Below are 44646 nucleotides of genomic sequence, written 5' to 3'. Positions count from 1 at the left end.
GGGGGGGGGGGGGGGCGCCCCCCCCCCCCCCCCCCGCGACTCCGTCCGCCTTATTTGAAGAAGGTCATCTGCACGACCTTCACGATCACGAGCCCCACGGCCAGCAGCAGATAGCCGCGCAGCACGCCCATCCAGATCCGCGTCGACAGCGTCACGCACGGCGCGGGCAATTCGTCGAGCGGCGGCATGCGCCAGGTGTCGCGCAGCTGGCGATCGGCACCCGTTTCGGCGTGGTCGTCGCGGCGCTTGCGCAGCATCATGGTCGCGATGTAGCCCACGACTGCGAGCAGCGTACCACCGGCCAGCACTTCGAGGATCGTTTCGCCGCTGATATCCGGATACATCACCGAGGCGGTCAGGATGATCGACAGCATCACCAGCACCCAGATCACCGCGCCCGTGAAGAGGTTCAGTTTCTTCGAGTTGACCCACGGGCCCAGCACGGCCTTGTCGTTGCACAACAACAGCAGGAACACGGTCGCGCTCGGCAGCAGCACGCCGGCCAGCGTCTGCACCGCTTCCGTCAGCAGGCCCAGCGGGCTGCCCGGAATCAGCACGAGCGCGGCGGCCGCGGCGATGATGCCGAAGTACACCAGATAGAAGCCCTTCGCGTCCGACACGTTGCGATGCAGCGAGTGGCGGATCTTGAAGACGTCGCCGATCGCATAGGCGGTCGCGAGCGACACGGCCGCCGCGCCGATGATGCATGCATCGAGCAGCGCCACCGCGAACAGCGTCGCGCTGGTGCGGCCCGCGTATTTCTCGAGGCCGGCGATCACGCCGCCCGCGTCGGTGAAGTTGCCGAATTCCGGGCGACCCGCGTAGAGCGCCGCGCAGAACGAGATCATCGCCACCGCGCCGATCATCACGAACACGATGCCGATCCACAGATCCGCCTTCTCGTACTTCATGAAGCGCGGCGTGATCCGCTTGTCGACCACGTAGCTTTGCTGGAAGAACAGCTGCCACGGCGCCACCGTCGTGCCGACGATGCCGATCACGAGCAGCATCACGTCGCTCAGCTTCGCGTGCGCGGGCCAGTTCGGCACGAAGAAATCGCGCGTCATCTGCGACACGGGCGGATGGATCGACACCAGCACCGGCACGAGCAACAGGCTCAGCAGGCAGAGCAGCACCGCGAAACGCTCGAACCGCCTGAAATTACCGGTACTGACCGCGGCCATCGTCAACGCCGCGGCGATGCACACCCCCGCGATCTTCGAAATGCCGAAATAATCGAGCACAAAGGTGATGCCGATGAACTCGGTCACGATCGTCAGCGCGTTCAGGATGAACAGGTCGATCACGCTGAATGCGCCCCAGAACTTGCCGAAGCGCTCGAAAATCAGCCGAGCGTGGCCGACGCCCGTCACCGCGCCGAGCCGCAGCACCATTTCCTGGTTCACGAACAGCACGGGCACGAGCAGCAGCAGCGTCCACAGCAGCGTCGTGCCGTAGTTCTGGCCGGCCTGCGTGTAGGTGCCGAACGCGCCGGCGTCGTTGTCGCCGACCATCACGATGAGGCCCGGGCCGATGATCGCGAGCAGCGTCCGGAAGCGCGCCCACCAGTTGGTGCGCGGCGCGGTGTCGTGATGCGCGATCGTGCCGAGCGCGCCCTTGATGTCGCCGATATGGGCTTCGTCGAGCACGGCGCTGCGCTCGAGGGCGATCGGCGGCGAGACGTTGGTTGGTGTTGACATGAGGTTCCCCTGAGGGCGATGGGTTGAGTCGACAGCGCTCGCCCTCGGCATACGTAAAGCGTGAGCCGTCCGCGGACGACGTGGCCTGGCGTATGCCGGAGTTGCGCGCCGGGGTTTAGGAAATCAGGGCTTTCAGGTGCTGCCAGAACGCGACGAGCGCCGGCGTCTTGCCGGTGTCGAGCGACAGCATGGCGTCGTAATGGACGCGCGATTCCTGAACGTGCGGAAGTTGCGACAGCAGAAGGCCGAAATTCATGATGTTTCTCCGAGCGATGACTCGCGCAAAGGCGGGAAGTCGGCAGGCTCGAAGCTCATGTGCGCGGTGCGCTTATCGGCGGAGGTCTGCTCGCTTCCCCGGATTGGGAAAGAAGGGGCGGCATAAGGGATAACTGTCACTGTCCGGCATGTCGGCTCCTGGTTGACGTTGAACGGAAGCGCGCGGCCGCCGCGCGGCGGCGCGCACGGCCACGCACCCGCACGCACCGGCTCGAACCGGCGCGTGCGAACGCCGCCGCGCACCTCTCGGGTTCGCGGCGAAACGCCGGACGAGCGCGCGAAAACACGGCGCTATCCGGCGCGAATCAAGTGTGCACGGGGAGTAGAAAAACTACGGCGCGCACCGTCTGCCCGGGAGGCAGGACGGCGGCTGAGAAGGACAGCGCGGGACGTCTTGCCGGTCAGGCAGGAATACTGTTCGAAGATCGACTACTGCAGGCGTCCAAGGCATCGGCCCCGTTTGTGAAGATGGCGGATTCTAGATACCCGCCAAATCGAAAGTCAACACGATTTTCTTCGCATTACAAAGATAATTCCCGTGCCCCCCACGCGGCCTTTCCCGGCAAGCATCGGCCCTGTTCAAACCTTTCGGCCTTCACGTAAATGAAATAAATTTGAAAGAATAAAACCCCTGCTCGCGGCAGGGTTCCCGCCCGCATTTCCCTGTCGATCCCGCGCGGCCGAGGGGCGTGCCGCGGTGCAAAATTTTTATGCGGTTTTTACTTGCATATCCCGATTCGGGCCGAATACAATCCGCCGCAACTCAACAAAGGAGTCCCTCGTGGACACGTACCCTAGTAGTGGAAGTCCGATGCCGGCCTGCGCCGGCAATGCAATCGCGAGCTAGCCGCCGGGGTCGTCCCTTTGCCGCTAACTCGCCCTGGTCGGGTTAGCGCGCTTCACCATCGGCCGGCATTCGCCGGCCCATCTGCAGCACGCTTCCTTGGTTTCGATCGTTTGTCGCACGCGTCCTTCGCGAGGAACGCCTGCGGCTTCGCACGTCGTCCGGCTAGGCCGGACCGGACGGGAGCGCAGTCATGCTATTTCAATCATTCGCGGCCAGACTCAGGAACGGCACCCATCTCGCCTGCCATCGCATCGCCGGATCGTCGGCGGCGTCGCTCGCGCACGCGGCGGGCGCCTGGCGCGGCGGCGCGCTGCCCGATGCGAGCGTGCTCGGCCGCCCGGCGGGCTGCGCGATTCTGGCCGCCATGGCGGGCGCCGTCGCGCTGGTCGCGCTGCTGTCCGTTTCGTCTTCCCGCATCGGCCTGAACCAGGTGCTGCGGGTGAGCGGGTGGTTCTCCTGAACGACCGGCCGGCTCGCTGATCCACCGCGCCGGCGGGCCGTATCCAGCGGTGAGCATTTCAGATCATTAGCTTTACTAATCAATCAGCAGACTCGCCATGAATAACAAACTGAACCACATGCTCGTGAAATCCGGCGTCGCGGCCGGCCTGCCGCTCGTCTTGTCGCTGGGCGTGATCCCGCCGGCCTTCGCCCAGGCCGCCGGCGAACCCGCCCCCGCCGCCGTGCAGGAAAGCGCGCCGTCCGCGCCCGCGCCCGCTCCCGCCTCCGCCGCCACGCAGCCGTCGGACCCGGCGCCCGCGCCGACCGGTTTCTGGGACCGCTCGAACCTGTTCGGCGACATGGGCGGCCTGCGCAGCCGGCTCGGCGACCACGGCATCACGCTCAACCTGCAGGAAACCAGCGAGTACCTGAACAACCTGTCGGGCGGCACCCGGCGCGGGGGCGCCTACGACGGGCTCACGCAGTTCGGTTTCAGCGTCGACACCGACAAGGCGATCGGCCTGCCGGGGGGCACCTTCAACGTGTCCGGCCTGCAGATCCACGGCACCAATCTCACGCAGCGCAACCTGCAGACGCTGCAGACCGCGACCGGCATCGAGGCCAACGCGACGACTCGACTGTGGGAGCTGTGGTACCAGCAATCGCTGGCGGGCGGCAAGGTCGACGTGAAAGTGGGCCAGCAAAGTCTCGATCAGGAGTTCATGGTGAGCCAGTACGCGGGCTCGTTCATCAACGCGACATTCGGCTGGCCGGTGCTGCCGTCCGTCGACATGCCCGCCGGCGGCCCGGCGTACCCGCTGTCGTCGCTCGGCGTGCGGCTGCGGGTGAAGCCGTCCGACGCGTGGACCGTCATGGCGGGCGTATTCAACGGCAACCCGTCCGGCAACGGCACCGGCGATCCGCAGGTGCTCAACGCTCACGGCACGAATTTCAATCTGCATGACGGCGCGCTGTTCATCGGCGAAGTGCAGTACGCGCTCAATCCGGCGCCCGCGAACCCGAAGGATCCGCAGCCGGCCGGCCTGCCCGGCACCTACAAGCTGGGCTTCTGGTACAACACGCAGCGCTTCAACGACCCGCGCTTCGACGTCAACGGGCTGTCGCTCGCGAATCCCGCCAGCAACGGCGTGCCGGCCACGCATCGCGGCGACTACGGCTTCTACGCGGTGGCCGACCAGATGGTGTGGCGCCCGAGCGCGGACAGCCCGCAGTCGGTAGGCGTGTTCGCCCGCGTCATGGGCGCGCCGGGCGACCGCAACCTCGTCGACCTCGGCATCAACGCGGGGGTGACGCTGAAGGCGCCGTTCAAGGGGCGCGACAACGACGTGGTCGGACTCGCTGTGGGTTACGCGAAGCTAGGCTCTCACGCGCGCGGCTTCGACGGCGACACCGGCGCGCTGGTCACGCCGGGCTACCCGGTACGCACGGCCGAAACCGTCGTCGAGGCGACCTACCAGTATCAGGTCACGCCGTGGTGGCAGCTGCAAGCCGACTTCCAGTACTTCTTCCGGCCGTCCGGCGGCATTCCCAATCCGGATTCGCCGGGCGCGCGGATCGGCAACGAAGCGGTCGTCGGGATGCGGACCACCGTCACGTTCTGAGCGCGGCGCCATCCGGGGCCGGAGCGTCGCGCAACAAACACCGCCGTCGTTTACCATGTTCGTCCGACAATAAACGTGGAGAACCAGCGTGGACGGCATCGAATCCAAGGAACGGGTGGGCGCGCACTATCACTTGCCGGCGATGGAGCACGCACAGGCGATGACATGGCGAGCGGTCGAACAGCTCGCCGTGCGAATCGAACCCGGCATGACCGAGGGCGACGCGCGCGAGGCCGGCCGCGCACTGCTCGCCGAGCTGGACATGCAGCGCATCTGGCATCCGCTCATCGTCCGGTTCGGCGCGAATACGCTCAAGCCCTTCAAGGCGCAGTCCGACGGCGATCCGGTGCTCGGCAGCGACGACATCTTCTTCATCGACATGGGCATCGTGTGGAACGGCCACGAGGGCGATGCGGGCGCGACCTTCACGACCGGCGGCGACCCCGAGATGGCGGCTTGCGCGGCCGCGGCGAAAACCCTCTACGACGACGTGAGCGCCCGCTGGCGCCAGCGCGATCTCACCGGCCAGCAGCTTTACGAATACGCGGCCGCGCAGGCGACGCAAATGGGCTGGGATCTGAATCTCGGCATCAAGGGCCACCGCGTCAGCGATTTTCCGCATGCGATCTACAGGGCCGGCAATCTGGGCGACCTCGGCGGGCTGCCGGGCGCGGGCCTGTGGATTCTCGAAATCCAGATCGCGCATCCGCACCGCCCGTTCGGCGCCTTTTACGAAGACCTGCTGGTTTGAACGAACCGGCTCGGCGTTTCACTGAATGGAGCATCGCGTGACTCAGGACACGACTTCCCCCGTCCGGTTGTTCTCATATGGCACGCTGCAGGACACGGCCGTGCAACTGGCGAACTTCGGCCGCGCGCTGAACGGTACGCCCGACGCGATGCTGGGCTATACGCAGAGTTGGGTGGCCATCACCGACCCGGCCGTGCTGGCCGCGAGCGGCAAGACGCATCACCCGATCGTCCGGCCCGGCCCGGATCCCGCCGAGGAAATCCCGGGCATGGTGTTCGAACTGACGGCCGACGAGCTGGCCGCCGCCGACCGCTACGAAGTCTCCGACTACCGGCGCGTCAGCGTGCAGTTGAAGTCGGGCCGCACCGCCTGGGTGTACGTCAGCGCGTAAGGCGCCTGTCATCCGGCTCGGCGGGCGACGTCCCGCCGGAGCGCGGCCGGCCGCGGCGCCTCGCGTTCCCCCTCTCCCGCCCCCTCGCCCCGTTCGAACGAGGCTCGGCATGACAGCGCTTAAACAAATTTGTAATCCGTTTGCCATCATAAAGTCCGGTCGCTTCTTTACATTCGCGCCAACAGCGTGCGGACGGCATGCTCGGTGTTGGCGAACGGTGTAGCGCACGAACCAGTCGGGCTTGTTGGCGGGAAACCCTCCGGCGCGCCCCGCGACACATCCGCCGCCTATCCCGATGCCCCCGTGAATCGCCCCGATGCGCCACGCGCGTCCGGGCGGTTTCCCGTTCCACCGCACCCTCGACTCTCCTCCGATCCGGCGGCGCGTTTCACGGCCGCCGTTGCGGCTTTCGATCGGTCACGGCAGTTCTACCGCGGCGGGCATCGCATGAAATCAATTCCGTGGCTGGCCGGCTCGTTCGGCGCATGGGCCGCAGCCGAATGGTTCGCGCCGGGCAGCCTCGCGCACACGCTCCCGCTCCTGGCCGCCGCCCTCGCCGCGCTGGCCTCGGCGGGGGCCGCGTTCGGCAGCCTGTACGCGATCGGCTCGGCCCGTCTGACGCGGCGTTTCTTCGCGCGGCCGGCGCACGAGCCCCGCCACGCGCCGCCCGTCACGATCGTGAAGCCGCTGCACGGCACCGAGCAGGCGCTGCTGTCGAATCTCGCGAGCTTCTGCGAACAGCGCTACGACGGTCCGATCCAGTTCCTGTTCGGCGTGCACGACCGCGACGATCTCGCGCTGCAGACCGTGAACGCATTGCGCATGCGCTTCCCCGACGCGGTCATCACCGTCGTCGCCGACGCCCGTCTGTACGGACCGAACCGCAAGATCAGCAACCTCGTCAACATGCTCCCCGACGCCCGGCACGAACTGCTGATCTTCGCCGACAGCGACGTCAGCGTCGGTCCCGACTACGTGCGCCACCTCGTCGGCGAACTGGAACAGCCGGGCGTGGGCCTCGCGACCTGCGTCTATCGCGGCCGCCCCGATCCGGGCTTCTGGCCGCGCGTCGAAACCCAGGCCACCGACTACCGGTTCCTGCCCGGCGTGGTGACGGGCCTCGCCTACGATCTCGCGCAGCCGTGCTTCGGGCAGACCATCGCGATGCGCCGCGCAACCCTCGAGCGGATCGGCGGCCTCACGCAGTTCGCGCACCATCTCGCGGAAGACCACGCGATCGGCGCGGCGGTGCGCGCCGGCGGCGAACGCATCGCGGTTCCGCCGTTCGTCGTCCATCACGGCTGCGTGGAGACGAGCCTCGCGAAGCTGATCGCCCATGAGCTGCGCTGGAGCCGCACCATCCGCAGCGTCGATCCGCGCGGCCATCTCGGATCGGTGCTGACCCATCCGGTCGCGCTCGCCTTGCTGGGCGTCGTGCTGTCGAACGGCGCATCGTGGTCCTGGCCGTTCGTTCCGATCGCGCTGGCCGCGCGGCTGCTCGCGAAGTGCATCGTCGATCGCGCGGCGCGGCAGCCGGTACGCGACCTCTGGCTGCTGCCGTTGTCGGATCTCGTGTCGTTCGGTATCTTCGTCGCGAGCTTCACGTCGTCGCGCGTGGTCTGGCGCGGCTTCAGCTTCAGTGTCGACCGCGACGGCCGCCTGTGCCCCGACTCCGACGAACCGACCCAGGTCTAGCCGCCGCGCGCCGCCGCCCGATCACCGCCATGCTCATGCCCACTCCGTCGACCCGCGAGCGCATCGCGCGCCGCGCCAGTCTGATGAAACAGCTCGGCCGCGCCGCGGCCTTCGCCGGCCTGCTGATATCGCTCTGGCTCGTGTGGCGCGACAATCCCGGCGCGGTCCTCGCGCTGATGCGCGCGGCGGGCGCGGGCCTCCTCGCCGCCGCCGCCGCGCATCTGCTGCCCATGCTCGCGAACGCGAAGGACTGGCAGACGCTGTTCGCGCCGGACGAGCGGCCCGGCCTCGCCGCGATGGTGCGTCTCGTCTGGATCCGCGAATCCGTCAACGGGCTGCTGCCCGTCGCGCGCATCGGCGGCGAGCTGGTGTCGTTCCGGCTGCTGCGCGGCCTCGGCGTGCAGGGCCCGGCCGCCGGCGCGAGCCTCATCGTCGACATGCAGCTGACGCTGATCAGCCAGGTGCTGTTCGCGATGGGCGGCGTCGGCTACCTGCTGACGCGAACCGCGTCGGACACGCTGCGCGTCGCCGGCGATTTCGCGTGGGGGCTCGCCGCGCTGACGCCGCTGCTGATCCTGTTCGCGCTCGTCCAGCACGCGAATCCGTTCGAACGCGTGATGCGCGTGCTCAACCGGATCACCAGCGGCCAGCTCGCTGCGAGGGTCGGCCAGTCCGCGCAGGTCGACGACGCGATCCGCGCCGTATGGCGCCGGCGCGGCGTCGTGGTCCGCTACCTGCTGCTGTGGCAGCCGCTCCAGCATCTCGCGACCTCGCTCGAAATCTGGCTCGCGCTGTATTTTCTCGGGTCGCCGGTGAGCCTGATCGAAGCGTTCGCGATCGAAGCGCTGATCCAGGCGGTCAGCAGCGCGGCATTTTTCGTGCCGGGCGGGCTCGGCGTGCAGGAAGGCGGCTTCGTGCTGATCGGCGGCGCGCTCGGCCTCGATCCGGCAACCTGTCTCGGCCTCGCGGGCGCGCGGCGCATCCGCGATCTGCTGTTCTACGTGCCCGGACTCTTCGCGTGGCAGTTCGCCGAAGCGTCGATCGCCTCCGGCCGGCACTGACGCCGCGCGCACGCGGTTTAAACGCGGGCGCGCGGCGAACGCATGCCGTGCCGCGACCCGCCTCGCGAGTGCGCGTGCATCCCATCCCGTCAGAACATGTGCCGCATCCCCGCCATCACGCCGAGCTGCCCCATCCCCGGCCCCGGCGTCGTGCCGCCGCCGCCCTGGCTCACCGTGTACTGTGCCTTCGCGCTGTTGAACAGATACGCGCCCTGCAGATAGACCGCCGTGCGCTTGGACAGGAACAGGGTCGTGCGCAGCGCGCCGATGGTGCCGCGCGTGTCGTCGTCGCGATTGACGATCCGGTAGACGCCGCCGTCGACGAACCAGAGCGGCGTGACCGGATACGACGCGGTCAAATAGAACTGGTCGGCGCTCACGTTGCGCGCATCCGGCGCGACGGTCCTCACGCGCCGACCGAGCCAGCCGCCGCCGAAGCGCAGCGCGCCGACGCGGCCATAGCCGTTCAGCTGCATGCGCACGTCCTTGTCCCCCGGCTGCGCGAGCGGGAACGTCGGCGTGCCGTCATACAGGTTCGCCGCCGCGCCCGGTCCGCCGCGCTGCTCGTCGTAGGCCGCCGCGACGCCGAAATCGTCGAGGTCGTAGCGCAGCATCGCCGACCACTCGCGGCAGGCCGGCCCGCTGCCCGCCGACGGCCCCGCGCAGGTGCCCTGCCCCGGCGAATTGCCGGTGCCGGCCGCATCGCGCCCGAACGACCAGGTCGCGCCGACCGTGAAGCCGCCGACATGGCCCTTGTAGGCGATCGTATTGTCGCTGCGCGCGCTCGGCAGATACTGGTCGAACGACGCGGTGCCGCCGTAGATGTCCGGCCCGAGCAGATCCGCGTCGACGATCGCCCAATAGGTCATCGTGTACTGGCGGCCGAAGCTGAGCATGCCGTATGGCCCGTCGACGCCGACCCACGCCTGCCGCCCGAACATCCGGCCGCCCTGGTTCGCCGCGCCGTTGCGCAGGTTGAAGCCGCTCTCCAGCACGAACTGCGCGGTCCAGCCGCCGCCCAGCGCCTCCTTGCCGCGCAGGCCCCAGCGCGACGGCAACTCGCCCGTGATGCCCGGCATCCGCACCACGCTGCCGCCCGCCGCATTCGCATGCGTGACCAGCTCGATCCCCGTGTCCACGATGCCATACAGCGTGACGCTGCTTTGCGCATGCGCGGGCAGCCCCGCGCCGAGCAGCGCCGCCGCTGCAGCGATCCGTATCTTCATGTCTCCCGCTCCCCGCCTCATGTCGCAAGCAGTACGAATGATGCTCGGGCCGTTGCGCCTTCCGTCGCGACGCCTGCCGCGTGCACATCGCGATGCGTGCGCATTATCGGGCGCCGAAACGGCGCCGGACATTGCCGATTGGGTGCGAAGGCATGCCGGTGCGGTATGACTTTCCGCACGGGCCTGTCACTGCGATGTCATCCGTTGTCCGTACTGTCTCGCCGTGCCGATGACGCACCTGCAGCAATTTTTCGCCGCCGCCCGAGCCCGTCCATGCGAACGCCCGTTTCGAGCATCGCCTCGCTTTTCGGGGGAAAGGAATTCGCGTAAGGTGCTTGAACCGTCGGCGGGATCGAGGACCGCCAGATCGTGACGGGCAGCCCGTTGCAGGCTGCGCATCCAGAAAAAGACAGAACAACAGAACACAGGAGAGGGCGCATGCGTTGGCAATACAAGGCAGGGGCCGCGCTGGCCGTCGCGGCACTGGCATGGGCGGGCGTCCGCCTGCTCTCGGCCGGCGGCGCGCCCGCCGCCGCGCCGCCCGCGCAGACGGCCGCCGCCGTCCCCGCCGGCCCGCTCGCGAGCGGCTTCTCCACCGACCCGGCGGCGCCCGCGCGCTCCGCCTCGCCGCCGCGCCCGCTGCCGCCGCGCGTCACCCGCTTCATCGCCGACGAATACGCGCAATCCGCCGCGACCCGCGAAGCGCTCACGCAGATCGCCTACGGCTGGAGCCAAGCCGTCAACGACGTGCGCGATCCCGCCGACGCGAAGCAGGCCGGCGATGCGATCGCGAAAGGGATCGCGTGCGCGCTCAATGCCGGCGTACTGAACAAGGCCGGCGTCGACCAGCAGGTGATGCTCGATCGCATCCGGAGCACCCGCGCGATCATGCTCGACACCGAGGCCGACACCCTCTCGTACATCCGCTTCCAGTCGCTCGCCGGCGGCCAGTATTTCGACGACCCCGGCCCGGGCGCCTGCAGCTTCGATCCCGCCTCGTTGCCGAACTGAGATTTCCCGTCGCTCCCCCCACCGTAGAAGGAGATCACGCATGAAGAAGTTCGCTGCTGCATTGCTGGCCAGCTCGATGCTCGCGCTGCCCTACTCGACCCCGCTGCGCGCGGCGCCCGCCGCCGCATCGTCCGCCCCCGGCTCGGCCATCGTGTTCGTCAACGGCATCAACAATACGTTCGACGACGCGATCGCGAGCCTGCAGGTGCTGAAGAACGAACTGAACGCGCGCGACGTGAACAACGCGTACGTGTACGGCAACGCGTACAACGCGACCCAGGGCACGTTCAGCGATCTGTGGCAGGTGTTCAAGCAGAAGTCGGTCGAAGGGTCGAGCCCGGCGGACTTCTGGCGCGCGGTCGACGGCAACGGCCTGCCCGCGAGCGGCATGGACGCCGCACTGCAGCAGAAGTACATCGACATCCTCACCAAGAACGACGTCCCCGAACTGCCGGACCACTTGAACAAGTACCGCGCGTATCTGCAGCAGAACCGCAAGGTCGTGCTGGTCGGCCACTCGCAAGGCTCGCTGTACGCGAACTTCGAGATCAACCTGCTCGTCACCGGCCCGGATCGCGCGCAAGGCCGGATCAGCACCGTGAACGTCGGCAATGCCGCGCGCTACCAGTTGCCGGGATCGAGCTACCTGACGTCGACGTCCGACGCGGTGATCAAGAGCCTCGGCGCCGTGCAGACGGTGCTGCCCGCGAACTTCTCGCTCGGCCTGCACCTGCTGACCGATCCGCTCGGCCATTCGTTCACCAAGATCTACCTGAACGACAGCTTCGCGTCGGCCGGCCAGATCCTGAAGCAGGTGTCGCAGCAGGCGCAGAACGTCACGCTCGCGGCGAAGTAACCCTGCCGCGCGCGCGGTCCGGCGCACCGAACGGGCGGACCGCGCGCATAATGGCCGGTCCGCTCGGCGGTGCCGCAAGCCGCAAGCCGCGGTGCCGCGCGGACCGCGGCCGGCTCCGCTTCGCGCATCGCGCGCCCGAGCCGGCCGGCTCACTTCGCCTGGAGCCTCGCGATGCCCACCCTCTCCCATCTGCTGGCGTTTTCGGCCGTCGCGCTCGGCATGGCGCTCACTCCCGGCCCGAACATGATCTACCTCGTGTCGCGCTCGCTGTGCCAGGGCCGCAGGGCCGGCGCGATCTCGCTCGGCGGCGTCGTGCTCGGCTTCGTGTTCTACATGGCGTGCGCGGCGCTCGGCATCACCGCGCTCCTGATTGCCGTGCCCTACGCGTACGACGCGCTGCGCTTCGTCGGCGCGGCGTACCTGCTGTGGCTCGCGTGGCAGACGGTGAAACCCGGCGGCCGCTCGCCGTTTCAGTTGCGCCGGCTGACCCCGGACCGGCCCCGCAAACTGTTCGCGATGGGCTTCGTCACCAACCTGCTGAATCCGAAGATCGCAGTGATGTACCTGTCGCTGCTGCCGCAGTTCATCGATCCGCACCACGGCAGCGTGCTCGCGCAGTCGTTCGTGCTGGGAGCGATCCAGCTGACCCTGAGCGTCGCCGTCAACCTCACGATGGTGATGATGGCCGGCTCGATCGCCGCGTTCCTCTCCGGCCGCCCGCTCTGGCTCGCCGCGCAGCGCTGGCTGATGGGCACGGTGCTCGCGGGACTCGCGATCCGGATGTCGACGCAGCGCTAGGCACGAGGTCCGCGCACGAAAAAAAAGGCCCGCGAGGGCCTTTTTCCGCCAGCACGTCGCGGCTCTCGCCGGCGTGCGCGATCAGAAGATGTTGCGCAAGCCGATCGAGATGCCCGTCTGGTTGTTGCGGCCCGGCAGTTCGACCGTCGCCGCGCCGTTCACCTTGTTGAAATCGACGGTGCCGTAGATCTCGGTGCGCTTCGACAGCGCGTATTCTGCAAGCGCCACGATGGTGTAGCGGTTGCCGCTGCCGAGCTGCCCCGCCGAGACCGTGGCGTTGCGCATGCGATCGTAGTAGAACGCGCCCGTCAGCGTCAGCGGCGCGGTGGCCTGCCAGCTCACGCCCGCGTACGGACCGTCGTCGATCCGGCCGGTGCCCTTCAGCGATGCGATGCCCGGCACCGTCGGCTGCTGCGCCAGCACCTGGTCGACGAAGCCCGTATCGTCCTTCGAGTGCAGGTAGCCCGCATACACCTTCACGGTGCTGAACGCATAGACGACGTTCGCGTGGTAGATCGTCTGCTTGCGGTTCGAATTGTCGCTGTTCTGCTGCATGCCGGCAGCCACGCTCAGCGGGCCGGTGACATACGACAGCGTGAAGCCGTACATGTTGCCCGCGCCGACGTGGCCGGGAATCTGCCCGGAGAAGCCGGTCGCGCCCGTCGACGTCGAATCGGTGCCGAACGAATACATCGCGCCGATCGTCAGGCCGCCGAACGTGCCGCGATACTTGACCGCGTTGTCCGCGTAGAGCCCCGCGCCGAGCGCGACGGGCAGCCATGCGTTCTCGAGATAGTTGCCGACGGTCAGCGGATCGTAGGTGTCGCTCAACAGATCGAACAGCAGCGACTTCTGCCGGCCCAGCGTGACCGTGCCGTACTGGCTCGACAGGCCCACATAGGCCGCGCGATTGAAAATGCGCTGCTGGCTCGCGAACGAGCCGTCCTGCAGGTTCACGCCGCTTTCGAGATTGAACAGCGCCTTGAGGCCGCCGCCGAGATCTTCCGTGCCGTGCAGGCCGAAACGGGAGTTGGTGATCGCCCCGTTGGCCATGAAGAAGCGATTGTCGTTCTGTGCGTTCGAATTGGTCAGATAGCGCAGGCTGACGTCCGCGACGCCCCACAGCGTCACCGAGCTTTGCGCCAGCGCGTGCTGGCCCGCCATCGCCAAGGTGAGTCCCCCTACCAGTCCCGCGATCCTGCTGGTCTGCTTCATGAGCGTTCCTTTGTTAGTTGTCGTCTCCGTCTCACTCCGGTCACGGCCGCGACCGGCGCGGGCCGCGCGCGGATGGCGCGCAACCCGCCGAGCATCATAAAACCGGCAACTGTCAGGAAAGAAAATGAAACTGCAAGAAAACGCGCCGCTGTCGCCCGCACACAACGAACGGGGCCGGAACGGACGCTACGCGGAACGCTCGCAGAAGCGCAGGTGGTTGCCGAACGGGTCGGCGATCTGCATCGTCCGTCCCCAGCCTTCCTCCTCGATCCCCGGACGCGCATACGCGTAACGCTTGCCGATCAGCTCGGCCTGCAGCGCCGCGATCCCCTGCATCGGCACGAACACCGTGGAGCCGGGCGTCGCATCGCCGTAGTGTTCGCTCAGATGCAGCGTCAGGCCGCCTCGGCGGATTTCCGCGTACAGCGGCAGGCCCGCTTCGAAGCGGTGCTCCCATTCGAGCGTGAAGCCGAGGAAATCGAGGTAGAACTCCTTCGCCTTCTCTTCCGAGAAGATCCGCAACACGGGTATCGCCGGGGAAAGCTGCATGATCGGGTTCCTCGCTGTGGGTCGGTCCGCGCGCGGCGAACCGGGCCGCTACTCGCCCGCGGCGGCCGGACTCGCATGGTAACGCGCCCGCCGCACGATCTCGGCGAAGGCCGCGACGAGCAGGATCACCGCGCCCCACAGCGCGGGAGCGCCGAACAGGCGCGTCAGCAGTCCGCCCAGCACCGCGCCGCCGAGGAAGCAGAAGCTGATGATGGCGAGCAGCCCGGAATCGTGGAGCGCGCCCGCGTCGTAGCGGGGAATCAGGCCGACGAACAGCTTCTGCGCGGAACGCCGCAGGTTGCCGGTCGTCATCACCGACGTGTACGACAGGGTTTCGAGGTGGGTGAACGACAGCGTCTGCAGCGTCGCGACGAACGAGATGCCCGGAATCAGCCACGCGCTCGACGTCGCGACGAAGCCGGCCGACGCGAAACCGAGGAACAGGATCTCGATGACCAGGCAGACGAACGCGGTATGCCGCAGCCAGCCCTTCTGCGCGGCGAGGCCGAACAGGTGCGCGACGAACACGGCGATCACGAACGCGATCAGCGGCGGCACGTGATGGAGCGCCTGCTCCCAGTTGCCCGCCGACAGGTTGATGCCGAGCAGCGCGACGTTGCCGGTCATCGTGTTGGCGAACACGTGGCCGTGGCCGACGTAGGTATACGCGTCGAGAAACCCGCCCGACAGCGTCAGTAGCGAAGCGACCGTCAGGTTGCGGCTCGCGGCGTCCAGATCCATGGTGACGAAATGCTCCTTGCGCGGCGTTGCGGTTGCCGGGCCGGCGCCCGCGCGCCGATATGCGCCGCCGCGCCGCCGCGCGCGACGGGCGGCGCCGCGCTCACGCCTTCCTCAGATAGCAGGCCTTCAGCATGAAGTTGCCCGCGTCCATCCGGCAGTCGACTTCGTGATCGCCGCCGACGAGGCGGATGCTCTTCACCTTGGTGCCCATCTTCAGCGTGATCGACGACCCCTTCACCTTCAGGTCCTTGATCAGCACGACGGCGTCGCCGTCGGCGAGCACGTTGCCGTTCGCGTCCCGCACGGCGGCGCCGGCTTCCTCATCGGCCGCGGGCGCGCCGGATGCGGCGCTCGGCCACTCATGTCCGCAGTCGGCGCAAATATAATGGTCGCCATCGGGGTAGGTATTGTCCATCGCGCATTGCGGACAGGCGGGAATCGTCGACATCGTGGTGCGGCTTGCTCTGCGGGTGCTGGAATGCCTCGCAGTATACCTGCCCGCTTTTGCGCACCGCCCCACGCGAGCGCGTCCCGCTCGTGAATCACTGCCGAACCCAGCCTTGCGATGACACCCGCCAAGTTCTTCCTGCGCTACACCGCCATCCCGTTCGCCGCGATCGTGCTCGTCGTCGGCTGGGCGTTCCACCGCGAATCCGGCGAGATCGACGCGCGCCAGTACGCGGCGCTCGTCGCCGCCTATCCGGGGTTTTCGTCGGGCCTCAGGGAGGAAGTCGCGCAGGCGATGCGCGCGGGCAAGCTCGACAAGGCCGACTACGCGGCCATCGTGCGCCATTCGCTGAACCAGGGTTATGTGCTCGACTGGCCGGCGCGGGACGCCGGCCTGAACGACGAACGCGGTAAGCTGCTCGGGCTCGTGAACAGCGACGCGCCCGCGCCGCGCTGACGGAATCCGGCGCCGACGCGCCGCTCAGGCGACGAGGCCGGCCGCCAGGCCGATCAGCGCGCCGCCGGCGAGCAGCCACAGCGGATGCACGCGGGTCCTGTAGGCAAGCACCGCGCAGGCGGCGGTGATGCCCCATTGCAGCGCGGTGTGGTTCGACGCCTCCGAGATGAGCGCCGCGCTCGCGACCACCAGCCCGGCCGTGACGGGCATCATGCCCTGCTGCACGTAGCGCCGCCACGGCTTGTCCTTGAAGCGCTCCCACGCATGCAGCGCGAGGATCGTCACGAGCGAGGACGGCCCGAACTTCGCGAGCGTCGACACGAGCAGCCCCGGCCAGCCCGCCACGTGCCAGCCGACCAGCGACACGATCATCATGTTCGGCCCCGGCGCCGCCTGCGCGAGCGCGAACAGCGCGGTGAACTGCTGCGCGGTCATCCAGTGGTGCACGTCGACCACCTGCCGCTGCATCTCGGGCAGGATCGTGTTGCCGCCGCCGAATGCGAGCAGCGACAGCTGGCTGAAGATCGTCGCGAGCGCGACCAGCGTGGCGTTCATCGCGACGCTCCCGGCGCGCCGGCGCCGCCCGCCCGCCGCTGCCGCGACGCGAGCCAGATGCTGCACGGCGTCAAGACCAGCATCGTGGTCAGCAGCGGCAGCCGCAGCACCGCGATCGCGACGAACGCGAGCGCCGCCACGCATGCCGCGGCCCGCGCATGGCGCAGCGGCTTCGCGACCTTCACGGCCATCGCGACCAGCAGGCCCGCGGCCGCGGCCGCGAGGCCGCCGAACAGGTGCTGGATGCGCGGGTCGTTCTGGGTCTTCGCGTAGATCACGCCGAGCCCGACGACGATCAGCGTCGGCCCGGCGATCAGCCCGAGCAGGCTGGCGAGCGCGCCCGGCACGCCGCGAAAGCGCATGCCGACCGCCACCGACAGGTTGATCACGTTGCCGCCCGGCAGGAACTGGCACAGGCCGAGCAGATCGGTGAACTCCTCCGCGCTCAGCCAGCGGCGCTCGTCGACGAGCGCGCGCCGCGCGAACGGCAGCGCGCCGCCGAACGACATCAGGCCGAGCCCGAGGAACCCGGCGAACAGCTCGGCCACGCCGACCGTGCGGGCGGCGGTATCCGGGTTCAGGGAATTGGATTGCATGGGAGTCCTCGTGAATCGTCAGCGGTCGAGGTTACGCCCGTTCGGCGCCGCATCAAAACGATTTTATCGCCGCGCGCTTGTGATCTAGAATCACAAGCATGACACGCGCACTCCCTCCCTTTCCCGCCCTAAAAGCCTTTGAAGCCGCTGCAAGACATGAAAGCTTCAGCGCGGCGGGCGACGAACTCCATGTGACTCATGGTGCCATCAGCCGGCAGATCGCCGCGTTCGAGGCATGGCTCGGCAAGCCGGTGTTTCACCGGCACGGCAAGCGCGTGCGGCTCACCGACGAGGGCCGCCGCTATCTCGCCGCGGTCGAAGCCGCGTTCGACAGCCTGGAAATCGCCACAGAGCAGCTGCGCCGGACCGGCACCGCGCGCGTGCTGCGCATCAACGCGCTGCCGACCTTCGCGATGAAATGGCTGCTGCCGCGCCTGAGCCGCTTCCAGCGCGAAGCGCCCAACGTGGAGCTGAAGCTGTCGACGTCGAATGCGCCGCTCGGCGCGCTGGACGGCTTCGACGTCGCGATCCGCCGCGGTCCCGGCCGCTGGCCGAATTGCGCGAGCGGACGCTTTCTCGACGAAAGCGTGATTCCCGTCTGCAGTCCGGCGCTGCTGAAGCGCTCGCCGATCGCGAGCGCCGACGATCTGGCGCGGCACGTGCTGCTGCACTCCGACACGCGGCCGGATGCATGGCGCGAATGGTTCGACGCGGCGGGCATGCCGATGAAAAGCCGCAAGAAGCAGTCGTTCGATCACTTCTATCTGGCGCTGCAGGCGGCGGTGGACGGGCTGGGCGTCGCACTCGGCCCGCAGCCGCTGATCGCCGACGAGCTATCGCTCGGCCGCCTCGTGATGCCGCTCGCCGGGCCGCGCATCGCAACCCGCAGCTACTGGTGGATCGCCCCGCGCGATACCGCCGGCGAGCCGCTGGTCAGTCAGTTCTGCGCGTGGCTCGAGGCGCAGGCGAGCGCCACCTGAGCGGCGCGCCGGACACGCGCCGGGTTCATACCACCGGGCCCGGCTCCTTTTCCTTGCGCAGCAGCGCGTAGAGCAGGATCGCACCGAACGTCGCGGTGCCGATGCCGCCGAGCGCGAAGCCGCCGAATTTCAGCGAGAAGTCGCCCGCGCCGAGCACCAGCGTGACGGCGGCGACGATCAGGTTGCGGTTGTCCGAGAAATCGACCTTGTTGACCACCCAGATCCGCGCGCCCGTCACCGCGATCAGGCCGAACACGACGATCGACACGCCGCCGAGCACCGGCCCCGGAATGGTCTGAATCACCGCGCCGAACTTCGGCGAGAAGCCGAGCACGATCGCGATCAGCGCCGCGACGACGAACACCAGCGTCGAGTAGATCCGGGTGACCGCCATCACGCCGATATTCTCCGCATAGGTGGTGACGCCCGTGCCGCCGACGCTGCCCGAGACGATCGTCGCGAGCCCGTCGCCGATGAACGCGCGGCCGACGTAGCGGTCGAGGTTGTGTCCCGTCATCGCGCTGACCGCCTTGATGTGGCCGAGGTTCTCGGCGACCAGGATCACCGCGACCGGCGCGAGCAGCAGCATCGCGTGCGGATCGAACACGGGGGCCGTGAACGCGGGGATGCCGAACCACGCGGCATGCGCGACGATCGCGAAATCGATCGGCTTGCCGAGCCCGGCGCCGTTCGTGACCGCCGCGTAGATCGCGTAAGCGATCATCAGGCCGATCAGGATCAGCAGGCGCTGCATCATGCCGCGCGCGAACACCGCGACGCCGCCGACGCACAGCACCGTGACGAGCGCCATCGCCGAGTCGAAGGTCGAACCGCTCACGCCCTTGACCGCGATCGGCGCGAGATTCAGGCCGATCACCGCGACGATCGCGCCCGTGACCACGGGCGGCATCAGCGCCTCGATCCAGCGGGTGCCGATCGCGGACACGACGCCGCCGATCAGCGCATAGACGACGCCGCACGCGATGATCCCGCCGAGCGCCGTCGCGATGTTGAGGTTCGGCCCCGACCCGCCGTAGCCCGTCACCGCGATCACGAGGCCGATGAACGCGAAGCTCGACCCGAGGTAGCTCGGCACCCGGCCGCCCACCAGCACGAAGAACAGCAGCGTGCCGATACCCGACATGAAGATGCAGAGATTCGGATCGAAGCCCATCAGCAGCGGCGCAAGCACCGTGGAGCCGAACATCGCGACGACGTGCTGCACGCCCATCGCGATCATCTGCGGCGATGCGAGCCGCTCGTCGGGGCCGACGACGCGGCTCGCATCGCCGCGCGCGGCGGGCCGCCAGCGCGGGAAATAGGAATCGGCCATCGCGGGGTCTCCTGTCGGCTGCCGTGTCGGGATCGCCGCCGCGCGACGCGCACCGGCTCAAGTCAGGCGGGAGTTTACGGAGCGCGACGGGCGCTGACAAGCGGATCCGCGCGACGTCGGACGGGCGGGGGTGCTGCGGTGCGGCGAAGCCTTGGGGCACTCGCGGCCGAACGGCGCGGAACCCCTGCCCGGCAAGCGATCCGGGCAACCCCGGAGGCAGGCATCGCGAAAACCGGCCGGCGAGCGCCGGCCGGAGCCGCGAGCGCAACGATCCGCCCGCGGCCGATACCGCTCAAGGATTGATGTACTGGAACAGCGACAGGTTCTGTATCTGCACGAACGCCTTCTGCGCGGCCGTCAGCGAGTTCTGCATCTGCAGGAACTGGCTGATCGCCGCCGGCAGGTTCGTGCTCGTCACGTTGGCCAGATTATTGGCGGTCTGCAGCGAATTGTTCGACGTCACCGACTGCATCGCCGTCACTTCCTGCGCCCGCCCGCTCACCGATGCCTGCACGGTCAGCACGTTGGTCATCGTGTTGGTGAGCTGGGTCGCGCCCGTCGTCATGATGTTCTGCAGCGCGGCCGCGGCGACGGTGCTGCTGCCCACCGGCTGCTTCAGCGCGGCGATCATCGTGTCGAGCGTCGCGAAGATGTCGGTGCCGGCCTGCGGCGCGGGCGTCACCGAGAACGTGTCGCCCGGCGCCACCTTCCCCGACACCGCGACCTTCTGGCTGCCCACGACGATCGCCGAGCCGTCCGCGTAAGGCTGCGCCGGCGTGGTGGTCGGCGGCACGACCGTGTTGTCCGTCACCGTGTAGGTCGGCGCGGCGGCGGTGCCGCCGAACGTGATCGTGAATTTGTGCGCGTTGGTCGGATCGGTCGGGTTCGTGATGGTCACCGCGCCGATCGTGCCCGTGCCCGTGTTGGCCACGCCCGCGGCCGGCACCGGCTGGCTGCCGAGCATCGGCACCGACTGGAACACGCTCGCGCCGTCGTCGCTCTGCGAAACCGACGCGGTATCGGTGATCTGCACCACCCGCGAACCGCCGTCGCCGCTGTACGACGCGCCGCCGCCCGGCTTGTTGGTGAACGGCTGGGTGGTCGCCTGGAACCCCGAGAAGAGATAGTTGCCCGAGCCGTCGGTCGCGTTCGCGAGCGTCAGCAGCTGGTTGCGCGCGCCCTGCATCTGCGTGGCGAGCGCCGAGCGGTCGCTGTCCGACAGCGTGCCGTTGCCCGCGCTCATCGCCGTCTGGTAGATGCCGTTCAGCACCGAGTTCACGCTCGTGAGCGTCTGGTATTCCATCTGCAGCGAGGTCAGCGCCGACGACTGGTTCGCCGTGTACTGCGACAGCGTCGCGGACGTCATCGACAGCTGCACGGCCTGCGCCGCGCCGAGCGGATTGTCGGCCGGCGTCGTCAGGCTGATGCCGCTCGAGATCTGCTGGTACAGCTGCGAGAGCTGCGACTGCTGATCGTTCATCATGCTGACGTTCTGGCTGTAGAACTGATAGGTGGAGATGCGCATTGTCTTCTACCTCGCTCAGTTGAAGAGACCGAGCACGGTCTGGAACAGCGTGGACGCTGTCTGGATGACTTTCGCGTTCGCCTGGTACAGCTGCTGATACTGCATCAGGTTCGCCGCTTCCTCGTTCTGGTTCACGCCCGACACCGATTGCTGCGCCGTGGTGATCTGGCCCACCAGCGCCGTCTGCGCGGAGCTGGACGCCTTCAGCTGGCTCGCCGTGTTGCCGATCGTGTTCACGTAGTTCGCGTAGGCGCCCGTGAGCGTCGTCGTGCCGCCGTTGAGCGTCTTCGCGCTGGCCAGCGCGGCCAGCGCCTGCGCGTTGCGCGGATCGGACGCGCCGTTGGTGTTCTTGCCGATCGTGAACTGGTCGCCGTTCGCGGGCGCGCCCGACAGCGTGACGCTGACGCCGTTCATCGCGTTGGCGGCCGGCGGCTGCGTCGTGCTCGAGATCGTCATCGCCGCGCCTTGCGCCGCGTTGTACGGAACCTGCGTCGTCCCGTCGGTGATGGGGTACGAGGTCGAAGGCGGACCCGCGACCGTCACCGTCGTGTTGGGCGGGAAGCCGCTCAGCGACTGGGTGGCCGCGTTGTAGGTCAGCGTCGTCGTGCCGGACGGCAACTGGTAGCCCGCGCTCACCGAGCCCTGCGTGATCGCGCCCGTGCCGCTGTTGCTCGCGGCCTTCTGCGCGAGCACGGGCGACGCCGCCGCGATCGCCGAATAGTTGGTGGTCGCGAGGCCGAAACCGTTCAGCGCGCCGCGCGTCGGCAGCACGGTGAACGAATCGCCCGGCGACATCGTGCCCGTCATCGAGAAGTTGAGGCCCGCGATCTGGCCGGGCAGCGTGTTCGCCGAGCCCACCACGTTGCCGTTCGCGCGGTCGGTGAGCGTGTACTTGGTGCCGTCGAAGGATAGCGTGTAGTCGCTCGTGGTCGGCTGCGCGCCGTTCGCGAACGACACGTTGAGCGCCGCGTTGCCGGTATTCGCCTGGTTCGCGTAGGTGACGGGCGCGCCGACCGTGAACAGATTGCCGCCCGCGTTGCCCGACAGGTCGATGCCGAGCGCGTTCTGCGCGTTCACCTGCGACGCGAAGCTGGTCGCGAGCGCGCCGAGCTGCGCCTGCGCGGGATCGAGCGTCTGGCTGCGGAACGCGAGCAGGCCGCCGAGCGAGCCGCCCGACAGCGACGAATCGGACAGATAGCGGTTCGGGCCGGGCGGATTCGAGCCCGCGACGCCTTGCGACGCGATCGTCAGTTCGCTCGGATCGGACGGCGACGTCACCGCCGCGAGCTGGTAGCTCTGGCTCGCGACGACGAGCGGCTGGCCGTTCGACAGGAACACGCTGTAGCCGTCGGAATTCTGCACCGTCTGCACGCCCACCAGTTGCGACAGGTTCGAGACCGCCAGGTCGCGCTGATCGAGCAGCTGATTGGGCGGCTGTCCCTGCGCGCTCGCCGCGGCGATCTGCTGGTTGAGCTGCGCGATCTGCGACGTGTAGCCGTTGATCTGCGACACCGTGTTGGTGAGCTGCGTGTTGACGCCCTGGCGCAACTGGTCGTACTGCTGGCCCGCCGCCGTGATCTGGTCGGCCAGCACCTTCGCGTTGCTCAGCGCGGTCTGGCGCGTCGCCGGATCGGCCGGATTGTTCGCGACGCTCTGCAGGCCGGTGAAATAGCCCGTGATGGCGCTGGAAATGCCGGCCGTCGGGCTGCCGATGTAGTTGTTCAGCTGCGTGACCAGGTTGTAGTAGGTCGACAGCGCGCCGCCTTGCGTCTGCGCGCTGTTCAGCTGGTTCGAGAGGTACTGGCTGTATTGGCGCTGGACCGTGACCGTCGACACGCCCGCCGGCAGGAAGCCGTTGCCGGTGTACTGGCCGCTCGTCTCCGCATACACGGGGCGCTCGACGGAATAGCCGGGCGTCGCCGCGTTGCTGATGTTCTGGCCGGTCGTCGTGATTCCCCACAGCGCGGCATTGAGCCCGCTGACGCCGATGTACATGAGGTTATTGGACATGCGCGATCCTGATGGGCCAGCCGCGCCGCGGCCGCCGGGTTGCGTGAACACCCGGTATAACGGCCGCGCGGAGAAAAAATTGAGGGTTGGGCGCGCGAAAACCGCGCGCCGCGCAACGCCGCGAAAGCGGCGCCCGCGCGGCGTCCGCCCGGGCCCGCCCCGCCGTCCGGCGTCAGGCGCGCGCCAGCTGGCGGCGCTTCATTTCGAGCTGCGTGATCAGGCGCTGCAGCGTGTTTTCCGCGCTGCCGGGCAGCGACATGAAGCGAAAGCCCAGCTGGTAGCGGCGCGAGCCGTTCGGCACGTCGGTCGCGCGGTGCGACACGAGCTGCAGGTCGAGCGACAGCTTGCCGTGCCCGTTCAGGTTCAGCTCGACGTCCGGCAGCAGCATGCCCAGTTCGAGCCCCGACACGCGCTCGTCCGCCGTGCGCACGCCGAGGCCGCCGAGCGACAGGTTGTGCACTTCGAACAGGAAAGTCTCGCCGTCGGGCAGCGTGCCGCGGCAGACGTAGGGATCGAGAATCGGCGCGTCGACCCGGAAATACTCGCGGCGCTGCACGAAATACAGCACCTCGGGGAAATCGGCCTCGAATGCGGGCAGGTCTTCGTAGCGGGTCTCGCGCGGCGTCACGGTGGTGAATTCGACCCGCACGCCGTCGGGCGAGGCCATGAAAATGCAGCGCGGCGCGGCAAGGATGCCGGCGTTCTGGTCGGCCAGCGCACCCCAATCGAACACGAAGGTCCGCGCGCCGACGTCGACATCGAGGATGCGGGTAACGAGCTGGCCGCCGTGGTACTGGACGGTCAGGAAATCGCCGCGATTGACGAGGTTGCGCAATTGCACGCCGATTTCCAGCGGATTGCGGCGGCCGTAGTCATGGCCGGAATGCGCAGCATCCTGGGCCTGACCCGTCGACTGTTCGATATTCATGGCTTGCCGGTGTTCGTCTTTTTGTTTGCGCCCAGCGTGCCCCGGGGCGCGGATTGTCCGGGTAAGGCCTTACCCGGACGCAGGTCTCTCACATTTAGCGGCAACAGCACGGCAAAGTTTAGATCGAAATCGGTTTTTATTTTTTCAGCAAACGTTAAAACCGCGCGAGGCCAGGCCTGGCGCGGTCCGAAATACCCCGACCGGATGGTCGGATCAGGTCAACCGAGCTGCTGCATGATCGAGATCAGCTTCTTCGCGTAGTGCGGATCGGTCGCATAGCCGGCCCGCTGCATCCCGTGCGCGAAGCCTTCCGCGCTGCCGCCCGCGTTCAGCACGCCCGCGTAGCGCGGGTTGTTCTTCAGCAGGCTCGCGTAGTCGGTCATCGCATGCTCGTACGAGTCGTACGCGCGGAACTGGGCGACCACGCGGCGCGGCGCGCCGTCCACGTACTCGGTGGTGACGGCCGACACCGTGCGGCCGGTCCAGCCCTTGGTCGCCTTGATGCCGAACACGTTGTGGCTCGCCGAGCCGTCCGCGCCGCGGATCTCGCGCTTGCCCCAGCCCGATTCGAGCGCGGCCTGGCCGACGATGAAGCGCGCCGGAATGCCCGTCGCCGCGCTCGCGGCCTGCGCCGGCGCGGCCATCTTCTCGACGAACGCATCGGCCTGCGGCGAGCCGCCGCCCTTCAGCGACGGCGTCAGCGCGCTGTTCGCCGAGTAGCCGCGCGGGCCGGCGAGGCCGCCGTTGTTGCCCGACGCGCCCGCGTAAGCCTTCGCCATCGCGTTCATCGCGACGAGGCCGCCTTCGCCGCCCTCGCCGTCGGCCGACGGACCGGCGTTGCGCATCAGCTGCTTCATCAGCGCATCGGCCACGCCGATGCCGTGCTTCGACATCTGCTGCGACAGCTGCTGGTCGAGCATCGACGTGTACATCTTCGACGAGCTGGAATCGAACAGGCCGCCCGACGGCGTCGCGTCGCGCATGCTCTTCAGCATCATCTGCGTGAACATCGCGTCGAACTGGCCCGCGACCGCCTTCGCGCCCTCGCGCGGCGAGGCGGCGGCCTGCGAGCGCAGGGAATCGAAGCCCTGCACGTCGAGCGCGAAGCGCTGCGACAGATCCGTCGCGTTGGGAAGATTCGCCATCAGATGATCTCCAGGTCGGCCCGCAGCGCGCCCGCGGCCTTCATCGCCTGCAGGATCGACATCAGGTCCGCCGGCGTCGCGCCGAGCGAGTTCAGCGCCTTCACGACGTCGGCCAGGCTCGCGCCCGCCGTCACCATCTTCAGCGCCCCGTTGTCCTGCTTCAGCTGGATCTGCGACTGCTGCGCGACCACCGTCTGCCCGTTCGAGAACGGCCCGGGCTGCGACACCACGGGTTGCGTGTTGACCACCACCGACAGGTTGCCGTGCGCGACCGCGCAGCTCTGCAGCGTCACCATCTGGTTCATCACGATCGAGCCGGTGCGCGCGTTCAGGATCACCTTCGCCGCGGCCTTCTCGGGCTTCACGTCGAGGTTCTGCAGGCGCGCCATGAACGCGACCTGCTGCGCCGAATCGGCGGGCGCGGTGAGCTGGATCGTGCGGCCGTCGAGCGCCATCGCGGTGCCCGGGCCGAAATTCGCGTTGACCGCCGAGACGATGCGCTCGGCGGTGCCGTAATCCATGTCGCTCAGCTGCAGCTGCAGCACGCCGTTCATCTGCGCGACCGCGTTCGGCACCGAGCGCTCGACGATCGCCCCGCCGACGATCCGGCCGGCCGCCAGCTGGTTCACCTGCACGCGGCTGCCGTTCGCGCTCGCGCCCGCGCCGCCGACCGCCATGTTGCCCTGCGACAGCGCGTAGACCTGGCCGTCCGCGCCCTTCAGCGGCGTCAGCAGCAGCGTGCCGCCGCGCAGGCTCTTCGCGTTGCCGAGCGACGACACCGTCACGTCGATCGCCTCGCCGGGCCGCGCGAACGGCGGCAGCGTGGCCGTCACCATCACCGCGGCGACGTTCTTCAGCTGCATGTTGGTCATCGCCGACGCGCCGCCGCCGTTCGCCGAGCCGTTGTTGATCGAAATGCCGAGGTTCGCGAGCATGTTCGCGAGCGTCTGGGTCGTGAACGGCGTCTGCATCGTCTGGTCGCCGGTGCCGTCGAGACCGACGACGAGGCCGTAGCCGATCAGCGGGTTGTCGCGCACGCCCTGGATCTGCGCGAGATCCTTCAGGCGCTCCGCATGCGCGGCCGGCGCCAGCACGGCGAACGCCAGCGCCGCGGCGGCGAGCGCCGCGCGCAGCCCGGCGCGCGGATCGAGGCGGCGGCACCGCTCGAGGAAGGTCGGCATCGTCATCACCACGGCGACACGTTGAGGAAGAAGCGCTGCAGCCAGCCCATGTTCTCGGCTTCGTTGATGTAGCCCTTCGCCGAATACTCGATCTTCGCGTCGGCCACCTGGGTCGAGTACACCGAGTTCGAGCCCGAGATCGTGTTCGGATTCACCACCCCGGAAAAGCGCACGAATTCGTTGCCCTGGTTGATCAGCATCTGCTTCTCGCCGCTGACGACGAGATTGCCGTTCGGCAGCACGCCCGTGACCGTCACGGTGATCGTGCCGTTGAACGTGTTCGCCGCGCTCGCGCCGCCCGTCGCCGCGAACTTGTTCGCGCCGTTCGCCGACAGGTTCGCCTTGTTGAACAGGCCGCCCAGGAAGCCGGCCGTCGGCACGTCGAAGTTGGTGTTGCCCTGGCGGTTCGTGTTCGCGCCCGACGATTTCGTCGCGTTGATGTTCTCCGCGATCACGATCGTCAGGATGTCGCCGATGTTGCGCGGGCGCTGATCCTCGAACAGCGGCCGGCCGGCGTAGCCCGGATTGAAGATCGAACCCGGCGCGTTCGCCGCCGGCGGCAGCGGCGGCGCCGCCGTCATCGGCTGCTGGATGATCGGCTCGCGCGGCACGAGCGCGCAGCCGGACAGCGCCGCCGCGAACGCGAGCGCGCAGGCGGCCGCCGCGCGCGCGCGGCCTGCCTGTTGCGGGAGAGAGCGGACCTGCTTCATTGCTGCGTGACCTGCATTCGGTTAGCGCGACATCTGCGTGACGGTCTGCAGCATCTGGTCGGACGTGGTGACCGCCTTGCTGTTGATCTCGTAGGCACGCTGCGTCTGGATCATGTTGACGAGTTCCTGCACGACGTTCACGTTCGACGATTCCACATAGCCGGCGCTGAGCGTGCCCGCGCCGTTCAGGCCCGGTTGCGACACGTTCGGCGCGCCCGACGACGTGGTCTCGGCGAACAGGTTTTCGCCTTGCGCCTGCAGGCCGGTCGGATTGATGAAGGTAGCGATCTGCAACGCGCCGATCTGCACCGCGTTGTTCGAGCCCGGCTGCACGACCGACACGACGCCGTCCTTGCCGATGGTGAGCGAGGTCGCGTTGCCGGGGATCGTGATGGCGGGGATCACCTGATAGCCGCTCGACGTCACCAGTTGGCCCTGCGCGTTGGTCTGGAACGAGCCGTCGCGCGTATAGGCGTTGGTGCCGTCCGGCATCAGCACCTGGAAAAAGCCCTGGCCGTTGATCGCGACGTCCTTCGAATTGCCGGTCTGCTGCAGGCTGCCCTGCGTGTACAGACGCTCGGTCGCGACCTGCTGCACGCCGGTGCCGAGCTGCAGGCCCGACGGCAGTTCGGTCTGCTGGGTCGAATTCGCGCCCGGCTGGCGCACGGTCTGGTACAGCAGATCCTCGAACACCGCGCGCGAGCCCTTGAAGCCGTTGGTGCTCACGTTGGCGAGGTTGTTCGAGATCACATCCATCTGCGCCTGCTGCGCATTCATGCCGGTGGCGGCGATGTAGAGGGAACGGTTCACGGTAGGGCTTCTCCTTTATGCGGCGGCGCTTAGCTGAAATTGAGCAGCTGGTTCGCCGTCTGCTCGTTCTGGTCGGCGGATTCGATGAGTTTGGTCTGCAGCTGGAACGCGCGCGCGTTGTCGAGCATCGACACCATCGCGCTCACCGGATTGACGTTGCTCGCCTCGAGCGAATTCGGCGCGAGCGTCACGCTCGGATCGGGGTCGGCCGGATTGCCGTCGGCGGTGCGGAACACGCCGTCGTTGCCGCGCGTCATGGTGGCCGGGTCCGGATTGACGAGCTTCAGCTGGTCGACCATCGCGACGGCCGTCGGCGGATCGCCCGGCATCAGCGCCGACACCGTGCCGTCCTTGCCGATCGTGACCTGCGCGTTCGGCGGCACCGACAGCGGGCCGCCGTTGCCCACCACCGGCAGGTTGTTGGCGGTCACCAGTTGCCCGGCCTCGTCGACGTGCAGGTTGCCCGCGCGGGTATAGCCTTCGCTGCCGTCGGGCAGCATCACGGACAGCCAGCCCGGGCCCTGCACCGCGACGTCGAGCGGATTGCCGGTGCGGCTGACCGGGCCCGGCGTGTAGTCCGCGCCCGGCGTCGACGACAGCACGTAGGTGCGGGTCGTCACCGGGTTGCTCGCATCGCCGAAGTTCATCGGCACCGCGCGGAACGTCGCGAGCTGCGCGCGAAAGCCGGTGGTCGACGTGTTCGCCAGGTTGTTCGCGATGACGGCCTGCTGTTCGAGCGACTGCGTCGCGCCCGTCATCGCCGTGTAGATCAGTCGGTCCATGGCTGCCTGTTGTCCGTGAGAGAAGCCGCGTTCAGAGGTTGATCAGCGTCTGATCGACGGTCTGCTGGGTCTTGATCGTCTGCGCGTTCGCCTGGTAGTTGCGCTGCGCGGTGATCAGGTTCACCAGCTCGCTCGTCAGGTCGACGTTCGAGTTCTCGAGCGAGCTGCCCTGCAGCGTGCCGTGGTTGGTGCTGCCCGGCGCGGAGATCTGCGGCACGCCCGACTGCGCCGTCTCGATGTACTGGTTGCCGCCGATGTTCACCAGCCCGTTCGGGTTGTTGAAGTTCGCGAGCGCGATCTGGCCGAGCGTCGAGGTCTGGCCGTTCGAGTAGTTGCCCGATACCTTGCCGTCGGCGCCGATCGTGAAGGTGGTCAGCGTGCCGCTCGCATAGCCGTCCTGCGCCAGATTGTTCACGCCGTCCTTGCCGCCGTACTGGGTCGTGCCGGTCAGGTCGAGCGTCAGGTTCTGCGGCGTCGCGCCGCCCGTCGTGTTCGGGATCGAGAACGCGAACTGGCCCACCGTCGCGGTCGGCTGGCCGGTCGCGGCCGACGTCGTGCTCGTGATCTGGCCCGACGTGTTGAACGTGATCGTGCCGAGATTGGTCGGCGTCTGGCCGGTCACGCCCGAGTACGCCTGCCAGGTGCCGGCGGGCGCCGCGCTCTTCACGAAGTACATGGTCACGGGCTGCGAGCCGCCCAGCGTGTCGTAGACCTGGACTTCCGTCGACCAGTTGTACGACGCCTGCGTGTTCGGGTCGAACGGCGTCGTGGTCGGCACCGTGTCCTGCGAGTTGAGGTTGAACTGGGCGGTGATCTTGGTGGTCGCGCTCGGCGCGATGTTGGTCGTCGGCGCCTGCAGCGGCACGGTCGTCGCGGTGTTGATGGTGCCGTTCGCGTTCGCGGCGTAGCCCATCAGGTTCATGCCCTGCGAGTTGACGAGGTAGCCGTTCTTGTCGCGCTGGAACGTGCCGTCGCGCGAGTAGGTGAGCGCGCCGTTGTTCGACATCTGGAAGAAGCCGTTGCCGTTGATCGCGACGTTCAGCGTGGAGTTGCTCGACGCGATCGTGCCCTGGCCGAACGACTGCTGCACCGACGACATCACCGTGCCGATGCCGATCTGGTTGTTGACGGCCGACGCGACGGAATTCGCGTACATGTCGGCGAACTGCGCCTGGCTGGCCTTGAAGCCGACCGTGTTCGCGTTGGCGATGTTGTTGCCGATCACGTCGAGATCGCTCGACGCGCCTGCCAGACCGCTCAGACCTTGTTGATAGCCCATGGTGTTCTCCGTGCCGAGATGTGGGATCAGTTAGTTGGAAGAGGAAGGCGGGTTGTTCGACGCCGTCTTCACGTTCGGGAAGATCGACGCCACCTGCGAGAAGCCGACCGTGGTGCCGTTCGACAGCACCAGCCCGGGCGTGCCGTCCGCCTGCTTGACGACGCTCAGCACCTGCGACGCGGACAGCGTCGTCGGCGTGTACTGCTTGCCGCTCGCGTCCGTGTAGCTCGCGCTGATGGTGTAGGTGCCGTCGGGCAGCGCGTTGCCGGCCGTATCGGTCGGCGTCCAGTTGAACGGCACGGTGCCCGCCGATTGCGCGCCGGCGTTGATCGTGTTGACCACCACGCCCGACGAATTCTTGACGTTGATCGTGAGGTTCGACACGTTGCTGGTCAGCTGCACGCCGAACGGCGACGCCGCGCCGCTCTTCACCGGCACGGTATTGCCCGGCGCGAGCACGTTCGAGCCGATCAGCATCGCCGCCTGGGTCTGCTGGCCCGCCGTCAGCTGCGTCGACAGCGACGTCAGCGACGAATTCAGCTGCGCGATGCCGCTCACCGTGTTGATCTGCGCGAGCTGCGAGGTCATCTGCGAGCTGTCGACCGGGCTCGTCGGATCCTGGTTCTGCAGCTGGGTGACGAGCAGCTTCAGGAAGGTGGTCTGCAGGTCGGCCGCGGACGTCGTCGACAGCGTGTTCGACGACGTGCTCACGCCCGTGCTGGTGCTCGTGCTCAGGCTGCCCGACGTGCTGCTCGTGCCGGACGAGCCGTTGCTCGACGCGAGACGCGACGCGCTGTTCGAGCTCATCGTGTCGTACGGCAGATTCGACACGGTCGTGCCGTTGCCGCCGATGGTGGTGGAAGAGGAAGTCATCTCCGGTTCGCCTTCTTTGATGAGTGTGCGGTTCAGGTGCCGATCGTCAGCGTCTTCAGCATCAGCTGCTTCGCGGTGTTGAGCGTCTCGACGTTCGCCTGGTACGAACGCGATGCCGAAATCATGTTGACCATTTCCTGCACCGGGTCGACGTTCGGCATCTCGACGTAGCCGTTGGCGTCGGCGGTCGGATTCGACGGATCGTAGGTGCTCTTCATCGGCGACGGATCGTCGATCACCTGGCTCACCTTCACGCCGCCCACGCCCTGTCCCGAGCGGGTGCGCGCGCCGCCGATCGGGTCGGCCGCGAACACCACCTGCTTCGCCTTGTAGGGTTTGCCGTCCGGCCCCGTCACGCTGTCCGCGTTGGCGAGGTTCGACGCCGTGACGTTGAGGCGCTGGGACTGGGCGGACATCGCCGAACCCGCGACATCGAAAATGTTCATCAGCGAAGGCATGCGTGCTCCTTGTCGCGTTGCGTGCTGGTTGAATGACCGTGCGTGCCGTGCGGCGGCGGGCTCAGGTGCCCGACGTGATCGCGGCCAGCATCGACTTGATCTGCTGCGTCATCACGGTCAGGCCGGTCTGGTAGTGCAGCGCGTTGTCCGCGAACTGCACCCGCTCCATGTCGAGATCGACCGTGTTGCCGTCGAGCGAGGGCTGGCGCGGGTTCCGGTACTGCGCGCGGCCGTAGTCGTCGCTCGGGCCGCCGGTCGGGATCAGCCTCGCGTTGCCCGCCATGTGGCCGGCCGACGTCGACACCATCGTCATCCCGCTCGTCACGCCCGCCGGCTGCGCCATCGGCAGCGGGGTCGCGTTGCCGGCCGGCTTCAGCGCGCGCGCGAGCGTCGCCGAAAAATCGACGTCGCGAGCCTGATACCCGGGGGTATCCGCGTTCGCGATGTTCGATGAAATCAGTTCCTGCCGATACGTGCGCACATCGAGCGCCTGGCGGCCGAATGCGAATTCGGCATCGAGTCTGTCCAGCATCGTGCGTCTCTCCGTCTCAAGCGATGCACCGCTCTTTCGCCGCGCGGCGGCCAAAGAGGCTTTTTTCCATGACAGGCATGGTAGGCGGACAGCGCAACGGGCAATCGGACGAATAACCGGTAAAGCCCCCCTCTTTTCTACGTTTGCGCGACTGCCCCGATCCCTAGAATGCAATCCGTACCAACGGCTTCGAGGAGGGGCGATGACGACTCACGCAGGCCGCACGACCGCCGTGCGCGGGCCGCTCGTGCGCTTCGCCCTGATGCTGGCGCTGGCGAGCCGGGCGTGCGTGGCGCCGGCGCAGCAGGCCGACGACGGCATGATCGTGATCCCGGGGCACGGCGAATCGGCCGAAACCGCGATCGCGAACGCGCAGGCCCGCGTGGCGGCGGCGAAACCGGCCGCGAACGTGAGCGCCGCACTGGAGGCCGCCGCGCTGAACCGGCGGCAGGTGACGCCCGCGGCAGCGCAGGACGATGCGGGCCAGCCGGCCGGGGCCGAAGCGGCTCCGCCGGGCTGGATCCGCGTCGCGCCGCCGGCCGAGCCGCCCGCGACGGCCCGCTACGCGCAGCAGGGCGCGGCCGCCGCGCCGCGCGCAGTGCCGATCCGGCCGGTGGCGCTGCGCACCGCCCGGCTGCCCGTGGCCTCCGTTCCCGTCGCTCCCGCCGCCGCGACCGGTACGCCGCAGCCCGCCGTGCCGGCGGGCCAGCAGGACGGCGAGGCGATCCGCCGCGCCGCCGTCGCGTTCCTTCAGCAACAGGCCGCCGGGCTGCCCGGCAAGACCACCATCACCGTCGCGCCCGCGTTTCAGCGCGGCCTCGCCGCGTGCACGACGCTCGAACCGTTCCTGCCGACCGGCGCCCGGCTGTGGGGCCGCACCACGGTCGGCGTGCGCTGCGCGGGCGAGCGGCCGTGGACGATCTATCTGCAGGCCAAGCTCGCGGTGCAGGCGACCTATTACGTGGCCGCGCGGCAGATCGCGCCCGGCGAGGCGCTCACCGCCGCCGATCTGGTCGCCCGCGACGGCGATCTGACGGTGCTGCCGCTCGCCGTGATCACCGATCCGTCGCAGGCGGTGGGCGCGATCGCGCTGTCGCGCGTGGCGGCCGGGCTGCCGTTGCGCCAGGACATGCTGAAGAGCGCGGCGTCGGTGTCGATCGGCCAGACCGTGCGCGTCGTCGCGGCGGGCCAGGGCTTCACCATCTCGGCCGAAGGCAGCGTGCTCAGCAACGGGTCGCCCGGCCAGCAGGTGCGAGTCCGGATGGCGGCCGGCCAGATCGTCACGGCGATCGTCAAGGACGCCGGGACCGTGGAAATCCCGCTCTAGGGGCGGCGGACATCCGCCACCTGACCCCTAGATTGCAAACTTTTGTTTATTCAGGCATTTGTCGAAGAACGGGTGCTAAAGTTTGAGCCGACCTTGCCGTTATCTTGCTCAAACCGTTCAGGAACTCCATCGTGAAAGTCGATTCCACCACTTCATCGAGCGCCCGCACGCTGTCGAACGCCAGCACCGGCGCCAGCGCCGGCGCGGCGCGCACCCAGTCCGGCCCGACGGCCGCCACGGGTGGCGCGGCAGGCGCCGCGGGCGCGCCCGCCGGGGACGCGAACGTGAATCTGTCCGGCCTGTCGTCGAACCTGCGCGCGCTGGCCGCGTCGGGCAGCGCCGATATCGATACGGCCCAGGTCGAATCGATCCGCGATGCGATCCGCAACGGCACGCTGTCGATCGACGCGGGCAAGATCGCCGACGGGGTGCTGCAGACCGCCCACGAGCTGCTGCAGAACGGGAATACGCCGTCCACCGGCAACTGAGCGGGCCTTCCGGCCTCGCGACGGGAAGTAAGCGGTGCGCGGATGTCCGCGCACCGGCGTTTTGAGCGAGACGCGATGAGAGACGAACTGCTGGCCACGGTCAATGACGAACACGCGACAGTCGAGGCATTCGCGTCGCTGCTCGCCTATGAAGAAAAAGCGCTGACGATGGCCTCGCCGCTCGAGGCGCTGCCGGGCATCATCGAAAAGAAAAACGGGCTGATCGAACAGCTCGCGAACCTCGAACGGCTGCGCGACAGCCAGCTTGCCGCGCTCGGGTTTCCCGGCGGCAGGAAGGGCATGGACCAGGCGGCCGAGAGCGACACTCGGCTCGCGAGCCGCTGGCAGTTGCTGCAGCAGTCGGCCGATCGCGCGCAACGCGCCAACGCGAACAACGGCATGCTGGTCCGCATCCGGATGGATTACAACGAGCGTGCGCTCGCGGTGCTGCGCGCCGCGCCGGAGCGCGTCGGCTTTTACGGGCCGGACGGACGGGTCTCGGCGACCGCGCCCTGAGCGCGTCTCCGTCCCCGCGCGGCCGGCCGCCGCCTCCCTGATCCGCTGAATCGACAGACCGGGCCCGAGCCCGGCAATCGTGTCCCTCCGATACGCGGCGGCGCGCCGTGCGCCGCTTCGTCATAACGAAACCTCCGAGGGCACCCATGACCCAACGCATCCCCGCACCGATCCGGCGTCGTCTCGTCGCGGCGGCGCTCGCCGCCTGCGCGGCCGCGCTGCCGCCGTCCGTCGCGCCGGCCGCCGCCGTACCGTCCCAACCACCGCCGCTGCCGACGCCGGCGGGCGACATGACGCTGTCGCCTTCCGGCCCGCTGATCGATCCCGGCACGTCCGCCCCTGCGTCCGCGTCCGCGTCCGGTATGACGCCGCGCACGGCCGGGCGCGGCAGCGATACCTATACGTATCTGCGCTGCTGGTATCGGATCAGCGCGAATCCGCTTGAACCGAAGGCGACCTACGAATGGGCGCGCGACCCCGGCAGCAGCGACTGGTACCGGGTGCCCGGCTACTGGTGGGCGGACGGCATCACGCAGTGGAAGAACATGTTCTACAGCCCGGTCGCGCAGGACACGCTGGCCGGCGTCTGCCGCAAGACGCTCGACGCGCGCGGCATCCGCCGCGACTTGACGCAGGCGCTCGCGGCCAACAACGCGCTGTCGTTCAACTACACGATCTGGACGCTCGACGCCGCGCAGCAGGCGCCGCGCGTCAACAAGCTGATCGTGTTCGGCGACAGCCTGTCCGACACGCAGAACATGTACAACGCGAGCCAGTGGAAGCTGCCGAACAGCGCGAGCTGGCACGCGGGGCGCTTCAGCGACGGGCCGATCTGGGCCGAGTACCTCGCGACGGCACTCGGGCTCCCTCTGTACGACTGGGCGATCGGCGGCGCGGCGACCGACCAGCACCTGGTCGTGCCGGGGCTGCTGCAGCAGGTGGAGTCCTGGCGGGCGTACATGGATCGCGCGCCGGGCTACCGGGTCGAGAACACGCTGTTCGCGGTGTTCGCGGGCGGCAACGATCTGGTGAACTACGGGCGCTCGCCCGAGCAAGCGGCGAATGCCGTGCGCGACAGCCTCGACCGGCTGACGGCGGCGGGGGCGCGGCGGATCGTGCTGCTGACGCTGCCGGACGTGTCGCGCGCGCCGGTGTTCGCCACCCGCAACGACGCCGCGCGCGTCGCCGCCCAGGTCCAGGACTACAACCGCCGGCTCGCCGACGCGGCGGCCGGGCTGCGCGCCCGCTACGGCGCGGCGCTGAAGCTCGAGCTGTTCGATGCGTACGCGCTGTTCGACGACCTGCTCACGCATCCGCAGCAGTATGGTTTCGACGAGGCGAAGCGTGCGTGTCTCGACATCCCGCATCCGTCGTCGCTGACCTACGTGGCCGCGCAGACGCCCCGCGCCGATTGTCGCGATCCGGCGCGCTTCGTGTTCTGGGACATGCTGCATCCGGGCACCCGCACGCATGCGGTGCTGGCCGGGCAGATCGCTCCGTTCGTGCGGGCGCGTTTCGGGAATTGAGCGGTTGGGTCGGGGGTGGGGGCTGGGGGGCCGGGCCGATCAGGGTGGTGTTGGTGGGGGCTTCGGGGAGTCGACTTCGGTGGAATCCGCTTCGGTGGGGTCGGCTTCGGTGGGGTCGGCTTCGGTGGGGTCGGCTTCGGTGGGGTCGGCTTCGGTGAGGTCCGCTCCGATGAGATCGGCTCCGATGAGATCGGCTTCGGTGAAGTCCGCATCGGTGAGACCAACTTCGATGAGGCCGATCTCGATGAAATGAGTTTCGGCGGGCCGGCTCAGGCAAGATCGGCCCGGCGATGTCGCCTCCGCCGGGCTCAGCTTGGTGAAGGTCGATCTCGACGAGACGAGACCGGCCTCGGCAAGACCCGCATCCACGACGCCCCGCCAACCGATCTCCGCCCCACCCGGCAGGCGGGCGGCCCCCGCCCCCGCCGCTACTCGGCGACCCCGATCGCCTGCGCCACCGCCCGAACCCGTGCGCGATGCACGGCGTCCTTGATCTTCGCCGCCTCGCCCGCGTAGCCGCTCGCGATCGCGCCCGCGTCGACCGCGCGCGCCGCGACGAGCGCCTGCCGCAGTCGCTCGGCCTGCGGATAAGGTTGGGCTTCGAGGCCAAGCCGGCCGCGCGCATCCGCTTCGCCCGCCTGCAGCGCTTCCGCGAAGCGCGCGGGCTTGCGCAGCGCATCGGTCCGCTCGAACAGGCGCACCAGCGCGGCCGCCCCCATCTCCATCACGCGATGCAGATTGCCGTGCTCGCGCGCGACCAGCACCGCCAGGTCGCGGCATTCGTTCGGCACCCGCAGGCGGTCGCACAGCGGCTTGAGCAGGTCGACGCTGCGGCCCTCATGGCCGATGTGGCGCGGCAGCACGTCGGCGGGCGTCGTCGCCTTGCCCAGATCGTGCGTCAGCGCGGCGAAACGCACCGGCAGCGAATAACGCTGCTTCGCCGCATGATCGACCACCATCATCACGTGCACGCCGGTATCGACTTCCGGGTGGTAGTCGGCGCGCTGCGGCACGCCGAACAGCGCATCGATCTCGGGCAGGATGCGCGCCAGCGCACCGCATTCGCGCAGCACGGAAAACATCCGCGACGGCCGCGCTTCCATCAGCCCCCGCGCGATTTCCTGCCAGACCCGCTCGGGCACCAGCGCATCCACCTCGCCTGCCGCGACCATCTCGCGCATCAGCGCGAGCGTGCCGGGCGCGACGGTGAAATCGGCGAAGCGCGCGGCGAAACGCGCGAGCCGCAGGATACGCACCGGATCCTCGACGAACGCGTCGCCGACATGCCGGAACACCTTCGCGCGCAAATCCGCCTGCCCGTCGAACGGATCGACGACCGGGCCGACCAGCGCGCCGTCGGGACTGACTGCGCGCGCCATCGCGTTGATCGTCAGGTCGCGGCGCGCGAGATCCTCCTCGAGCGTCACGTCGGGCGCGAAGTAGAACTGGAACCCGTGATAGCCCGCCGCCGTCTTGCGCTCGGTGCGCGCGAGCGCATATTCCTCGTGCGTATCGGGATGCAGGAACACCGGAAAATCCTTGCCGACCGGCTTGAAACCCTGCGCGGCCATCTGTTCGGGCGTCGCGCCCACGACGACATAGTCGCGATCCTGCACCGGCACGCCGAGCAGCGCATCGCGAATCGCGCCGCCGACCGCGTAGATGTTCATGCCTGCGCTCCGTAGACGTCGACGCAATGCGTTTCGCGCCGCGCGTCGTCGATCCAGGCCCGCACCGCGGGCAGCGCGGTGATGCGCGCCGCATACGCGCCGGCCTCCGGCGACAGCGGCGGCGCATAGGTATTGAAGCGCAGCACGACGGGAGCATACATCGCGTCGGCGATCGAGAATTCGCCGAACAGAAACGGGCCGCCCGACGCCGCGAGACAGCGCCGCCACAGCGCGTCGACTCGCGCGACGTCGGCGAGCGATGCCGGCGTCGCGCCGCGTCCCGGCCACGCCTCCCGCACGTTGAGCGGCATCTCGTTGCGCAGCGCGCCGAACCCCGCATGCATCTCGGCCGAGATGCTGCGCGCCTGCGCGCGCGCCGCCGGGTCGCGCGGCCACATCGGATGCTGCGGAAAACGCTCCGCGAGCGTCTCGACGATCGCGAGCGACTCCCACACCGCGCCGAGCGCGTCGTCGACGAGGCACGGCACCTTGCCCGACGGCGAGTGTTCGAGGATGCGCGCGTTCGTATCGTCGCGGCGCAGCTCGATCAGTACCTCGTCGAACGGGATGCCGAAGTGCGTGAGCAGCACCCACGGCCGCATCGACCACGACGAATAGTTCTTGTCTCCGATGATGAGTTTCATGAATCCGCTCTGTCAGTAAATGAAATCGATTGGCACGCCGCCGCCCGGCGCGACGCTCAGTGCCGCGCGCGCCAGCGGTCGAAGCGCGAGCGCCGGGCCGCGTCGCCGAGATAGGTCGGCGCGACGCTTTCGAGGCTCGCGGGCCGGATTCCCAGCTCGGGGGCGAGCGGGCCGCTCAGCACGTTCGGTACCGTCATCGACGCCAGATTGTCGCGCGAGATCACCGGCTCGCCCGGCAGATGCTCGAAGACGAACGCCTGCAGCCGCGCGAGCGCGTGCGGCAAGCGCACGATCCGCGCGCTGCGCCCGCCCAGCGCGCCGCTGTAGCGCACCAGCTGTTCGAGCGTATAGGTGGCGGGGCCGCCGAGTTCGTAGGTATGGTCGCGGGTCGCGTCGCGCCCGGCCGCGTTGACGATCGCCCGCACGACGTCGCCGACGTAGACCGGCTGGAACAGCGCATCGGGCATCGCGAGCGGCAGCACCGGCAGCGTGCGCTGCAGGCGCGCGAAGGTCGTGAGAAACGCGTCGCCGGGGCCGAACACGACGGACGGCCGGAATACCGTTGCCGCCAGCCTACCGGTGGCCGCTTCGGCATGCAACGCGGCCTCGCCGTCGCCCTTCGAGCGCAGATACATGCTCGGTCCGTGCGAATCGGCGCCGAGCGCGCTGACATGCAGCACGCGCGGCACGCCGGCCTGCACGCACGCGGCCGCGAGCGAACCCGGCACCGCCACGTGCAGCCGCGCGAAACGTTCGCCGTACGGGTTGCCGTGCCCGCCGTGCAGCACGCCGATCAGATTGACGGCCGCGTCCGCGCCGGCCGCGAAGCGCGCGAACCCGCGCGTGTCGAAGCCGTCCAGCTCGACGATCTCGACGGGCAGCATCGCGAGCTGGCGCGCATGCTCGCGCCGCCGGGTCGCCACCCGCACCTGCCAGCCCGCGGCGACGAACGCATGGACGAGCCGGCTGCCGATGAAGCCGGTGCCGCCCAGCACGGCGACGGTTTGACGCTGCATGATCGTGCCTCACCAAAGCACACCGCCGCGTCGGACGCGGCGGTGTCACGAAGCGGTCAAGGCGCGATGAATCCCAGGCGCGCCTTCAGCGATTGCGGCTTCCCTTCGAACAGCGCCGCGTAGTACGTCGTGTTCGACAGCACGTTCTTCACGTAGTCGCGCGTCTCGTTGAAGGGGATCGTTTCCGCGAAGATCGCCCCCTCGACCGGCTGCACCAGCACCTGCCGCCATTGGCGCGGCCGGCCCGGCCCGGCGTTGTAGCCGGCCGTCGCGAGCACCGGCGAATTGTCGAACTTCTGGTAGATATCCGACAGATACCAGGTGCCGAGCTGGATGTTGGTGTCGATGTCGTGCATCTGCGCGCGCGACACGGTGCCGAGGCCGAGCTTCTTCGCGACCAGCTGCGCGGTCGCGGGCATCAGCTGCATCAGGCCGCCCGCGCCCACCGACGAGCGGGCGTTGGTGATGAAGCGCGACTCCTGACGGATCAGGCCGTACGCCCATTCGATGTCGAGCCCGTTGGTCTGCGCATAGCGCTCGACGATATTGCGGTACGGCGACGGATAGCGCAGCGTGAAATCGTGCTCCGCCTTCGTGCGGTCGGCCGTGTTGACGGTGCGATCGAGCAGATCGACGCGCTTGCCGTATTCGGCGGCCGCGAGCAGTTGCCGGTCGGTCATCCCGCGCAGCGGCCAGTTCCATTCGCGATTGCCTTCGAGACGCAGGTTCAGCGCGTAGAAACGCTGCGCGAGCGCGAAGCCCGGCACCTTGCTCATCTCGCCGATCTCCGCGTCCGTCACCGTCGTGCGCGGCGGGATCGTCGTCTTCTGGCCCAGCTCCTCGCCCGCGAGCTGCCCGTAGAAACCGAACTGCCCGGCGATCTGCTCGAACTCCTGGTTCGCCTGCAGCGTGTCGCCGCCCTGCTTCAGCGCGCGCGCGTGCCAATACACCCAGGTCGGCTGGCCGCGCAGCGCATCCGGCATCTGCTCGATCGACCAGCGCACCATCGGCCAGTCGCCGGCGAGCAGCGCCGCGCGGGTGCGCCACTCATAGGCCGGATTCGACAGCAGCGCGCCCTTCGATTTCTGGAACAGCAGCGCCGCCTGCGGCATCCGCTTGATGGCCGCCTGATAGCCGACCTCGCCCCAGCCGATCGCCTGTTCGGCTTTGCCGAGCGAGGTGCCGAGCGACGTCATCGACGCCGCGGCCATGTCGGGATCGTTGCGCGCCATGCGCGTGATCGCGAGCAGCGCGAGCTGCCGCGACGCCGGATCCGGCGACACGCCGCGCGCCAGATACAGCGGCGGCGCGCTGGTCGCCTGGTCGAATCCGGCCGGACGCGGGCCGAGCACGTCGGCGAGCTTGCCGCCGAGCGTCGTGTAGTTCTGCTCGTAGGCGAGACGGATCTGCGCCCAGACGTCGTCGGACGAGAACTGCTGATTGACGGACAGCGCGGTGACCAGATCGACGCATGCGTCGCCGTAGTACTTCGGATCGACGAGCAGCGCGCGCGCCGCATCCGCGACGTTTTCGCCGCGTGCCGCGCGCGATTCGAGCGCGTAGCACTTCACCTGGGTGTCGTCGTCCAGCACGAAGCGCTTGTACTGATCGTCGAAGTTGCGCCAGTCGTGGCGCGCGCCCAGCACGAGCAGGTAGTCGTTGCGCAGCCGGTCGGCGATCGCCTGGCCGTCGTAGCGCGACAGGAACGACAGCACCGGCGCGTCCGGCGCGTCGGTGCGCGCGCGCCCGCTCGAATCGAACAGCTGCGGCTTGATCTGGAAGTACTCGACGTAGGACGGCGCCGGATAGTTCGGAATCATCGCGGCGAGCTGCGCGGCGCGCGCCGGATCGTTCTTGCGCGCGGCTTCGCGCAACTGCACGAACACCTGGTCGTCATTCGACGTCGCATCGTCGGCGGACTGCGCGGCGCACGAGGCTGCCCACCCGGCCAGCGTGACGGTGACGAGCGTCAGCAATGCCGCGCGATATACTCGAAAAAGGCTGGTTGACATCGTTATGAAGGGAGCACGAAGTGAGCGGAAGCATAGCACGCCCCCCTGCCGCGGACGCGAAGCGGATCCTGCGCAAAACGCTTGCGCAGAAGCGCCGCGACGCGCACGGCGAACCGCTCGCGAACGCCGCGCTCGCGCGCTGCGTGCTCGCGTTGCTGCGCACGCATGCGCCGCGCACGGTCGGCTTCTACTGGCCGCTCGCGGGAGAGTTCGACGCGCGCGCGGCGGTGTCCGCCTGGCTCGCGGGCGACCCGGACCGGCAGGCTGCGTTGCCGGTCATCAGACAGCCCCACACCCCGCTCGAATTCCATGCATGGCGCCCCGATGCGCCGATGCGCGAAGGCCATCACCGGATCCCCGAACCGGCGTCGGACGAGCCGGTCGTGCCGGACCTGCTGCTGATTCCCTGCGTGGGTTTCGATCGCGCCGGCTACCGGCTCGGCTATGGCGGCGGCTACTACGACCGCACGCTCTGCGCATGGCCGGACGCGACGCGGCCGGTCACGGTCGGCGTCGCCTATGAGGTGTGCGGAGTGGACGCGCTGCCGCGCGAAGCGCACGACCGGCCGCTCGACTGGATCGTGACCGATGCGGGCCCGATCCGCTCGGGCGGCTGACGCCGGCCGGGCGGCGGAGCGGATGCGACCGCGCGCCGCCTACAGCGACGCCGCCGCGCGCGCCGCCGTGTCGTAGAGGCCCGATGCGTTGCGCAGCAGCTGCGCGGCCTCGCCGATCTGCTCATTGGTCAGACCACTGTCCTTGAGCGTCTCGATCAGGCAGTGCTCGCGCACCTCGCGGTATTTCATGCAGAGATCGCGCCCCGCCTGAGTCGCGGAAAAGAACACTTCCTTGCCTGTCTTTTCGCTGTTTACATACCCTCTAGCTACGAGCTTCTTAAGCGCATACGTGGCAACGTGGGTATCTTCGATATTGAGCACGAAGCAGATATCCGCGAGCTTCTTCTTCCGTTCGCGATGGCTGACGTGATGCAGCAGCGACACCTCGACCGCCGTCATGTCCTTCGCGCCCGCCGCCGCCATACACCTCACCATCCAGCGATTGAACGCGTTGCTTGCCATGATGAGGCCGTACTCGAGTTCGGATAATTCCGCGCTGTTCTCGGAAACGAGATGTTCGGAAGAGACAATCTTGGTCGGATGGCGCTGCATGGCGGAAACGGTCCGGCTCGGTTCGAGGTGAGCCGCAGTGTACGACAGAACCCGCGCGGCGCCTCCTCCGCAAAAACGCTTATTGATAAGTTATCGACATTTTATTGACAATGTATTCTTGACCAGCGGCGTTCCGCCGTATGCTTGCCACCCATGACCACTCCACGCCTCTATCCGCTCGGCGATTCCGCCCTGGTCTGCGAAGCGCCGCCCCCCGCGACGCTCGACTGCCAGCGCCGCATCTGGGCCGTCGCCACCGCGGCGCGGCACTGGCCGCACGTCGTCGACATCGTGCCGGGCATGAACAACCTGACGATCGTGTTCGATCCGCTCGCCACCGCCGCCGCGACGCTGCTGCCCATGCTGCAGGCCGCGTGGGACGCGGCGGACGGCGTGGCCGAGAGCGGCCGCGAGATCGACATTCCGGTCGAATACGGGGGCGCATCCGGCCCCGATCTCGATGCGGTCGCCGCGCACACCGGGCTGTCCGTCGACGAAGTCGTGCGGCGCCACGCGGGCGGCCGCTACGTCGTGTTCTTCCTCGGCTTCCAGCCCGGCTTCAGCTACATGGGTGGCCTCGACGCCGCGCTGCACACGCCGCGGCGCGCGGCGCCCCGGCTCGAAGTGCCGGCCGGCTCGGTCGGCATCGGCGGCGAGCAGACCGGCATCTACCCCGCCGCCGCCCCCGGTGGCTGGCAGCTGATCGGCCGCACCCGGCTCGCGCTGTTCGATCCCGCGCAAACGCCGCCGACCCTGCTGCAGCCGGGCGACCGGGTGCGCTTCACCGTCGCGGGAGTGCATGCGTCATGAACCGTCACGCTTCCGCCGGCAACATTGAAGTGCTGCGCGCCGGCCCGCTGTCGACCGTCCAGGATCTCGGCCGGCACGGCTTCCGGCATCTCGGCGTCGCGCAAGGCGGCGCACTCGACACGCTCGCGCTCGAAGTCGGCAACCGGCTGGTCGGCAACCGCCCCGACGCCGCGGCCGTCGAAATCACCTTCGGCCCGGCGTCGTTCCACTTTCCGCGCGCGACGCGCATCGCGATCACCGGTACCGAATTCGGCGCGACGCTCGACGGCCAGCCCGTTTATTCCTGGTGGAGCCTGCCCGTGCGCGCGGGCCAGACACTCGTGCTGCCCGTCGCCAAGCGCGGGATGCGCGGCTATCTGTGCATCGCGGGCGGCGTCGACGTGCTGCCGATGATCGGCTCGCGCAGCACCGATCTCGCGTCGCGCTTCGGCGGCCTCGGCGGCCGCGCGCTGCGCGACGGCGACCGCCTGCCGGTCGGCGCGCCGGCGGCGGACGTGCCCGGCTGCCTCGCCGCCGACGCACCCGAGTTCGGCGTGAAGGCACCGGCCTGGTGCGCATTCACGCGGATCGACGAACCGCCGCGCCGCCACCGCCCCGCGCACGCGCCCTGGGCGATGCCCGTGCGGGTGCTGCCCGGCCCGCAATACGCGAGCTTCACCCCGGCGTCGCAGCAGACGCTGTGGGACGACGAATGGATCGTCACGCCGAACAGCAACCGGATGGGCTACCGGCTGGCGGGCACCGCGCTCGCGCGAAGCAAGGCGGACGACCTGCTGTCGCACGCGGTGCTGCCCGGCACGATCCAGGTGCCGCCGAACGGCCAGCCGATCGTGCTGATGAGCGACGCGCAGACCACGGGCGGCTATCCGAAGATCGGCACGGTGATCCGCGCCGATCTGTGGAAGCTCGCGCAGGCGCGCCTGAATTTGCCGATCCGCTTCGTGCCGGCGACGCTCGAAACCGCCCATGAGGCGCTCGCGGCCGAACGCGCGTACCTGCGGCAGATCGACGTCGCGATCGCGATGCGCGACGAAGCGCGCGAACGCGCGCGGAACCGGGCGGCATGACGAGGCGAACGGCATGCCCCCTGAAAAATCAGCCCCTTTGGACGAGGACACCATGGAAATCGATCTGAATGCCGATCTCGGCGAAGGGTGCGGCTCGGATGAGGCGCTGCTCGATCTCGTCACGTCGGCCAACATCGCCTGCGGCTGGCACGCGGGGGGCGCGCAGGCGATGCGCGACTGCGTGCGCTGGTCCGTCGAGAAGAACGTGGCGATCGGCGCGCATCCGAGCTTTCACGATCCCGAGAATTTCGGCCGCAAGGAAATGGATCTGCCCGCCGGCGAAATCTACGCGGGCGTGCTCTATCAGCTGGGTGCGCTGTCGGCGATCGCGCAGGCGGAAGGCGGACGCATCGCGCACGTCAAACCGCACGGCGCGCTCTACAACCAGGCCGCGCGCGACATCGACATCGCCGACGCGGTCGTGTCCGCGATCCACGATTTCGATCCGTCGCTGGCCGTGTTCGGCCTCGCGAACAGCGGCTTCGTATCGGCCGCGCGGCGCGCGGGCCTCACCGCCGTCGAGGAAGTGTTCGCCGATCGCGGCTACCGCGCGGACGGCTCGCTGGTGCCGCGCAGCCAGCCCGGCGCGCTGATCGACGACGAGGACGAGATGCTCGCCC

47 protein-coding genes (1 of these 47 only partly in view) are annotated in these 44646 nt (G+C 68.6%); 19 read left to right on the top strand and 28 right to left on the bottom strand.

What is annotated here, in order from left to right:
* Window positions 1-50 precede the first annotated feature (50 nt).
* Together RZR99_RS10170 and RZR99_RS10165 are read right to left on the bottom strand one after the other, a co-directional pair.
* Window positions 51-1700 (bottom strand): NRAMP family divalent metal transporter, encoded by a 1650-nt coding sequence (locus RZR99_RS10170; protein WP_323119625.1) that lies wholly within the window; start codon window positions 1698-1700, stop codon window positions 51-53.
* A gap of 115 nt (window positions 1701-1815) precedes the next feature.
* A complete protein-coding gene (locus tag RZR99_RS10165; protein WP_323119624.1) occupies window positions 1816-1956 on the bottom strand; it encodes a hypothetical protein in 141 nt (46 codons plus the stop codon).
* Between the two features lie 1057 nt (window positions 1957-3013).
* Here RZR99_RS10165 and RZR99_RS10160 point away from each other — a divergent pair.
* From RZR99_RS10160 to RZR99_RS10135, 6 genes are all read left to right on the top strand, one after another.
* Window positions 3014-3283 carry a hypothetical protein gene (locus RZR99_RS10160; RefSeq protein WP_323119623.1) on the top strand — a complete coding sequence of 90 codons (270 nt, stop codon included), beginning with the start codon at window positions 3014-3016 and terminating at the stop codon, window positions 3281-3283.
* A gap of 97 nt (window positions 3284-3380) precedes the next feature.
* A complete protein-coding gene (locus RZR99_RS10155) occupies window positions 3381-4886 on the top strand; it encodes a carbohydrate porin (protein ID WP_323119622.1) in 1506 nt (501 codons plus the stop codon).
* Window positions 4887-4974: 88 nt separating this feature from the next.
* Window positions 4975-5637, top strand: a complete 663-nt coding sequence (locus tag RZR99_RS10150; RefSeq protein WP_323119621.1) for a M24 family metallopeptidase — start codon at window positions 4975-4977, stop codon at window positions 5635-5637.
* A gap of 37 nt (window positions 5638-5674) precedes the next feature.
* On the top strand, window positions 5675-6028 hold the full coding sequence (locus RZR99_RS10145) for a gamma-glutamylcyclotransferase family protein (RefSeq protein ID WP_323119620.1): 354 nt from the start codon (window positions 5675-5677) through the stop codon (window positions 6026-6028).
* 447 nt (window positions 6029-6475) lie between these two features.
* Entirely contained in the window at window positions 6476-7723 is a 1248-nt protein-coding gene (hpnI, locus tag RZR99_RS10140) for a bacteriohopanetetrol glucosamine biosynthesis glycosyltransferase HpnI (RefSeq protein ID WP_323119619.1), read from the top strand.
* 80 nt (window positions 7724-7803) lie between these two features.
* Window positions 7804-8784 carry a lysylphosphatidylglycerol synthase domain-containing protein gene (locus tag RZR99_RS10135; RefSeq protein WP_323119734.1) on the top strand — a complete coding sequence of 327 codons (981 nt, stop codon included), beginning with the start codon at window positions 7804-7806 and terminating at the stop codon, window positions 8782-8784.
* Window positions 8785-8873: 89 nt separating this feature from the next.
* Here RZR99_RS10135 and RZR99_RS10130 read toward each other — a convergent pair whose 3' ends face one another.
* Window positions 8874-10010 carry a porin gene (locus tag RZR99_RS10130; RefSeq protein WP_323119618.1) on the bottom strand — a complete coding sequence of 379 codons (1137 nt, stop codon included), beginning with the start codon at window positions 10008-10010 and terminating at the stop codon, window positions 8874-8876.
* A 438-nt stretch (window positions 10011-10448) separates the two neighbouring features.
* On the opposite strand from RZR99_RS10130, the gene RZR99_RS10125 reads away from it, so the two are divergent.
* From RZR99_RS10125 to RZR99_RS10115, 3 genes are all read left to right on the top strand, one after another.
* On the top strand, window positions 10449-11021 hold the full coding sequence (locus RZR99_RS10125; RefSeq protein WP_323119617.1) for a hypothetical protein: 573 nt from the start codon (window positions 10449-10451) through the stop codon (window positions 11019-11021).
* A 40-nt stretch (window positions 11022-11061) separates the two neighbouring features.
* Window positions 11062-11877 (top strand): hypothetical protein, encoded by an 816-nt coding sequence (locus RZR99_RS10120; protein WP_323119616.1) that lies wholly within the window; start codon window positions 11062-11064, stop codon window positions 11875-11877.
* Between the two features lie 171 nt (window positions 11878-12048).
* Window positions 12049-12675: a LysE family translocator gene (locus RZR99_RS10115; RefSeq protein ID WP_323119615.1), complete on the top strand. Its 627-nt coding sequence runs from the start codon at window positions 12049-12051 to the stop codon at window positions 12673-12675.
* 81 nt (window positions 12676-12756) lie between these two features.
* On the opposite strand, the gene RZR99_RS10110 is transcribed toward RZR99_RS10115, so the two are convergent.
* The 4 genes from RZR99_RS10110 to RZR99_RS10095 form a co-directional block, all read right to left on the bottom strand.
* A complete protein-coding gene (locus tag RZR99_RS10110) occupies window positions 12757-13890 on the bottom strand; it encodes a porin (RefSeq protein ID WP_323119614.1) in 1134 nt (377 codons plus the stop codon).
* Window positions 13891-14076: 186 nt separating this feature from the next.
* Complete coding sequence (locus tag RZR99_RS10105) at window positions 14077-14439, bottom strand: glyoxalase superfamily protein (protein ID WP_323119613.1); 363 nt, start codon at window positions 14437-14439, stop codon at window positions 14077-14079.
* Between the two features lie 48 nt (window positions 14440-14487).
* Window positions 14488-15180: a YoaK family protein gene (locus RZR99_RS10100; protein ID WP_323119612.1), complete on the bottom strand. Its 693-nt coding sequence runs from the start codon at window positions 15178-15180 to the stop codon at window positions 14488-14490.
* A 100-nt stretch (window positions 15181-15280) separates the two neighbouring features.
* Entirely contained in the window at window positions 15281-15628 is a 348-nt protein-coding gene (locus RZR99_RS10095) for a zinc ribbon domain-containing protein YjdM (RefSeq protein WP_323119611.1), read from the bottom strand.
* Window positions 15629-15745: 117 nt separating this feature from the next.
* On the opposite strand from RZR99_RS10095, the gene RZR99_RS10090 reads away from it, so the two are divergent.
* Window positions 15746-16084 (top strand): hypothetical protein, encoded by a 339-nt coding sequence (locus RZR99_RS10090; protein ID WP_323119610.1) that lies wholly within the window; start codon window positions 15746-15748, stop codon window positions 16082-16084.
* Between the two features lie 24 nt (window positions 16085-16108).
* Here the strand turns inward: RZR99_RS10090 and RZR99_RS10085 are convergent, their stop codons facing one another.
* Window positions 16109-16639, bottom strand: coding sequence for a chromate transporter (locus tag RZR99_RS10085; RefSeq protein ID WP_323119609.1), 531 nt, complete (start codon window positions 16637-16639; stop codon window positions 16109-16111).
* On the bottom strand, window positions 16636-17235 hold the full coding sequence (locus tag RZR99_RS10080; RefSeq protein ID WP_323119608.1) for a chromate transporter: 600 nt from the start codon (window positions 17233-17235) through the stop codon (window positions 16636-16638). The genes RZR99_RS10085 and RZR99_RS10080 overlap by 4 nt, the downstream gene beginning before the upstream one ends.
* Before the next feature lie 98 nt (window positions 17236-17333).
* Here RZR99_RS10080 and RZR99_RS10075 point away from each other — a divergent pair, with 98 nt between their 5' ends.
* Window positions 17334-18215 carry a transcriptional regulator GcvA gene (locus RZR99_RS10075; protein WP_323119607.1) on the top strand — a complete coding sequence of 294 codons (882 nt, stop codon included), beginning with the start codon at window positions 17334-17336 and terminating at the stop codon, window positions 18213-18215.
* Between the two features lie 25 nt (window positions 18216-18240).
* Here the strand turns inward: RZR99_RS10075 and RZR99_RS10070 are convergent, their stop codons facing one another.
* The 13 genes from RZR99_RS10070 to flgB all read right to left on the bottom strand — a co-directional run bounded on the left by RZR99_RS10070 (window position 18241) and on the right by flgB (window position 31781).
* Window positions 18241-19548, bottom strand: a complete 1308-nt coding sequence (locus tag RZR99_RS10070) for a solute carrier family 23 protein (RefSeq protein ID WP_323119606.1) — start codon at window positions 19546-19548, stop codon at window positions 18241-18243.
* Window positions 19549-19840: 292 nt separating this feature from the next.
* Window positions 19841-21073, bottom strand: a complete 1233-nt coding sequence (gene flgL, locus RZR99_RS10065) for a flagellar hook-associated protein FlgL (RefSeq protein ID WP_323119605.1) — start codon at window positions 21071-21073, stop codon at window positions 19841-19843.
* Window positions 21074-21088: 15 nt separating this feature from the next.
* Window positions 21089-23083: a flagellar hook-associated protein FlgK gene (gene flgK / locus RZR99_RS10060; RefSeq protein WP_323119604.1), complete on the bottom strand. Its 1995-nt coding sequence runs from the start codon at window positions 23081-23083 to the stop codon at window positions 21089-21091.
* 172 nt (window positions 23084-23255) lie between these two features.
* Window positions 23256-24011, bottom strand: a complete 756-nt coding sequence (locus RZR99_RS10055) for a flagellar brake protein (protein WP_323119603.1) — start codon at window positions 24009-24011, stop codon at window positions 23256-23258.
* A gap of 218 nt (window positions 24012-24229) precedes the next feature.
* Window positions 24230-25156 (bottom strand): flagellar assembly peptidoglycan hydrolase FlgJ, encoded by a 927-nt coding sequence (gene flgJ / locus RZR99_RS10050; protein ID WP_323119602.1) that lies wholly within the window; start codon window positions 25154-25156, stop codon window positions 24230-24232.
* A complete protein-coding gene (locus RZR99_RS10045) occupies window positions 25156-26349 on the bottom strand; it encodes a flagellar basal body P-ring protein FlgI (protein ID WP_407655427.1) in 1194 nt (397 codons plus the stop codon). The genes flgJ and RZR99_RS10045 overlap by 1 nt, the downstream gene beginning before the upstream one ends.
* On the bottom strand, window positions 26343-27047 hold the full coding sequence (flgH, locus tag RZR99_RS10040; protein ID WP_323119601.1) for a flagellar basal body L-ring protein FlgH: 705 nt from the start codon (window positions 27045-27047) through the stop codon (window positions 26343-26345). Before flgH ends, RZR99_RS10045 begins: the two co-directional genes overlap by 7 nt.
* 21 nt (window positions 27048-27068) lie before the next feature.
* The gene (gene flgG, locus RZR99_RS10035; RefSeq protein ID WP_323119600.1) at window positions 27069-27857 is read right to left on the bottom strand and encodes a flagellar basal-body rod protein FlgG; all 789 of its coding nucleotides are present in this window, start codon (window positions 27855-27857) and stop codon (window positions 27069-27071) included.
* Window positions 27858-27886: 29 nt separating this feature from the next.
* Entirely contained in the window at window positions 27887-28639 is a 753-nt protein-coding gene (locus tag RZR99_RS10030; RefSeq protein WP_323119599.1) for a flagellar basal body rod protein FlgF, read from the bottom strand.
* 31 nt (window positions 28640-28670) lie between these two features.
* Complete coding sequence (gene flgE / locus RZR99_RS10025; protein WP_323119598.1) at window positions 28671-29918, bottom strand: flagellar hook protein FlgE; 1248 nt, start codon at window positions 29916-29918, stop codon at window positions 28671-28673.
* A 30-nt stretch (window positions 29919-29948) separates the two neighbouring features.
* Complete coding sequence (locus RZR99_RS10020) at window positions 29949-30791, bottom strand: flagellar hook assembly protein FlgD (RefSeq protein WP_323119597.1); 843 nt, start codon at window positions 30789-30791, stop codon at window positions 29949-29951.
* 32 nt (window positions 30792-30823) lie between these two features.
* A complete protein-coding gene (gene flgC / locus RZR99_RS10015) occupies window positions 30824-31249 on the bottom strand; it encodes a flagellar basal body rod protein FlgC (protein ID WP_323119596.1) in 426 nt (141 codons plus the stop codon).
* Between the two features lie 61 nt (window positions 31250-31310).
* The gene (flgB, locus tag RZR99_RS10010) at window positions 31311-31781 is read right to left on the bottom strand and encodes a flagellar basal body rod protein FlgB (protein ID WP_323119595.1); all 471 of its coding nucleotides are present in this window, start codon (window positions 31779-31781) and stop codon (window positions 31311-31313) included.
* A gap of 202 nt (window positions 31782-31983) precedes the next feature.
* Here flgB and flgA point away from each other — a divergent pair, with 202 nt between their 5' ends.
* From flgA to RZR99_RS09990, 4 genes are all read left to right on the top strand, one after another.
* Entirely contained in the window at window positions 31984-33108 is a 1125-nt protein-coding gene (flgA, locus tag RZR99_RS10005; RefSeq protein WP_323119594.1) for a flagellar basal body P-ring formation chaperone FlgA, read from the top strand.
* Window positions 33109-33239: 131 nt separating this feature from the next.
* Window positions 33240-33596, top strand: a complete 357-nt coding sequence (gene flgM / locus RZR99_RS10000) for a flagellar biosynthesis anti-sigma factor FlgM (RefSeq protein WP_323119593.1) — start codon at window positions 33240-33242, stop codon at window positions 33594-33596.
* A gap of 75 nt (window positions 33597-33671) precedes the next feature.
* Window positions 33672-34112, top strand: a complete 441-nt coding sequence (locus tag RZR99_RS09995) for a flagella synthesis protein FlgN (protein WP_323119592.1) — start codon at window positions 33672-33674, stop codon at window positions 34110-34112.
* Between the two features lie 146 nt (window positions 34113-34258).
* The gene (locus tag RZR99_RS09990; protein ID WP_323119591.1) at window positions 34259-35638 is read left to right on the top strand and encodes an SGNH/GDSL hydrolase family protein; all 1380 of its coding nucleotides are present in this window, start codon (window positions 34259-34261) and stop codon (window positions 35636-35638) included.
* A gap of 39 nt (window positions 35639-35677) precedes the next feature.
* On the opposite strand, the gene RZR99_RS09985 is transcribed toward RZR99_RS09990, so the two are convergent.
* The 5 genes from RZR99_RS09985 to RZR99_RS09965 are packed head-to-tail and all read right to left on the bottom strand — an operon-like array spanning window position 35678 to window position 40980.
* Window positions 35678-36007 carry a pentapeptide repeat-containing protein gene (locus RZR99_RS09985; protein WP_323119590.1) on the bottom strand — a complete coding sequence of 110 codons (330 nt, stop codon included), beginning with the start codon at window positions 36005-36007 and terminating at the stop codon, window positions 35678-35680.
* Window positions 36008-36066: 59 nt separating this feature from the next.
* Entirely contained in the window at window positions 36067-37308 is a 1242-nt protein-coding gene (locus RZR99_RS09980) for a multifunctional CCA addition/repair protein (RefSeq protein WP_323119589.1), read from the bottom strand.
* Window positions 37305-37952, bottom strand: a complete 648-nt coding sequence (locus RZR99_RS09975; protein ID WP_323119588.1) for a glutathione S-transferase family protein — start codon at window positions 37950-37952, stop codon at window positions 37305-37307. Before RZR99_RS09975 ends, RZR99_RS09980 begins: the two co-directional genes overlap by 4 nt.
* 56 nt (window positions 37953-38008) lie before the next feature.
* Window positions 38009-38968, bottom strand: a complete 960-nt coding sequence (locus RZR99_RS09970; RefSeq protein WP_323119587.1) for a complex I NDUFA9 subunit family protein — start codon at window positions 38966-38968, stop codon at window positions 38009-38011.
* Window positions 38969-39024: 56 nt separating this feature from the next.
* A complete protein-coding gene (locus RZR99_RS09965) occupies window positions 39025-40980 on the bottom strand; it encodes a lytic transglycosylase domain-containing protein (protein WP_323119586.1) in 1956 nt (651 codons plus the stop codon).
* Between the two features lie 20 nt (window positions 40981-41000).
* Between RZR99_RS09965 and RZR99_RS09960 the strand changes: the two genes are divergently transcribed.
* Complete coding sequence (locus RZR99_RS09960; RefSeq protein ID WP_323119585.1) at window positions 41001-41597, top strand: 5-formyltetrahydrofolate cyclo-ligase; 597 nt, start codon at window positions 41001-41003, stop codon at window positions 41595-41597.
* Window positions 41598-41636: 39 nt separating this feature from the next.
* Here RZR99_RS09960 and RZR99_RS09955 read toward each other — a convergent pair whose 3' ends face one another.
* A complete protein-coding gene (locus RZR99_RS09955) occupies window positions 41637-42149 on the bottom strand; it encodes a winged helix DNA-binding protein (protein ID WP_323119584.1) in 513 nt (170 codons plus the stop codon).
* 153 nt (window positions 42150-42302) lie between these two features.
* On the opposite strand from RZR99_RS09955, the gene pxpB reads away from it, so the two are divergent.
* The 3 genes in view from pxpB to pxpA are tightly spaced (at most 52 nt apart) and all read left to right on the top strand, a layout consistent with a single transcriptional unit that may run on beyond the window.
* On the top strand, window positions 42303-42959 hold the full coding sequence (gene pxpB / locus RZR99_RS09950; RefSeq protein WP_323119583.1) for a 5-oxoprolinase subunit PxpB: 657 nt from the start codon (window positions 42303-42305) through the stop codon (window positions 42957-42959).
* Window positions 42956-44026, top strand: a complete 1071-nt coding sequence (locus RZR99_RS09945; protein WP_323119582.1) for a 5-oxoprolinase subunit C family protein — start codon at window positions 42956-42958, stop codon at window positions 44024-44026. The genes pxpB and RZR99_RS09945 overlap by 4 nt, the downstream gene beginning before the upstream one ends.
* Window positions 44027-44078: 52 nt before the next feature.
* On the top strand, window positions 44079-44646 hold the 5' portion of the coding sequence (pxpA, locus tag RZR99_RS09940; protein ID WP_323119581.1) for a 5-oxoprolinase subunit PxpA. It continues 197 nt past the right edge of the window; the window shows 568 of its 765 coding nt (coding positions 1-568); it begins with the start codon at window positions 44079-44081; the stop codon falls past the right edge of the window.

Origin of the sequence: Burkholderia alba (genome assembly GCF_034721475.1) — a bacterium.
Classification (GTDB): domain Bacteria; phylum Pseudomonadota; class Gammaproteobacteria; order Burkholderiales; family Burkholderiaceae; genus Burkholderia; species Burkholderia alba.
The sequence above is the reverse complement of the archived record's forward strand: the minus strand, read 5'-3'. Positions and strand labels throughout refer to the sequence as shown.

Bases quoted from the DNA above. Each gene is read 5' to 3' on its own strand.
- RZR99_RS10170 (WP_323119625.1), bottom strand. From the start codon at position 1,700: ATGTCAACACCAACCAACGTCTCGCCGCCGATCGCCCTCGAGCGCAGC.
- RZR99_RS10165 (WP_323119624.1), bottom strand. From the start codon at position 1,956: ATGAATTTCGGCCTTCTGCTGTCGCAACTTCCGCACGTTCAGGAATCG.
- RZR99_RS10160 (WP_323119623.1), top strand. From the start codon at position 3,014: ATGCTATTTCAATCATTCGCGGCCAGACTCAGGAACGGCACCCATCTC.
- RZR99_RS10155 (WP_323119622.1), top strand. From the start codon at position 3,381: ATGAATAACAAACTGAACCACATGCTCGTGAAATCCGGCGTCGCGGCC.
- hpnI (WP_323119619.1), top strand. From the start codon at position 6,476: ATGAAATCAATTCCGTGGCTGGCCGGCTCGTTCGGCGCATGGGCCGCA.
- RZR99_RS10130 (WP_323119618.1), bottom strand. From the start codon at position 10,010: ATGAAGATACGGATCGCTGCAGCGGCGGCGCTGCTCGGCGCGGGGCTG.
- RZR99_RS10125 (WP_323119617.1), top strand. From the start codon at position 10,449: ATGCGTTGGCAATACAAGGCAGGGGCCGCGCTGGCCGTCGCGGCACTG.
- RZR99_RS10120 (WP_323119616.1), top strand. From the start codon at position 11,062: ATGAAGAAGTTCGCTGCTGCATTGCTGGCCAGCTCGATGCTCGCGCTG.
- RZR99_RS10115 (WP_323119615.1), top strand. From the start codon at position 12,049: ATGCCCACCCTCTCCCATCTGCTGGCGTTTTCGGCCGTCGCGCTCGGC.
- RZR99_RS10110 (WP_323119614.1), bottom strand. From the start codon at position 13,890: ATGAAGCAGACCAGCAGGATCGCGGGACTGGTAGGGGGACTCACCTTG.
- RZR99_RS10105 (WP_323119613.1), bottom strand. From the start codon at position 14,439: ATGCAGCTTTCCCCGGCGATACCCGTGTTGCGGATCTTCTCGGAAGAG.
- RZR99_RS10100 (WP_323119612.1), bottom strand. From the start codon at position 15,180: ATGGATCTGGACGCCGCGAGCCGCAACCTGACGGTCGCTTCGCTACTG.
- RZR99_RS10095 (WP_323119611.1), bottom strand. From the start codon at position 15,628: ATGTCGACGATTCCCGCCTGTCCGCAATGCGCGATGGACAATACCTAC.
- RZR99_RS10090 (WP_323119610.1), top strand. From the start codon at position 15,746: ATGACACCCGCCAAGTTCTTCCTGCGCTACACCGCCATCCCGTTCGCC.
- RZR99_RS10085 (WP_323119609.1), bottom strand. From the start codon at position 16,639: ATGAACGCCACGCTGGTCGCGCTCGCGACGATCTTCAGCCAGCTGTCG.
- RZR99_RS10080 (WP_323119608.1), bottom strand. From the start codon at position 17,235: ATGCAATCCAATTCCCTGAACCCGGATACCGCCGCCCGCACGGTCGGC.
- RZR99_RS10075 (WP_323119607.1), top strand. From the start codon at position 17,334: ATGACACGCGCACTCCCTCCCTTTCCCGCCCTAAAAGCCTTTGAAGCC.
- RZR99_RS10070 (WP_323119606.1), bottom strand. From the start codon at position 19,548: ATGGCCGATTCCTATTTCCCGCGCTGGCGGCCCGCCGCGCGCGGCGAT.
- flgL (WP_323119605.1), bottom strand. From the start codon at position 21,073: ATGCGCATCTCCACCTATCAGTTCTACAGCCAGAACGTCAGCATGATG.
- flgK (WP_323119604.1), bottom strand. From the start codon at position 23,083: ATGTCCAATAACCTCATGTACATCGGCGTCAGCGGGCTCAATGCCGCG.
- RZR99_RS10055 (WP_323119603.1), bottom strand. From the start codon at position 24,011: ATGAATATCGAACAGTCGACGGGTCAGGCCCAGGATGCTGCGCATTCC.
- flgJ (WP_323119602.1), bottom strand. From the start codon at position 25,156: ATGGCGAATCTTCCCAACGCGACGGATCTGTCGCAGCGCTTCGCGCTC.
- flgH (WP_323119601.1), bottom strand. From the start codon at position 27,047: ATGAAGCAGGTCCGCTCTCTCCCGCAACAGGCAGGCCGCGCGCGCGCG.
- RZR99_RS10030 (WP_323119599.1), bottom strand. From the start codon at position 28,639: ATGGACCGACTGATCTACACGGCGATGACGGGCGCGACGCAGTCGCTC.
- flgE (WP_323119598.1), bottom strand. From the start codon at position 29,918: ATGGGCTATCAACAAGGTCTGAGCGGTCTGGCAGGCGCGTCGAGCGAT.
- RZR99_RS10020 (WP_323119597.1), bottom strand. From the start codon at position 30,791: ATGACTTCCTCTTCCACCACCATCGGCGGCAACGGCACGACCGTGTCG.
- flgC (WP_323119596.1), bottom strand. From the start codon at position 31,249: ATGCCTTCGCTGATGAACATTTTCGATGTCGCGGGTTCGGCGATGTCC.
- flgB (WP_323119595.1), bottom strand. From the start codon at position 31,781: ATGCTGGACAGACTCGATGCCGAATTCGCATTCGGCCGCCAGGCGCTC.
- flgA (WP_323119594.1), top strand. From the start codon at position 31,984: ATGACGACTCACGCAGGCCGCACGACCGCCGTGCGCGGGCCGCTCGTG.
- RZR99_RS09995 (WP_323119592.1), top strand. From the start codon at position 33,672: ATGAGAGACGAACTGCTGGCCACGGTCAATGACGAACACGCGACAGTC.
- RZR99_RS09990 (WP_323119591.1), top strand. From the start codon at position 34,259: ATGACCCAACGCATCCCCGCACCGATCCGGCGTCGTCTCGTCGCGGCG.
- RZR99_RS09980 (WP_323119589.1), bottom strand. From the start codon at position 37,308: ATGAACATCTACGCGGTCGGCGGCGCGATTCGCGATGCGCTGCTCGGC.
- RZR99_RS09975 (WP_323119588.1), bottom strand. From the start codon at position 37,952: ATGAAACTCATCATCGGAGACAAGAACTATTCGTCGTGGTCGATGCGG.
- RZR99_RS09970 (WP_323119587.1), bottom strand. From the start codon at position 38,968: ATGCAGCGTCAAACCGTCGCCGTGCTGGGCGGCACCGGCTTCATCGGC.
- RZR99_RS09965 (WP_323119586.1), bottom strand. From the start codon at position 40,980: ATGTCAACCAGCCTTTTTCGAGTATATCGCGCGGCATTGCTGACGCTC.
- RZR99_RS09955 (WP_323119584.1), bottom strand. From the start codon at position 42,149: ATGCAGCGCCATCCGACCAAGATTGTCTCTTCCGAACATCTCGTTTCC.
- pxpB (WP_323119583.1), top strand. From the start codon at position 42,303: ATGACCACTCCACGCCTCTATCCGCTCGGCGATTCCGCCCTGGTCTGC.
- RZR99_RS09945 (WP_323119582.1), top strand. From the start codon at position 42,956: ATGAACCGTCACGCTTCCGCCGGCAACATTGAAGTGCTGCGCGCCGGC.